The sequence below is a fragment of the Avibacterium volantium genome (genome assembly GCF_900635775.1).
Lineage (GTDB): Bacteria > Pseudomonadota > Gammaproteobacteria > Enterobacterales > Pasteurellaceae > Avibacterium > Avibacterium volantium.
In genome coordinates, this window is the sequence record NZ_LR134167.1 from 749,200 (window position 1) to 806,870 (window position 57,671).

51 protein-coding genes, 1 tRNA gene and 5 pseudogenes (1 of these 57 running past the window's edge) are annotated in these 57,671 nt (G+C 39.9%); 31 read left to right on the forward strand and 26 right to left on the reverse strand.

Going from position 1 to position 57,671, the window contains the following annotated elements:
• The 3 genes from hscA to gshAB all read left to right on the forward strand — a co-directional run.
• Positions 1–1,520, forward strand: partial view of a Fe-S protein assembly chaperone HscA gene (gene hscA / locus ELZ61_RS03725; RefSeq protein ID WP_126371539.1) — the 3' portion only. 346 nt of this gene lie to the left of the window's left edge; only the last 1,520 of its 1,866 coding nucleotides appear in the window; its start codon lies off the left edge, out of view; it ends in the stop codon at positions 1,518–1,520.
• A 5-nt stretch (positions 1,521–1,525) separates the two neighbouring features.
• Positions 1,526–1,864, forward strand: a complete 339-nt coding sequence (fdx, locus tag ELZ61_RS03730; RefSeq protein ID WP_017805156.1) for an ISC system 2Fe-2S type ferredoxin — start codon at positions 1,526–1,528, stop codon at positions 1,862–1,864.
• A gap of 190 nt (positions 1,865–2,054) precedes the next feature.
• Positions 2,055–4,331 (forward strand): bifunctional glutamate--cysteine ligase GshA/glutathione synthetase GshB, encoded by a 2,277-nt coding sequence (gshAB, locus tag ELZ61_RS03735; protein ID WP_126371541.1) that lies wholly within the window; start codon positions 2,055–2,057, stop codon positions 4,329–4,331.
• 77 nt (positions 4,332–4,408) lie between these two features.
• Here gshAB and ELZ61_RS03740 read toward each other — a convergent pair whose 3' ends face one another.
• The 4 genes from ELZ61_RS03740 to ELZ61_RS03755 all read right to left on the reverse strand — a co-directional run bounded on the left by ELZ61_RS03740 (position 4,409) and on the right by ELZ61_RS03755 (position 7,509).
• Positions 4,409–4,789 carry a hypothetical protein gene (locus tag ELZ61_RS03740; RefSeq protein WP_126371543.1) on the reverse strand — a complete coding sequence of 127 codons (381 nt, stop codon included), beginning with the start codon at positions 4,787–4,789 and terminating at the stop codon, positions 4,409–4,411.
• Positions 4,790–4,874: 85 nt separating this feature from the next.
• Positions 4,875–5,705, reverse strand: a complete 831-nt coding sequence (manZ, locus tag ELZ61_RS03745) for a PTS mannose transporter subunit IID (protein ID WP_103855754.1) — start codon at positions 5,703–5,705, stop codon at positions 4,875–4,877.
• A 15-nt stretch (positions 5,706–5,720) separates the two neighbouring features.
• Positions 5,721–6,518 carry a PTS mannose/fructose/sorbose transporter subunit IIC gene (locus ELZ61_RS03750; protein WP_126371545.1) on the reverse strand — a complete coding sequence of 266 codons (798 nt, stop codon included), beginning with the start codon at positions 6,516–6,518 and terminating at the stop codon, positions 5,721–5,723.
• A gap of 16 nt (positions 6,519–6,534) precedes the next feature.
• Complete coding sequence (locus ELZ61_RS03755) at positions 6,535–7,509, reverse strand: mannose/fructose/sorbose PTS transporter subunit IIB (RefSeq protein WP_126371547.1); 975 nt, start codon at positions 7,507–7,509, stop codon at positions 6,535–6,537.
• A 239-nt stretch (positions 7,510–7,748) separates the two neighbouring features.
• Here ELZ61_RS03755 and ELZ61_RS03760 point away from each other — a divergent pair, with 239 nt between their 5' ends.
• Positions 7,749–8,540 carry a Cof-type HAD-IIB family hydrolase gene (locus ELZ61_RS03760; RefSeq protein ID WP_126371549.1) on the forward strand — a complete coding sequence of 264 codons (792 nt, stop codon included), beginning with the start codon at positions 7,749–7,751 and terminating at the stop codon, positions 8,538–8,540.
• Positions 8,541–8,699: 159 nt separating this feature from the next.
• Positions 8,700–10,127, forward strand: coding sequence for an aspartate ammonia-lyase (gene aspA / locus ELZ61_RS03765; RefSeq protein WP_126371551.1), 1,428 nt, complete (start codon positions 8,700–8,702; stop codon positions 10,125–10,127).
• A gap of 87 nt (positions 10,128–10,214) precedes the next feature.
• Here the strand turns inward: aspA and ELZ61_RS10675 are convergent, their stop codons facing one another.
• The 3 genes from ELZ61_RS10675 to rne all read right to left on the reverse strand — a co-directional run bounded on the left by ELZ61_RS10675 (position 10,215) and on the right by rne (position 13,758).
• Positions 10,215–10,364 carry a hypothetical protein gene (locus ELZ61_RS10675; RefSeq protein ID WP_164550718.1) on the reverse strand — a complete coding sequence of 50 codons (150 nt, stop codon included), beginning with the start codon at positions 10,362–10,364 and terminating at the stop codon, positions 10,215–10,217.
• Between the two features lie 298 nt (positions 10,365–10,662).
• Positions 10,663–10,752 (reverse strand) — tRNA-Ser (locus ELZ61_RS03770).
• A 165-nt stretch (positions 10,753–10,917) separates the two neighbouring features.
• On the reverse strand, positions 10,918–13,758 hold the full coding sequence (rne, locus tag ELZ61_RS03775) for a ribonuclease E (protein ID WP_126371553.1): 2,841 nt from the start codon (positions 13,756–13,758) through the stop codon (positions 10,918–10,920).
• Positions 13,759–14,199: 441 nt separating this feature from the next.
• Between rne and rluC the strand changes: the two genes are divergently transcribed.
• The gene (rluC, locus tag ELZ61_RS03780) at positions 14,200–15,177 is read left to right on the forward strand and encodes a 23S rRNA pseudouridine(955/2504/2580) synthase RluC (RefSeq protein WP_103855700.1); all 978 of its coding nucleotides are present in this window, start codon (positions 14,200–14,202) and stop codon (positions 15,175–15,177) included.
• Between the two features lie 74 nt (positions 15,178–15,251).
• Here the strand turns inward: rluC and clpX are convergent, their stop codons facing one another.
• The 4 genes from clpX to lysM all read right to left on the reverse strand — a co-directional run bounded on the left by clpX (position 15,252) and on the right by lysM (position 19,197).
• Entirely contained in the window at positions 15,252–16,484 is a 1,233-nt protein-coding gene (gene clpX / locus ELZ61_RS03785) for an ATP-dependent protease ATP-binding subunit ClpX (RefSeq protein WP_126371555.1), read from the reverse strand.
• 3 nt (positions 16,485–16,487) lie between these two features.
• Positions 16,488–17,078: an ATP-dependent Clp endopeptidase proteolytic subunit ClpP gene (gene clpP, locus ELZ61_RS03790; RefSeq protein WP_103855701.1), complete on the reverse strand. Its 591-nt coding sequence runs from the start codon at positions 17,076–17,078 to the stop codon at positions 16,488–16,490.
• Positions 17,079–17,260: 182 nt separating this feature from the next.
• The gene (tig, locus tag ELZ61_RS03795) at positions 17,261–18,559 is read right to left on the reverse strand and encodes a trigger factor (protein WP_126371557.1); all 1,299 of its coding nucleotides are present in this window, start codon (positions 18,557–18,559) and stop codon (positions 17,261–17,263) included.
• A gap of 194 nt (positions 18,560–18,753) precedes the next feature.
• Positions 18,754–19,197 carry a peptidoglycan-binding protein LysM gene (gene lysM / locus ELZ61_RS03800; protein ID WP_126371559.1) on the reverse strand — a complete coding sequence of 148 codons (444 nt, stop codon included), beginning with the start codon at positions 19,195–19,197 and terminating at the stop codon, positions 18,754–18,756.
• A gap of 189 nt (positions 19,198–19,386) precedes the next feature.
• Between lysM and ypfJ the strand changes: the two genes are divergently transcribed.
• Positions 19,387–20,217 carry a KPN_02809 family neutral zinc metallopeptidase gene (gene ypfJ, locus ELZ61_RS03805; RefSeq protein ID WP_126371561.1) on the forward strand — a complete coding sequence of 277 codons (831 nt, stop codon included), beginning with the start codon at positions 19,387–19,389 and terminating at the stop codon, positions 20,215–20,217.
• A 107-nt stretch (positions 20,218–20,324) separates the two neighbouring features.
• On the opposite strand, the gene ELZ61_RS03810 is transcribed toward ypfJ, so the two are convergent.
• Both ELZ61_RS03810 and ELZ61_RS03815 read right to left on the reverse strand, forming a co-directional pair.
• Positions 20,325–21,044 (reverse strand): pirin family protein, encoded by a 720-nt coding sequence (locus ELZ61_RS03810; RefSeq protein ID WP_126371563.1) that lies wholly within the window; start codon positions 21,042–21,044, stop codon positions 20,325–20,327.
• 198 nt (positions 21,045–21,242) lie between these two features.
• Positions 21,243–21,977, reverse strand: a complete 735-nt coding sequence (locus ELZ61_RS03815; RefSeq protein ID WP_126371565.1) for a hypothetical protein — start codon at positions 21,975–21,977, stop codon at positions 21,243–21,245.
• Between the two features lie 296 nt (positions 21,978–22,273).
• On the opposite strand from ELZ61_RS03815, the gene adhE reads away from it, so the two are divergent.
• The 6 genes and pseudogenes from adhE to ELZ61_RS03845 all read left to right on the forward strand — a co-directional run bounded on the left by adhE (position 22,274) and on the right by ELZ61_RS03845 (position 30,943).
• On the forward strand, positions 22,274–24,898 hold the full coding sequence (gene adhE, locus ELZ61_RS03820) for a bifunctional acetaldehyde-CoA/alcohol dehydrogenase (RefSeq protein WP_126371567.1): 2,625 nt from the start codon (positions 22,274–22,276) through the stop codon (positions 24,896–24,898).
• A gap of 253 nt (positions 24,899–25,151) precedes the next feature.
• A pseudogene (locus ELZ61_RS03825) lies at positions 25,152–25,351 on the forward strand (hypothetical protein); the annotation flags it as partial.
• Between the two features lie 16 nt (positions 25,352–25,367).
• Positions 25,368–25,808 (forward strand): site-specific DNA-methyltransferase, encoded by a 441-nt coding sequence (locus ELZ61_RS03830; protein ID WP_126373573.1) that lies wholly within the window; start codon positions 25,368–25,370, stop codon positions 25,806–25,808.
• Positions 25,809–26,041: 233 nt separating this feature from the next.
• Entirely contained in the window at positions 26,042–27,475 is a 1,434-nt protein-coding gene (locus ELZ61_RS03835; RefSeq protein ID WP_197717474.1) for a site-specific DNA-methyltransferase, read from the forward strand.
• A complete protein-coding gene (locus ELZ61_RS03840; RefSeq protein WP_126371571.1) occupies positions 27,472–30,231 on the forward strand; it encodes a DEAD/DEAH box helicase family protein in 2,760 nt (919 codons plus the stop codon). The genes ELZ61_RS03835 and ELZ61_RS03840 overlap by 4 nt, the downstream gene beginning before the upstream one ends.
• 58 nt (positions 30,232–30,289) lie before the next feature.
• Positions 30,290–30,943: pseudogene (locus ELZ61_RS03845) on the forward strand (IS1595 family transposase).
• A gap of 193 nt (positions 30,944–31,136) precedes the next feature.
• On the opposite strand, the gene ELZ61_RS03850 reads toward ELZ61_RS03845, so the two are convergent.
• Both ELZ61_RS03850 and ELZ61_RS03855 read right to left on the reverse strand, forming a co-directional pair.
• Positions 31,137–31,616: a Dps family protein gene (locus ELZ61_RS03850; protein ID WP_103853920.1), complete on the reverse strand. Its 480-nt coding sequence runs from the start codon at positions 31,614–31,616 to the stop codon at positions 31,137–31,139.
• Positions 31,617–31,734: 118 nt separating this feature from the next.
• On the reverse strand, positions 31,735–32,304 hold the full coding sequence (locus ELZ61_RS03855) for an anthranilate synthase component II (protein WP_126371573.1): 570 nt from the start codon (positions 32,302–32,304) through the stop codon (positions 31,735–31,737).
• A gap of 56 nt (positions 32,305–32,360) precedes the next feature.
• On the opposite strand from ELZ61_RS03855, the gene ELZ61_RS03860 reads away from it, so the two are divergent.
• From ELZ61_RS03860 to ELZ61_RS03880, 5 genes are all read left to right on the forward strand, one after another.
• The gene (locus ELZ61_RS03860; RefSeq protein WP_126371575.1) at positions 32,361–33,356 is read left to right on the forward strand and encodes an aminodeoxychorismate synthase component I; all 996 of its coding nucleotides are present in this window, start codon (positions 32,361–32,363) and stop codon (positions 33,354–33,356) included.
• Positions 33,356–33,937 carry an aminotransferase class IV family protein gene (locus tag ELZ61_RS03865; protein WP_126373575.1) on the forward strand — a complete coding sequence of 194 codons (582 nt, stop codon included), beginning with the start codon at positions 33,356–33,358 and terminating at the stop codon, positions 33,935–33,937. Before ELZ61_RS03860 ends, ELZ61_RS03865 begins: the two co-directional genes overlap by 1 nt.
• A 187-nt stretch (positions 33,938–34,124) precedes the next feature.
• Positions 34,125–34,310 (forward strand): hypothetical protein, encoded by a 186-nt coding sequence (locus ELZ61_RS03870; protein WP_126371577.1) that lies wholly within the window; start codon positions 34,125–34,127, stop codon positions 34,308–34,310.
• Complete coding sequence (locus ELZ61_RS03875; RefSeq protein ID WP_126371579.1) at positions 34,303–34,587, forward strand: type II toxin-antitoxin system RelE/ParE family toxin; 285 nt, start codon at positions 34,303–34,305, stop codon at positions 34,585–34,587. The genes ELZ61_RS03870 and ELZ61_RS03875 overlap by 8 nt, the downstream gene beginning before the upstream one ends.
• Before the next feature lie 90 nt (positions 34,588–34,677).
• On the forward strand, positions 34,678–35,097 hold the full coding sequence (locus tag ELZ61_RS03880; RefSeq protein ID WP_126371581.1) for a RidA family protein: 420 nt from the start codon (positions 34,678–34,680) through the stop codon (positions 35,095–35,097).
• A gap of 139 nt (positions 35,098–35,236) precedes the next feature.
• Here ELZ61_RS03880 and ELZ61_RS03885 read toward each other — a convergent pair whose 3' ends face one another.
• From ELZ61_RS03885 to ELZ61_RS03915, 7 genes and pseudogenes are all read right to left on the reverse strand, one after another.
• Positions 35,237–35,749: a hypothetical protein gene (locus ELZ61_RS03885; RefSeq protein WP_126371583.1), complete on the reverse strand. Its 513-nt coding sequence runs from the start codon at positions 35,747–35,749 to the stop codon at positions 35,237–35,239.
• Between the two features lie 24 nt (positions 35,750–35,773).
• Positions 35,774–36,847: pseudogene (locus ELZ61_RS10850) on the reverse strand (IS1595 family transposase).
• A 305-nt stretch (positions 36,848–37,152) separates the two neighbouring features.
• A pseudogene (locus ELZ61_RS03895) lies at positions 37,153–37,275 on the reverse strand (IS1595 family transposase); the annotation flags it as partial.
• 190 nt (positions 37,276–37,465) lie between these two features.
• Entirely contained in the window at positions 37,466–38,917 is a 1,452-nt protein-coding gene (locus ELZ61_RS03900) for a restriction endonuclease (RefSeq protein ID WP_126371585.1), read from the reverse strand.
• Positions 38,907–39,983 (reverse strand): DNA cytosine methyltransferase, encoded by a 1,077-nt coding sequence (locus ELZ61_RS03905; protein ID WP_126371590.1) that lies wholly within the window; start codon positions 39,981–39,983, stop codon positions 38,907–38,909. The genes ELZ61_RS03900 and ELZ61_RS03905 overlap by 11 nt, the downstream gene beginning before the upstream one ends.
• Positions 39,973–41,046, reverse strand: a complete 1,074-nt coding sequence (locus ELZ61_RS03910; RefSeq protein WP_126371592.1) for a DNA cytosine methyltransferase — start codon at positions 41,044–41,046, stop codon at positions 39,973–39,975. Before ELZ61_RS03910 ends, ELZ61_RS03905 begins: the two co-directional genes overlap by 11 nt.
• 246 nt (positions 41,047–41,292) lie before the next feature.
• Positions 41,293–41,625, reverse strand: a complete 333-nt coding sequence (locus ELZ61_RS03915) for a helix-turn-helix domain-containing protein (RefSeq protein WP_126371594.1) — start codon at positions 41,623–41,625, stop codon at positions 41,293–41,295.
• A gap of 85 nt (positions 41,626–41,710) precedes the next feature.
• On the opposite strand from ELZ61_RS03915, the gene ELZ61_RS03920 reads away from it, so the two are divergent.
• Together ELZ61_RS03920 and ELZ61_RS03925 are read left to right on the forward strand one after the other, a co-directional pair.
• Complete coding sequence (locus ELZ61_RS03920) at positions 41,711–42,724, forward strand: IS1595 family transposase (RefSeq protein WP_126371596.1); 1,014 nt, start codon at positions 41,711–41,713, stop codon at positions 42,722–42,724.
• Between the two features lie 20 nt (positions 42,725–42,744).
• Positions 42,745–43,179, forward strand: a complete 435-nt coding sequence (locus ELZ61_RS03925) for a DNA repair protein (RefSeq protein WP_126371598.1) — start codon at positions 42,745–42,747, stop codon at positions 43,177–43,179.
• On the opposite strand, the gene ELZ61_RS03930 is transcribed toward ELZ61_RS03925, so the two are convergent.
• Positions 43,180–43,593, reverse strand: a complete 414-nt coding sequence (locus tag ELZ61_RS03930) for a transcriptional regulator (protein ID WP_126371600.1) — start codon at positions 43,591–43,593, stop codon at positions 43,180–43,182.
• A 126-nt stretch (positions 43,594–43,719) separates the two neighbouring features.
• Positions 43,720–44,331, reverse strand: coding sequence for a LysE/ArgO family amino acid transporter (locus tag ELZ61_RS03935; RefSeq protein ID WP_126371602.1), 612 nt, complete (start codon positions 44,329–44,331; stop codon positions 43,720–43,722).
• 153 nt (positions 44,332–44,484) lie between these two features.
• Here ELZ61_RS03935 and rpe point away from each other — a divergent pair, with 153 nt between their 5' ends.
• From rpe to ELZ61_RS03955, 4 genes are all read left to right on the forward strand, one after another.
• Positions 44,485–45,159, forward strand: coding sequence for a ribulose-phosphate 3-epimerase (rpe, locus tag ELZ61_RS03940; protein WP_126371604.1), 675 nt, complete (start codon positions 44,485–44,487; stop codon positions 45,157–45,159).
• Positions 45,159–45,833, forward strand: coding sequence for a phosphoglycolate phosphatase (locus ELZ61_RS03945; protein ID WP_126371606.1), 675 nt, complete (start codon positions 45,159–45,161; stop codon positions 45,831–45,833). Before rpe ends, ELZ61_RS03945 begins: the two co-directional genes overlap by 1 nt.
• A 23-nt stretch (positions 45,834–45,856) precedes the next feature.
• On the forward strand, positions 45,857–46,858 hold the full coding sequence (gene trpS, locus ELZ61_RS03950) for a tryptophan--tRNA ligase (protein ID WP_126371608.1): 1,002 nt from the start codon (positions 45,857–45,859) through the stop codon (positions 46,856–46,858).
• 141 nt (positions 46,859–46,999) lie between these two features.
• Positions 47,000–47,632, forward strand: coding sequence for a hypothetical protein (locus ELZ61_RS03955; RefSeq protein WP_126371610.1), 633 nt, complete (start codon positions 47,000–47,002; stop codon positions 47,630–47,632).
• Between the two features lie 126 nt (positions 47,633–47,758).
• On the opposite strand, the pseudogene glpK reads toward ELZ61_RS03955, so the two are convergent.
• A pseudogene (gene glpK / locus ELZ61_RS03960) lies at positions 47,759–49,268 on the reverse strand (glycerol kinase GlpK).
• A gap of 401 nt (positions 49,269–49,669) precedes the next feature.
• Here glpK and ELZ61_RS03965 point away from each other — a divergent pair.
• A complete protein-coding gene (locus ELZ61_RS03965; RefSeq protein WP_126371612.1) occupies positions 49,670–50,407 on the forward strand; it encodes an MIP/aquaporin family protein in 738 nt (245 codons plus the stop codon).
• Between the two features lie 69 nt (positions 50,408–50,476).
• On the opposite strand, the gene tsaA is transcribed toward ELZ61_RS03965, so the two are convergent.
• Positions 50,477–51,193: a tRNA (N6-threonylcarbamoyladenosine(37)-N6)-methyltransferase TrmO gene (gene tsaA, locus ELZ61_RS03970; RefSeq protein WP_126371614.1), complete on the reverse strand. Its 717-nt coding sequence runs from the start codon at positions 51,191–51,193 to the stop codon at positions 50,477–50,479.
• Positions 51,194–51,296: 103 nt separating this feature from the next.
• Between tsaA and ELZ61_RS03975 the strand changes: the two genes are divergently transcribed.
• The 6 genes from ELZ61_RS03975 (at position 51,297) to ubiB (ending at position 57,612) form a co-directional block, all read left to right on the forward strand.
• Entirely contained in the window at positions 51,297–52,202 is a 906-nt protein-coding gene (locus ELZ61_RS03975) for a 1,4-dihydroxy-2-naphthoate polyprenyltransferase (protein WP_126371616.1), read from the forward strand.
• A 49-nt stretch (positions 52,203–52,251) separates the two neighbouring features.
• Positions 52,252–52,752: a ribonuclease E activity regulator RraA gene (gene rraA, locus ELZ61_RS03980; protein WP_103854135.1), complete on the forward strand. Its 501-nt coding sequence runs from the start codon at positions 52,252–52,254 to the stop codon at positions 52,750–52,752.
• A gap of 226 nt (positions 52,753–52,978) precedes the next feature.
• Positions 52,979–54,364 carry a DASS family sodium-coupled anion symporter gene (locus ELZ61_RS03985; protein ID WP_126371618.1) on the forward strand — a complete coding sequence of 462 codons (1,386 nt, stop codon included), beginning with the start codon at positions 52,979–52,981 and terminating at the stop codon, positions 54,362–54,364.
• Between the two features lie 122 nt (positions 54,365–54,486).
• Complete coding sequence (gene ubiE, locus ELZ61_RS03990) at positions 54,487–55,329, forward strand: bifunctional demethylmenaquinone methyltransferase/2-methoxy-6-polyprenyl-1,4-benzoquinol methylase UbiE (RefSeq protein ID WP_241969728.1); 843 nt, start codon at positions 54,487–54,489, stop codon at positions 55,327–55,329.
• Between the two features lie 11 nt (positions 55,330–55,340).
• Complete coding sequence (locus ELZ61_RS03995; RefSeq protein WP_126371620.1) at positions 55,341–55,970, forward strand: ubiquinone biosynthesis accessory factor UbiJ; 630 nt, start codon at positions 55,341–55,343, stop codon at positions 55,968–55,970.
• 4 nt (positions 55,971–55,974) lie between these two features.
• Positions 55,975–57,612, forward strand: a complete 1,638-nt coding sequence (gene ubiB / locus ELZ61_RS04000) for a ubiquinone biosynthesis regulatory protein kinase UbiB (protein ID WP_126371622.1) — start codon at positions 55,975–55,977, stop codon at positions 57,610–57,612.
• The last annotated feature ends 59 nt before the right edge of the window (positions 57,613–57,671 follow it).

Consider the following 57,671-nt stretch of genomic DNA (forward strand, 5'->3'; position numbering starts at 1 on the left):
CTTTATTTGAAACCGCGCAAGGTGTGCGTAGCCCGATTGAAGTTTCAAGCGAAATTCTGAAAAAATTGACCGCACTTGCAGAAAAACGCCTAGGTGGCGAATTGCAAGGGGCGGTGATCACCGTGCCAGCCTATTTTGATGACGCACAACGCCAAAGTACCAAAGATGCCGCGAAATTGGCAGGGTTAAACGTATTACGTTTACTTAACGAACCCACCGCTGCCGCCATTGCCTATGGCTTAGACAGTGGACAAGAAGGCGTTATTGCCGTTTACGATCTAGGCGGCGGCACCTTTGATATTTCTATTTTGCGTTTATCCAAAGGCGTGTTTGAAGTGCTGGCTACGGGCGGTGATACCGCATTGGGCGGTGATGATTTCGATCATCTCATCGCCGATTGGATCGTGGAAAAATCTGGCATTGCACCGCAAAATGATCAACAAACCCGTGAGCTTTGGAATTTAGCGAAACAGCTGAAAACCGAGTTGTCTGACGCGCAAAGCAGCCGCGTTGAATATCAAAATTGGCAAGGTGAGATTAGCCGCGAAACCTTTAATCAGCTCATTGAGCCTTTGCTGAAACGTTCATTAATGGCTTGTCGCCGTGCATTAAAAGATGCAGGCATCAGTCCGCAAGATGTGCGTGAAGTAGTGATGGTGGGTGGTTCAACCCGTGTGCCGTTTGTGCGTGAAAAAGTGGGCGAGTTTTTCCAACGTGAACCATTAACCTCTATCGATCCTGATAAAGTTGTAGCACTTGGTGCGGCTATTCAAGCGGATATTTTAGTGGGCAACAAGCCAGATAGCGAAATGCTGCTACTGGACGTGATTCCGCTTTCATTAGGGATTGAAACAATGGGCGGTTTAGTGGAAAAAATCATTCCACGCAACACCACCATTCCTGTGGCAAGAGCGCAAGAGTTCACCACCTTTAAAGACGGCCAAACCGCAATGAGCGTGCATATTGTGCAAGGTGAGCGTGAAATGGTGGCAGATTGCCGATCCCTAGCTCGTTTTACCTTGCGTGGTATTCCGCCAATGGCAGCAGGGGCTGCGCATATTCGTGTTACCTATCAAGTGGACGCAGACGGTTTGCTGAGTGTAACCGCAATGGAAAAATCCACTGGTGTGCAATCTTCCATTCAGGTGAAACCCTCTTACGGGCTAACCGATGAAGAAATTGCTGCAATGCTGAAAGCCTCAATGGAAAACGCCAAAGAAGACATTCAAGCACGTTTATTAGCGGAACAGCGCGTGGAAGCCACTCGCGTGATTGAAAGCGTGCATTCTGCCTTGCAACAAGACGAAAGTCTGCTTAATGATGAAGAATTAAGTGCGGTGAAAAATGCGTTAATTTCGCTGCAAGAATTAGTACAACAAGAAGATAGCCTTGCCATTAAGCAAGGCATTAAAGCCTTGGATCGTGCCACGCAAGAATTTGCCGCACGCCGTATGGATAAATCCATCAGAACGGTACTTTCAGGGCATTCTATTGATGAAATTGAGAATTTTAAGGAATAGTGATTATGGCTAAAGTGATTTTTTTACCTCACGAAACCCTTTGTCCGGAAGGAATGGTGGTGGACGCTGCCGAAGGGGATAATTTATTAGATGTGGCATTAGATGCAGGCATTGAAATTGAACACGCTTGCGATAAATCCTGCGCTTGCACCACCTGCCACGTGATTATTCGCGAAGGCTTTGATAGTTTAAATGAAAGCAGCGAAGCGGAAGACGATATGCTAGATAAGGCTTGGGGGTTAGAAGTAGATAGCCGTTTAAGCTGCCAGTGCCAAATTGGTAATGAAGATCTTGTGGTGGAAATTCCAAAATACAGCTTAAACCACGCAAGAGAAGAGCATTAAGCATCGCTAAGCAAACTAACTAAGATTTAACTGGGGCGGAGTAAAATCCGCCTATCTATTTTATGGCGAAATATGTCGTGATTTGTTTAAGATCAAATCGCTATAACTCATAAAGATTTAGTTTTTGCCTTTTTAGTAATGAGCTTAGATAATAGTCAGCATTGTCCTGACCTTGAATAGAAGGAAAAATATGAAAATCCAACAAACCATTAAACAAAACCATCTTGGGCTGTTATTCCAACAAGGCTCATTTGGGATTGAAAAAGAGAGCCAGCGTGTACACGCAGACGGTTCTATCGTAACCACTGAACACCCTAAGGTTTTTGGCAATCGATCGTATCATCCTTATATTCAAACGGATTTTGCTGAAAGCCAAGTAGAAATAATCACCCCGCCACAGCATAAATTGGAAGATAGCCTGCGTTGGCTTTCTGCCATTCATCAAGTGGTGCTGCGTTCTATTCCAGAAGATGAATATTTGTTCCCACTCAGTATGCCAGCAGGCTTACCACCAGAAGATCAAATTCAAGTGGCGCAATTAGACAATGCTGAAGATGTGGCTTACCGCGAACACTTAGTGAAATCTTATGGCAAAAATAAGCAAATGGTGAGTGGGATTCATTACAACTTCCAGCTTGATCCTGAACTAGTACAAACCCTTTTTAAAGCGCAGTCAGAATATCAAAGTGCGGTGCAATTTCAGAATGATTTATACCTCAAAATGGCGAAGAATTTCCTTCGTTATCAATGGGTTTTACTTTATTTGCTGGCTGCAACACCAACGGTGCAAGACAATTATTTCAAACAAGGTAGCCCATTAAAAGCAGGACAATATGTACGTAGCCTGCGCTCAAGCCAATATGGCTATGTGAATGATCCTGAAATTAAAGTGTCTTTTGATAGCATTGAAAGCTATGTGGAAAGCCTTGAGCATTGGGTGAAAACAGGCAAGCTCATTGCCGAAAAAGAATTTTATTCTAATGTGCGTTTGCGCGGTGCGAAAAAAGCCCGCGAATTACTTAATAACGGCATTCAATATTTAGAATTTAGATTGTTCGATCTTAACCCATTTGAACAATACGGCATTTCCCTTGCTGATGCGAAATTTATCCATTATTTCGTCTTATTAATGATTTGGCTTGATGAAACAGTGGATCAAAATGGCGTGGAATTAGGCAAGGTAAGATTGGCTGAAGTAGCACTAGAAAATCCCCTTTCACCAACCCAATATGCCGCAGAAGGTGAACAATTATTAAATCAATTATTAGCCATGTTGCAAGAGATTCACGCACCGCAAGAAATCAGTGAAATCGTGCAACAAAAATTACAACAGTTTGCCGATCCTGCTTTAACCCTTGGCGGACGTTTAGTGCAAGCCATTGAAAAAGCAGGTGATTATCAAAAACTTGGGGCAGCCCTTGCGCAACAATATAAAGCCAATGCTTTTGAGCGTTTTTATGCATTGGAAGCCTTTGATAATATGGAATTATCCACTCAAGCGTTATTGTTTGATTTGATCCAAAAAGGCATTAAAACAGAAATTTTGGACGAGCAGGATCAGTTCCTATGCTTGCAAGTGGGCGATCATATTGAATATGTGAAAAACGGCAATATGACCTCAAAAGACAGCTACATTTCACCATTAATTATGGAAAACAAAGTGGTAACCAAAAAAGTGTTGCATAAAGCAGGCTTTAACGTGCCACAAAGTTTGGAATTTACCTCCGCAGAACAAGCCATTGCGAATTACGGCTTATTTGAAGGGCGTGCGGTGGTGATTAAACCCAAATCCACCAACTACGGCTTAGGCATTACTATTTTCCAACAAGGCGTCAGCAACCGTGAAGATTTTGCCAAAGCCATTGAAATCGCTTTCCGTGAAGATAAAGAAGTGATGGTGGAAGATTATTTAAGTGGTACGGAATATCGTTTCTTTGTGTTGGGTGAAGAAACCCTTGCCGTGCTGTTACGCGTTCCTGCTAACGTGGTGGGCGATGGTAAACATAGCGTTGCGGAATTAGTGGCAGCAAAAAATGATCACCCATTGCGTGGCGACGGCAGCCGTACCCCGCTGAAAAAAATCGCTCTTGGCGATATTGAAAAACTCCAGCTCAAAGAACAAGGTTTAACCGTGGACAGCATTCCCGATGCGGGGCGTATCGTGCAACTGCGTGCCAATTCAAACATCAGCACAGGCGGTGATAGCATTGATATGACCGATGAAATGCACCCGAGCTATAAAGCACTCGCAGTTGGCATCACCAAGGCAATGGGCGCTGCAGTCTGCGGCGTGGATCTCATTATTCCTGATCTCCACAAGCCCGCTGAGCCAAGCTTGCAATCTTGGGGCGTAATTGAAGCCAATTTTAATCCAATGATGATGATGCACATTTTCCCTTACTCAGGAAAATCCCGCCGCCTCACATTGGACGTGATTAAAATGTTATTCCCAGAATTGCCAAACTAAAGTGCGGTGCTTTTTTTCTAAATTTTAATAAAAATAGGCTTAAATTTTTAAGCCTATTTTTTATTCTTTAAATAATCTTATTGGTGCTTTGCTAAGGCTGACGTGGCGTATTGTTGCAATGCGTTTAATTCTTGCTTTCCTTTTTCAGATAATACTTTATTGTCTTGTAAAATTTGGCTTGAGCGGGCGACAATAAATTCTAAATAGGTTTTATTGCCCAGTTTTTCAAATTGTTCTTTGGCAAAATACATATCGGCAAAATCTTTATTAATTTGTGAAAGTAATAATTTTTGTCCGACTAATATCATTAAGGCGATCACAAGAGCAATTACCGTGCCATAGCCTTTGGTTGGGTAATAAGCAATGCCGCCAATAATAAAAAGTGCGGTGATTAATTTGGAACTATTTTTTAAATAGCTTTCATTTTCTGGTGGATTAATTAGATCTTTTAACTTCATCAAACTTTCCTTTTTATTATCATTATCAATTTATTTACTCTAATAAAAAAGGCGGTTTTTAACACCGCCCTTTAGTAAATTTTAGTTAGGCTAAAATACCGAAATAGTATCCCACAATGCCCACACCAAACAAGGCAAAAATAATATACATTGCATTAATTTTTTTCTGCAATAAATACATACATAAGAAGGTTAAACCTAACGCGGCAAGCCCCGGAAGCAGTTCATTTAACACGCTTTGCACTGTCGTTACCACTTCTTGCCCTTGTGAATTGACATAGCGCGAGAGTTCAAGTGGAATATTGATGGTTGTCCATTTGGATACCAGCGCCCCCATTACAAATAACCCCAGAATAGAGGCCCCTTGGGTGAGTTTTTGTAAGCGACCACCGCCCATATCCTGCACAATTTCTGTTCCTTTCGCATAACCATAATGGAAACCATACCAACGGGTTAAGGCACGGAAAATGTTAATGCCGATAAAGAATAACAATGGCCCTAATAGGCTTCCGCTAATGGCTAAACCTGCCCCTAAGGCGGCGAGAACAGGGCGTAATGTTCCCCAGAAAATAGGATCACCCACACCAGCTAATGGCCCCATTAGCCCCACTTTCACGCCACTAATCGCAGCGTCATCAATGTCTGTCGCGCCGTTAGCGCGTTCTTGTTCCATTGCTGCTGTAACACCAATGATTGACGAGGCAACCCAAGGTTGCGTATTAAAAAATTCAAGGTGGCGTTTTAACGCATCGGCTTGATCTTCTTTTTTGCTATATAAGCGCTTGATTGCGGGGATCATTGATACACAAAAACCCATTGCTTGCATACGCTCAAAGTTAAATGAGCCTAATAAAAATGTCGAACGCCAGTAAGTGCTACGAATATCTGCTTTAGTTAATTGTTTTTTCTCTGACATAATCAATTCCTTCTCTTATAGACCTTCAAGTTCATCATCGGCAAGTTCTTTTTTCGCACTTGCAGCAGGCAAGGTTGCCTGATTAAAACGTGGGTTTAATTGAATATAAATTAATGCTAAACAAGCCCCTAATAAACCTAAGCCAACAAGGTTATAGTTAGAGAATGAAGCAATCACGAAGCCCACAAAAAAGAACGGCATTAATGCGCCAGCACGCATCATATTAATCACCATTGCATAACCCACAACCACGATGAAGCCCCCTGCAATTTGCAAGCCACGAGTTACCACGTCAGGAATCGCATTTAAAGCTGTGGTTACGGTATCTGTGCCTGCCACTAATGCCACGAAGAAAGTTGGAATAGCTACCCTTAATGCTTGTAAGGCTAAGCCTGAAAAATGGCACAATTCAATACCTCTGAAATTCGCCTGTTTAGCAAAATCATCGGCTTTATGTTGTAAGAAAATCGTGAGGGTTCGCACAAAAATGGTTAGCACCTGCCCTGCGGCTGCCACAGGAATGGCGATAGCGATCGCCGTGCCTTTATCTTGCCCGCCCTTGATCACCAAAATAGCTGCGATCACCGAGGCTAAGGCTGCATCAGGCGCCATTGCTGCCCCAACGTTCATCCAGCCAAGCGCAAGCATTTCAAGCGTACCGCCAATAATAATGCCAGAAGTAATATCACCTAGCACTAAACCAATTAGCGTACAAGCCACTAGTGGACGGTGAGTTTGTCTTTCATCTAACACGCTTCCCATACCGCAAATTGCGGCAACAAGGGTAACGAGGATAATTTCCATAGTCGTCATAAATAAGTCCTCTTAATTAGAATTTTAATGCGTCAAGTTTTTGTTTGGTTAATGGTTCTTTCGGGCTGCTTGCCACTTGTTGTAAGCTCAAATCAACCCCTAAGTCTAATAATTTGCGGAAGGCTTCCACATCTTGTTGATTAACCGTAACCGCTTGTGAAAGCTGTTGATTGCCTTCTTTATAAGTCATACCGCCCACATTTACTTTATCCACTTTCACGCCCCCTTCAATTAGGCGAACAATATCTGTTGGATTGGTTACCAGCCACAGAATATTCTTCCCTGCGTATTTCGGATTGTGGTAAACCTTAATGGCTTTTTCTACGGGGATCACATAGGATTTCAAATGTTCTGGCGCAACTTGCAAAAGCAAATCACGGCGAATGGGATCTTCAGACACTTCATCACTCACCGCAAAAATCGCTTCGCACTTCACCGCTTTTGCCCAAGAAGTCGCAACCTGACCGTGGATTAAACGGCTATCAATACGTAATAAGGAAATATTCATATTGCCAGTAAGTGCGGTGCTTTTTTCTGAAGTTTTTGGCGTTTCTGAAGTGGCAACTTGAGCAGGCGCTGCCTGTTTTGTTGTGGTTTTCTCAGGCTGGAACGAACGCACTGCCGCCACCCCTACTTCTTTTGCCGTACTCACTAATTCCGCGAGAGAAGCGCCGTCTTTCGCATCCAGCACTTCAAGCAGCATTGGCAAATTCACGCCAGTTACAATATCCGTATTTTCTCCACGCATTGTGGCAACACGGCTTGCCGCGTTATAAGGGCTACCACCAAATAAATCCACCAAAAATAAAACGGGTTCATTTTCTGGTAATTGGGCAATAATCGCCTGATATTTCTCGACTAAATGCTCACCACCCTCACCTGGTAAAAAGGTTACAACGTGGGTATTTTCATCTTCGCCGTAAACCATTGCCGCTGAATTTACCAGTTCTTCTGAAAATTTACCGTGCGTTGCAACAATAATATGGGTCATATAACCTCCAAACTTGTTTGAAAAAACGTTTCAGCAAAATAAGTAAAGCAATGCAACCGATTGCAAATACTCAGAAAGTGTAATCCTAATTTTTGGCAGATTAAACGTCTTTTTGTTGAAAATATGATCTGTGTCACAAAAAGAAACGAAGAAAAGATCAGCTATTTACATAACCTTTACTTTTTACTGAGGGATTTTTAGAATGAAAACGCAATTTGGCTCGAAAAGGAGTAAAGACAATGGCATACAAAATGGTTTTCTCAGATATGGACGGCACCTTGCTAAATAGCCAACATCAAATTAGCCCTGCAACGGCACAAGCCATACAACGCATTATGCAGCAAGGCATTCCTTTTATTCCTGTTTCCGCGCGCCCCCCTTACGCTATTTTGCCTTATATGGAACAACTTCATAATGAAAATGAAATTGTCTGCTACAGCGGGGCATTAATTTTAGACAAAAATCTCACCGCACTTTATTCCATCACCTTAGAAAATACGCTTTTGCCTCAACTGGATCAGATCTTAGCCCAGTACCCTACGCTTTCAGTGAGCTATTATTCTCATCTTGATTGGTTTACCACAGATTTAGACAGCCATTGGATTAAGCAAGAAAGCGGCATCACAGGGCTAAGAGCAAAAGAAAAACCGCAACATTTAAGCAATGTTCACAAAATTTTATTAATGGGAGAAGCAGCACTGATTGAGCAAATTGAACCTTTGCTCAAACAACAATTTCCACAGCTTTCTATCTACCGTTCTAAAAAAGAATATTTAGAAATAATGAACAAAGCGGCAACCAAAGCCAATGCCATTCAATTTATGGCACAGCGAGCAGCCGTAGATAAAGCAGACATCATTGCTTTTGGCGATAATTTTAATGATCTTGATATGCTGCAATATGTGGGCCTAGGCATTGCAATGGGCAATTCACCAGAGGAAATTAAACGCATTGCCAAACAAGTCACTGCGAGCAATGATGAAAACGGCATTGCATTAAGTTTAAGGAACATTTTTTCGCTTTCCTGTTAAGGCGGTAAAATGCTTTCCGCCTCGAAGCACAAAAAAATCTAATTCTAGCAATAAATTAATATCTTAGATCCCTTTTTCGCAATGTGATCTAGCTCAATTTTTTCGCCTAATGAAATGACTATAATGATTTCACGAACAACCGAGCATAAGGAAATTATTATGAAAAATACTCGTATTGAAGTGGATTTATTAGGCAAACGCGAAGTGCCAAATGATGCCTATTGGGGCATTCACACGTTGCGTGCAATGGAAAATTTCAACATTTCAGATGATACCATTTCTGACGTGCCAGAATTTGTACGCGGAATGGTGATGGTGAAAAAAGCCACCGCGCTAGCCAATGGTGAGCTAGGGGCAATTCCGAAAAAAATTGCCAATGCCATTGTCAAAGCCTGTGATGAAGTGCTAGAAAATGGACGCTGTATGGATCAATTCCCAACCGATGTGTATCAAGGCGGTGCAGGCACTTCCGTGAATATGAACACCAATGAAGTGATTGCCAACCTTGCATTGGAATTGCTCGGGCATAAAAAAGGCGAATACGACATTATCGATCCAATGGATCACGTTAATGCCAGCCAATCCACCAATGATGCCTACCCAACGGGCTTCCGCATTGCGGTATATAACAGCATTATGCACTTGCTGAAAAATATCCGTTATCTACAAAAAGGTTTTGAAGCTAAAGCCAAAGAGTTTGCCGATGTGCTAAAAATGGGACGCACCCAATTACAAGATGCCGTGCCAATGACCGTAGGGCAAGAATTTAAGGCTTTCTCCGTGTTATTGGAAGAAGAAGTGCGTAACCTAAAACGCACAGCAAAATTACTGCTTGAAGTCAATCTTGGCGCAACCGCCATTGGTACGGGGTTAAACACCCCTGAAGGATATGCGGAACTAGCGGTGAAATACCTTGCTGAAGTAAGCCAACTACCTTGCGTACCTTCTGAAAACTTAATCGAAGCCACTTCCGACTGCGGCGCTTATGTGATGGTTCACAGTGCCTTAAAACGCACTGCGGTGAAATTATCCAAAGTATGTAATGACTTACGTCTTTTATCTTCAGGCCCAAGAGCAGGTTTAAATGAAATCAACTTGCCAGAATTACAAGCAGGTTCGTCCATTATGCCAGCCAAAGTAAACCCTGTTGTGCCAGAAGTGGTGAATCAAGTGTGCTTTAAAGTGATCGGTAACGACACCACCGTGACTTTCGCCGCAGAAGCAGGGCAATTACAGCTCAACGTAATGGAACCGGTGATTGGTCAAGCAATGTTTGAATCCATTTCACTTCTTAGCAATGCGTGCGTGAACTTGCGTGATAAATGCATAAATGGCATTACCGTAAACCGTGAAGTGTGCCAAAACTATGTACTAAATTCTATTGGAATTGTAACTTACCTGAATCCGTTTATCGGACACCATAATGGTGATATTGTAGGTAAGATCTGCGCCGAGACAGGAAAAAGCGTGCGTGAAGTTGTCCTTGAACGCCGCCTGCTCACGGAAGAGCAACTTGATGATATTCTTTCTTTAGAAAATCTGATGAATCCACGCTATAAAGCTACTCGCTTTACCGAAGAAGAATAATCACATTTAACAAAATAATTAAGTGCGGTGAAAAATTTCCAAATTTTCCACCGCACTTATTTTTTAACCAATGAAAGAATGTATTCACTAAAAATAACTAAACAGTGTCGCCCCCATTCCCAACAAAACAGCTAACGCCATAGCTAACACCGCAAATGTAAGCAGTTTTGCTACCTGATTTGCTGTATCATTACTAATCTTACCAATCAATTTGATTTGAATATTGTGCTTAAACAAAATACTTTTCCTTTCTTTAGTTCCATTACCAACGTACCAAGGCAAGTTTGATCACGCAAGCAATGCTGGCATTTTCCTAAAACAGCACAATGAATTCCACACTGCGATTAGGTGAGAACAATTTTCACAATGTCTTTCATCGCTGTATTTTAAAGTGGTTTAAAGATTTTTATTTAGGAAAAACGGGAGATAACAAAATGAAAAGAATTTCGTAATAACCCTAAACAGAAAATAACAAATAAAATTTTAGGCAAAGAAAAAGCCCTCTTTATTAAAGAGGGCTTTCTCAAGAATTTTATGGCGGAGGAAGTGAGATTCGAACTCACGGAGGGCGTAAACCCTCGCCGGTTTTCAAGACCGGTGCCTTCAACCACTCGACCATTCCTCCGTGATTTAAGCGAGGTGAATAATACGAATTTTGCTATACCAAGTCAAGCAAGAAAATAAAAAATTAATTTGATTGCTTTTTTTTACATCAACTTGATTAGGGCTTAAACAAAAAACCGAGCATTAAGAATATTAATGCTCGGTTTTAATTCAATCAGGAAAGCAATTATTCTTCAGCTACCGCTTTGGTTGGCTCGGAATAAACGTGGCTAATCGCACTATGATGACCAGCTGAACCACGCCCATAGAAATAGTAACGTGATTCTTTCCATTGTACGATTGGGTAAGCCGTATTTTCACTTTCAATCGCTTTCGCCAAAGTCATTTGCGCTTTGGTATGCTCCACGGCAGATACCGTACCTAAACGCCCTGTAAATTCATAAGTGCGGTCGGTTTTTTCCTCAATTTTGGCTGGCTGAGAAACCCCTTCCACTGCATTAGCCGCAGGCTCTGCACTCACTGAATTTAAACGCTGTAAAGAAGCCTGAACTTTCTTCTCTACCGATTCATTCGCAGGCTGGGTAATAAATCCCGCTAATGGTTTAGGTTCATCAGCACTGTTTTGCACAATCAATTTCGTTGCCGGCGTTACCACTGCAGCTTCTGATTGATTATTTTGTTGCTCAAGCAATTCATCTACGGATAAAAACGCATTGCCTTTATTATTGGTAAATACATTACTATCAATCCACACTTTACCACTGGCTAATTCTGGTGATGCCACGGCGGCAAATAATGGCATTGGTGATTTTTCTTCACCTTGCGATTGACGACGACGGCGAGGATTATTCACGCGTAAATGACGTGGTAAACGGCGACGATTATCACGACGTTTTTCACCGCTCTCTGTATTTTCCTCAATTTCAAGCGCTGGCGTTACCACATTTTCTACTGCATTGACTTCAACAGAGTCTTTTTGAACAGGTAATGCTGCAAATTGGTGCGTTTCCACCACTTCCGCTGTTTCTGTTGTTGCTGCAGCAGGTTCTTGCACTTCGGCAACACGCACCTTTTTGCGTAAATCACGGCGTTGGCGGCGTGGTTGCGCTTGCTCAACCACTTCTTCAATCACCTTAGTTTCAACAAGATGATTTTGCTGGTTTTCATCAGCTTGTGCTTTTTTTGCCTTACGGGACGAACGTGTTTCTTGTTCCACCACTTTCTCTTGACGCTTATCTTCCACATTACGCCCATTTTCATTACGATTACGGCGCGTGTTGCGGCGTTCTTGATTGCGGCGGCGGTTGTTTTTATTAGAACGATTTGGCGTTTTCTTTGTTTCTTTTTCTTCCACAAAGAGCGATTTAATTTTCGCTAAAATACGCGAAATTAATGAAGGTTTATTTTCCTTCTTCGCCACAGGCATTGGCGCTGGCGTTTCAATCGCTAAAGATACCGCTGCATTTTCTAGCACGCTTTCAGTAGTTACTGCCGCAGTTTCAATATTGCGCGTAACCAAAGATTCTTCTGCGGCGAAATTATCATCTTGATCTTGATGTAATTTGGCTAAGTTATAACTTAACTCGTGAACATCTTCCCCCTCACGCACACGGAATACGCTGAAATGCGGTGTTTCCATTGCCTCATTTGGGGCAACCACAATATCTACGTTATGGCGTTTTTCAATGCTGCTAATGGCTTTACGTTTTTCATTAAGCAGGTAAGAAGCAATTTGGACCGGCACAATGGTGTGAACTTGTTTGGTGTTTTCTTTGATCGCTTCTTCTTCCAATAAACGTAAGATGGACAGCGAGAGGGATTCGTTATCACGAATTTTCCCTGTGCCTTGACAACGCGGGCAAACGTGATGGGAAGACTCCCCTAAAGACGGGCTTAAACGCTGGCGGCTCATTTCTAATAAGCCAAAACGAGAAATGCGGCTAATTTGAATACGCGCACGATCTTGACGCACCGCATCACGCATACGATTTTCCACTTCACGTTGATGACGAATTGGGGTCATATCAATGAAGTCGATAACAATTAAGCCACCTAAATCACGCAAGCGTAATTGACGAGCAATTTCATCAGCCGCTTCAAGGTTCGTGTTGAGCGCGGTTTCTTCAATGTCGCCACCACGAGTTGAGCGTGCCGAGTTAATATCAATGGCAGTAAGCGCTTCAGTCACATCAATCACAATCGAGCCACCAGACGGTAAACGCACTTCACGTTGGAAGGCGGATTCAATTTGCGATTCAATTTGATAATGGCTGAATAATGGCATTTCGCCTTGATAGAGTTTAACGCGATTGATGAAATCAGGACGCACTAATTTAATGTGCGCTTTGGCTTTTTCATAAACCTTTTGATTATCAATCAAAATTTCGCCAATATCACGGCGTAAGTAATCACGAATCGCGCGGACAATCACATCACTTTCTTGGTGAATTAAAAATGGCGCTGGACGGCTTTCAGAGGCTTGTTTAATAGCTTCCCAATGGTGTAACAGAACTTTTAAATCCCACTGTAATTCTTCTGGGGATTTGCCCACGCCTGCAGTACGCACGATTAAACCTACACCCTCAGGCACATCAAGCGAGCTTAAGGCTTCTTTTAATTCTAAACGTTCTTCCCCTTCAATGCGGCGAGAAATTCCGCCAGCTCTTGGATTATTTGGCATAATCACCAAATAGCTACCTGCTAAGGAAACGAAAGTGGTGAGCGCCGCCCCTTTGTTGCCACGTTCTTCTTTGTTTACTTGAACGATAACTTCTTGCCCTTCGTGCAAAATATCACGAATATTTGGGCGACCTTGATACACATAATCCGCAGGGAAGTATTCACGAGCAATTTCTTTTAAAGGAAGGAAACCGTGGCGTTCCGCACCGTAATCAACAAATGCGGCTTCAAGGCTAGGTTCAACACGGGTGATACGGCCTTTATAAATATTGGCCTTTTTTTGTTCGTGGCCTGGACTTTCAATGTCCAAGTCGAACAAACGTTGCCCATCAACAAGGGCAACACGCAACTCTTCTTTTTGGGTTGCGTTGATTAACATTCTTTTCATTCGATTTTCTCTTATATTTTCATCTTAAATTTGTCATAAAAAACCACCGCACTTTGGCTTCGCAATCGACCTCGTGTCTGTCGCAAAATGTCATTCTCTCGACTGTCAGTTGCTGGGTGCATTGATTGCGTTATCGAAGAACAATTTTCGATACAAACAAAATGACTGAAATAATTATTTTGCAAGCGTGGGTGATTTTTATCACACTCATTGTCTAATTTTCATTCTGCCATCACAGTAACAAAATCAAATTAGACGAAATTTATTTTATAAAACAACGTCTTATGCCGTTTGCAGCGTTATTCTTTACACTTATTTCATTTTTCCCAGTAAGCTGGCAAAAATTCGCTCTATTATCTAACGATAGGGATTTTTTAGCAAGGTAAATCCGTGCATTTGTGCTATAATCCGCCCAATTTTGCAAAGGATAAATTGAAACCAATGTCGAATAAAACTGATGAAAAAATTGTAAATCCTAGCGTAAAAATGTTGCAGATTAGCGAAGATGAAGCAGGCCAACGCATTGATAACTATTTGTTAAATAAGCTCAAAGGCGTGCCGAAAAGTTTAATCTATCGCATTTTGCGCAAGGGTGAAGTGCGGGTAAATAAAGGACGAATTAAGCCAGAATATAAACTGCAAAGTGGTGATATTGTGCGCGTGCCGCCTGTACGCGTGAGTGAGAAAACGCAAGCGCCAGTATCGAAAAAGCTCAACAAAGTTGCACAATTAGAACAGCAAATTATTTTTGAAGATGATGCGTTATTGGTACTCAATAAGCCTTCGGGCATTGCGGTACACGGTGGCAGCGGATTAGATTTTGGCGTAATTGAAGCCTTAAGAGCATTGCGTCCTGAAGCACGTTTTTTAGAATTAGTTCATCGTTTGGATCGGGATACTTCAGGCATTTTATTAGTGGCGAAAAAACGCTCGGCATTACGCCATTTGCACGAGCAACTGCGTAATAAAACCGTACGCAAAGATTATCTCGCCTTAGTACGTGGGCAATGGCAATCTCACTGCAAAGCGATTAAAGCGCCCTTGCTGAAAAATGAATTAGCTGGCGGCGAACGGATTGTGCGCGTAAGCGAGCAAGGCAAACCGTCAGAAACCTTATTTAGCATTGAAGAACGCTATGACAATGCCACCTTGGTAAAAGCCTCCCCTGTTACTGGGCGAACTCACCAAATTCGTGTGCATACACAATATGCTGGCCACCCCATCGCCTTAGACAGCAAATATGGCGATAAACAGTTTGATAGTCAAATGGCGGAATTAGGTTTAGATCGGTTGTTTTTGCACGCTTATGCCATTCGCCTTGAACACCCAAAAACGCAGGAAACCTTAACGCTCACTGCGCCACTTGAAAGTAAGCTCAAAGAGATTTTAAAACGCTTACGCCAACAAAAATTTAGCTAAAAAAATAAGTGCGGTGGAAAAATTGAAAAAATTTCCACCGCACTTTATTTTAAACGCGTTTAAGCCTTTTGCCCTTAAGATTTGTAGATCATTTTCGGTGGTTCGTTATCCACAACGGTATTTTCATCAATAATCACTTTTTCAAGATTTTCAATTGATGGTAAGTCATACATTGTGTCAAGCAGCAATCCCTCTACGATAGAACGCAAACCGCGCGCGCCTGTTTTACGCTCTAATGCTTTCTTCGCCATTGCCACTAAGGCTTCGCGCGTAAATTCAAGGGTAACATTTTCAAACCCAAACAAGGCTTGGTATTGCTTGGTGAGTGCGTTTTTCGGCTCGGTAAGAATTTGAATTAGGGCTTCTTCATCTAATTCTGCAAGCGGTGCAATCACAGGTAAACGTCCGATAAACTCTGGAATTAAGCCAAATTTCATTAAGTCGTCTGGCTCAACTTGAGTGAATAATTCGGTCAGTGTGGCTTTATCGTTCTGCCCTTTTACTTCCGCGCCAAAACCGATGCCGCTGCCAACGTGAACACGTTTTTCTACGATTTTTTCTAAGCCTGCAAACGCGCCACCACAAATAAACAAGATCTTAGACGTATCAAGGCGTAACATTTCTTGCTGTGGGTGTTTGCGTCCGCCTTGTGGTGGAATGGAAGAAATTGTGCCTTCAATTAATTTCAGCAAGGCTTGTTGCACGCCTTCCCCTGATACATCACGGGTGATTGACGCATTCTCAGATTTACGCGTGATTTTATCAATCTCATCAATGTAAATAATGCCTTTCTCTGCTTTTTCGATGTCATAATCACAATTTTGCAATAATTTTTGCAGCACGTTTTCCACATCTTCCCCCACATAACCTGCTTCGGTTAGCGTGGTGGCATCTGCCATTGCGAAAGGCACATTTAAGGTTCTTGCTAAGGTTTCCGCGAGCAAGGTTTTTCCGCTTCCTGTTGGACCAATTAGCAAAATGTTGCTTTTACCTAATTCCACGTCATCTGATTTATACCCTACTTGCTGGCGTTTGTAGTGGTTATATACTGCTACCGCTAGCACTTTTTTGGCATAATCTTGCCCGATAACATAATCATCTAAATGGGCGCGAATTTCGTGTGGGGTTGGTAATTCTGTAGTTTGATTTGCTTCCGCTTGCTCTTGCTTTTCGGCATCAACCAGCAAATTATGGCAAAGCTCGATACATTCGTTACAAATCGCACCGTCTTCACCTGCGATCAATTTTTGCACTTCACTGCGTTCCTTGCCGCACATTGAGCAATGGAGCTGTTGTTCTGTTGTCATAACTTATTCCGTTTCTCTTTTCACTAATACTTCATCAATTAAACCGTATAATTTCGCTTCTTCGGCGGTCATAAAATTATCACGGTCGGTGTCTTGTTCCACTTTTTCAAAAGGCTGTCCTGTGTGGAACGCTAATCTTTCATTTAAGGTGTGTTTAATTTTTAAGATTTCTTGTGCGTGGATTTGAATATCCGAAGCTTGTCCACGATAGCCACCTAACGGTTGGTGAATCATCACGCGTGCATTTGGCAATGCTGCACGTTTACCCGGTGCGCCGCCCGCTAACAAAAATGCGCCCATTGAGCAGGCTTGCCCAATACATAGGGTACGCACATCAGGTTTGATGAATTGCATTGTGTCATAAATTGCCATTCCTGCCGTTACCACACCGCCCGGTGAATTAATATACAGGCTAATATCTTTATCTGGATTTTCTGATTCTAAAAACAGCAGTTGAGCCACGATTAAATTCGCCATATTGTCCTCAACTTGACCGCTTAGAAAAATAATACGCTCTTTTAATAAACGTGAATAAATATCGTAAGAACGTTCGCCACGCGCGGTTTGTTCAACCACCATAGGAATTAAAGCCATTGTATTCTCCATTGGTTTTCCTTTTCTATCAAAGGGTTATAAAAATTATAGTAAATTGAATTTAAACCATTGCTTTGCACTGAGTTAAGTTCAAGCCACTTGAAGGGTGAATTATATAACAAAAGTGCGGTCATTTTTGTGAAAAAAACGACCGCACTTTGAAATCAATGAGTTACAGCAAATTATGCTTGTGGATTCATTACTTCATCAAATGATGCTGGTTTTTCAGTTACCTGTGCTTTCGCTAACACGGCATCAATGGCTTGATCTTCTAAAACAACGTTACGAATATTGTTCATTAATTCTTTGTTGTTTTTGTAGTATTCCACCACTTCTGCTGGTTGTTCGTAAGCAGAAGCAATATCTTGAATCATTGCGTCAGCGCGTGCTTCGTCCGCTTTTAATTCATTTGATGCGATCACTTCAGAAAGCAATAAACCAACTTGAACGCGGCGTTTTGCTTGCTCTTCAAATAATTCGCGTGGTAATTGTGCCGCTTGTTGTGCATTGCCACCAAAACGTTGTGCTGCTTGTTGACGCAACACTTCAATTTCTTGCTCAACGGCTGCAGCTGGTACATCAATTGGGTTTTGTTCAATTAACCCTTCGATAACTTGATTTTTTACGCGTGCAGTTAAGGCATTTTTCAATTCACGTTGCATATTTTTCGCGATTTCTGCGCGTAAATCTGCCACAGTTTTGGTGTTCGGGCCGAATTTTGCCACGAATTCATCTGTTAATTCAGGTAATATCATTACTTCTACTTTTTTCAAGGTAATCGCGAATTTCGCGGCTTTACCTTTTAAGTTTTCTGCGTGATATTCTTCTGGGAAAGTGACATCAATATCAAATTGATCACCGGCTTTGTGGCCAATGATACCTTCTTCAAAACCAGGGATCATTCTGCCTTGCCCCATCGCTAATACGAAGTCTGTTGCTTTTCCGCCTTCAAATTCTTCGCCATCAACGGTTCCAACGAAATCAATAGTTACACGATCATCAGCTTTTGCTGGCTCTTGAGTTTCTTCCCAAGTTGCTTGTTGTTTGCGTAACACATCAACCATTTTGTCAATGTCTGTTTCGCTGATTTCAACAACAGGTTTTTCTACTTTGATTTGATCTAAACCTTTTAATTCTACTTCTGGATACACTTCAAAGGTTGCGGTGAAAACAAGATCTTTGCCAGCTTCAAACTGTTCAACGTTGAAAGTTGGACGACCAGCAAGATTCACTTTGCTATCTACAAGTACGTTGAAGAAGTGTTTTTGTAATAAATCACCTAACACATCTTGACGCACAGATGCACCAAAACGTTTTTCAATAATATGTGGTGGTACTTTACCTTTACGGAAACCATCTACGCGTGCATTTTTTGCGACACGTTTTAATTCTTCACGCACCGCTTGATCTACGGTTTCAGCAGGAACGGTGATAGTTACACGACGCTCAAGACCTTGAGTTGTTTCAATATTAAATGACATTATGTTACCTCAAAATGAATTTGCACTCGGCGAACACTAACACCGAACACGTTAGTAAAAAGTTAAAAAGACACCAAATTATAGCGATACAACGCTCGCCAGTCGAGATGTTGAGAAATAAAAAACCACAACTGGCTATTTTTTACGCTAAAAAAGAAAAGCCTTACAGAATAAGGCTTTTGCTATGCGATTAATTAAAGTGATTTTGGTAAACGAATTTTCTGCCCCGGGAAGATCTTATCCGCATCTTTGATCACTTCTTTATTGGCTTCAACGATAGCGGTATATTTTGCCCCATTACCATAGGCTTTTTCTGCAATTTTCCAAAGCGTATCGCCTTTTTGGATCACATAAAATTCTTCATCAGTTGCTAGGCTTTCACCGTTTTCAATGGCTACACCATCGACATTCACTGAATTAATGCCTACCACGTTACCTGCCATTAAAATCGCCTTTTCTAAGGCTTCCGCAGAGGCTGCATTCCCTTCAATTTTAGCCACGCCATCTTCCACTTTAACAGAAAGATTTTCCACCCCTGGGTTATCTTCCGCAATGTGTTTTTCCACAGCTTCCGAGGCTTCTTCTTTTTTAGAGAAAAGTTTTCGACCAATATCGCCAACAAAATCAAATAAACCCATTTTTAGCTCCTTATTTATAAAACATTGAGTTAGGTTGCTAAGCCTACCCAATTCATCTTCATAAGTCTATATGCCTTCTGTAAATAATCTTGATCTTTACATTAATTGAAAATTCTCCGCAAAAAAGCACCGCACTTTTCTTTCTTTTATACTAAAATAGCCGCCAATTTTAGTAACTGAGGAAAAATTATGCGTTGGCAAGGTCGTAGAGAAAGTTCCAATGTGGAAGACAGAAGAAGTGCAAGAGGCGGTTTTGGTGGCGGTAAAAAAACGGGCGTGCTTGGTTTTATTATTTTACTGGTTGGTGCTTATTATGGTGTTGATTTATCAGGGATTGTCGGCACACCTGATTTTGGCAGCCAAGCTAACCATACGGTAAGTAGCCAAGAAGAACAAGAGCTAAATAGCCTTTCTCGGGTGGTATTAGCGGATACAGAAACCGTGTGGGGAAACTATTTCGCGCAACAAAATCAGCGTTATGCCCCGCCTATTATGGTGCTGTACAATGGCGCAACTTCCACCGCCTGTGGCACAGGACAATCTGCAATGGGGCCGTTCTACTGCCCCAACGATCATCGTGTTTATCTGGATCTGTCTTTTTATAGTGATATGAAACATCAACTCGGTGCAGAAGGGGAATCTGCTTTTGCCTATGTGATCGCTCACGAAGTAGGACACCATATTCAAAACTTGCTTGGTATTTTGCCTAAAGTCCACCGCGCGCAACAAAGCCTTAACCAAGCACAAGCCAATCAGCTTTCGGTTAAATTAGAATTGCAGGCAGATTGTTTTGCCGGTGTGTGGGCTAATCAAGCGGCAAAAACTGGCTTATTTGAAACGGGCGATTTAGAAAAAGCCTTCCGCGCTGCTGAAGCGGTTGGAGACGATCGCTTACAAAAACGCTCGCAAGGCTATGCCGTGCCAGACAGCTTTACCCACGGTACGTCTGCACAGCGTTTAACTTGGTTCAAACGTGGTTTACAAACTGGTGAGCCAAGCCAATGTAACACCTTTAACTAACGGTGAAAGATAAAGTGCGGTGAAAAACTCGGAAATTTTCCACCGCACTTCTGTTTTATAAAAAAATCGCTTATCCCGAAAGATAAGCAATTTTATGTTTTAAGCCCTTATTGTGGTAATTCCATTGGCACTTCCATTAACAGAATTTCTGTGTCGGAATCTGCCACCACATCGAAACTTTCGGTATCCCAAACACCTAAACCATCACGGCTTGATAGCGGTTTTCCTGCAATTGTCGCGTTGCCTTTTAATACGAAAGCATACACGCCATTGCCTGCTTTATGAAGGTTATAAGTTTTGCTCGTACCTTGATCAAATTTCGCAAGAGAGAACCACGCATCTTGGTGAATCCACACGCCTTCATCATCGGCATTCGGTGAAAGAATTTGTTGGAAATCATTGCGTTTTTCCCCTTCAGCAATGCTAATTTGCTGATAACGTGGTGTCACATTACGTTGATTTGGAAACACCCAAATTTGTAAAAATTGCACTGGTGTATCCGCATTTGGGTTCATTTCGCTGTGCGTAATGCCTGTGCCGGCTGACATTACTTGAATATCACCTTGGCGAATCACACTGCCGTTGCCCATATTGTCTTTGTGCGCTAAATCACCACTTAATGGGATAGAAATAATTTCCATATTGTCGTGTGGGTGTGTGCCAAAGCCCATTCCCCCTTCAACATAATCATCATTGATCACACGCAATGCACCAAAATGGATACGCGCTGGATCATAATAATTGGCAAAGCTAAAGGTATGGCGGCTTTTTAACCAACCGTGATTTGCATTACCACGGCTATCTGCTGAATGAAATACTGTATTCATATTTACGCTCCTAATTCTGTTTAATTAATTTGTTTTACGGGGTGTATTTTACGCCGCAGAATTGGGAGATAAAGCCCTCTTTCGTGAATACATTTTTTCTTATTAGTAAACAATAAAGCAAAAAACCTTTGCTTTTATAAATAAAATGGCAAAAAAAGTGCGGTATTTTCCACCGCATTTTTCTTTTAAGGAAGGAAATTATTTTGCTGCCATACCCGCCACAATATGGCAAATATCCCCTTTGTTACCGTAATGACAAGGCATTAAATAGAAATCCTTACCGCCCTTTTCATAACTTTTACCTAAAATCAGGCTGTTACAGTTCTTGGCTAGGATAAAATACTGCTCGGCATTAATGTCTAGCTTATGATACATCTCTTTGTTAAAAGGGCGCAGGTAACCCACAAGACAAGCAAGGATCACAAAGTAAAAATAAATCACCACCATTGTCGGCACGATGTTGATTTGTTTTGTGGTGAGAAATTGCCATAGCATACAGATGTTGTAACGGGTGAAAAAACGGCATAGTAGCAGGCTGATGATGAGCAGCCCAGCAAGATAAATTAATAAGCTATAAAGTGTGAACACTTTAATCAGCACGGTAATTTCTAAAAATAATGGGAAGCTTAAAATGAAGCAAGTTAGCAACGTGCGAACAAAGTTAAAAGGCGATGATGAGAGTTTCGCTTTTAATAAAATCAATAGCTTAATCCCTAAAACATAGGTCAGCAGCATAAACGCAGATACGCCTAGAACGTGGAATAAACTGCGTGCAATATCCGATCTTCCCACTTCAACAATATCCCAAGGATAGCCATAATACCAAGCCAATCCCCAGTTATAACAATAAGCCACCGACCAGCCAACCAGCACGAGAAAGCCGAGTAAAATAGAAGAATTGAGTAATTGAGCAAAAGAAATACGTTCGTTCATACTTAACCTCTATAAATAGGAATAATTATCAACTACACAGATTTTAAGCGATTTTTTTCACCTTTTAAATTAATTCCACTTTGCTTTGCTGATGGTTGGATCTCTTTAAAAAATAAGGCAATTTTGCCATTTGTTAAAATGGAGTTAAATGCTTGTAAAATAAGCGTATTTTTGCCATTTGATCTAGATCACAGTTTACTCTTTTAATGCAAAATTGTTTACGCTCTTATCCCTCCAAGTAGGTATAATTTTTCGCAGAAAAAAATTATCAATTTAAAACTTTAGGAGAAATCATTATGAGTAACGTGGTTGAAAACACAATTAGCCCAGCTCAAGCAGAAGTGAACGCCTTGGTGGAAAAAGGCTTGGTTGCCTTAGAAGAATTCCGCCAGCTCAACCAAGAACAGGTTGATTACATTGTGGCGAAAGCCTCGGTGGCGGCGCTCGATCAGCACGGTGTGCTTGCGATGCACGCTTATGAAGAAACGGGGCGCGGTGTGTTTGAAGATAAAGCAACGAAAAATTTATTTGCCTGCGAATATGTGGTGAATAATATGCGAAATCTCAAAACCGTTGGGGTGATTAGTGAAGATGATGTAACAGGCATTACCGAAATTGCCGACCCGGTTGGGGTAATTTGCGGTATCACGCCGACCACTAATCCAACTTCCACCACCATCTTCAAAGCCCTTATCGCCCTTAAAACTCGTAACCCAATCGTTTTTGCTTTCCACCCTTCTGCACAACAATCTTCCGCTCACGCAGCGCGCATTGTTTATGATGCTGCGGTGGCAGCAGGTGCACCAAAAAATTGTGTGCAATGGATTGAAGCCCCATCAATGGAAGGCACGTCAGCCTTAATGAAACACCCTGGTATCGCAACTATTTTAGCCACAGGCGGTAACGCAATGGTTGAAGCGGCTTATTCTTGCGGTAAACCCGCCCTTGGCGTAGGGGCAGGAAATGTGCCAGCCTATGTAGAAAAAAGCGCCGATCTTCAACAAGCAGTACACGATATTGTGATGTCTAAAGCCTTTGATAACGGAATGATTTGTGCTTCTGAACAAGCGGCGATTGTTGATGCGGAAATCTATGACGATTTCATTAAAGAAATGAAATCTTATGGTGTTTACCTAGTCAATAAAAAAGAAAAAGCGATGTTGGAAGAATTTATGTTCGGCGCGAAAACGAACAGCGCAAACTGTGCAGGGGCAAAATTAAACGCCAACGTAGTGGGTAAACCTGCCCATTGGATTGCGCAACAAGCTGGTTTTGAAGTGCCAGAAAAAACCAATATTCTTTTAGCTGAATGTAAAGAAGTTGGGACAAAAGAACCACTCACCCGTGAAAAACTTTCCCCAGTGCTAGCCTTGCTTAAATCCCATTCCCGTGAAGAAGGGGTGAAACTTGCCGAACAAATGGTGGAATTTAACGGTTTAGGCCATTCTGCAGCCATTCACACCAAAGACGCAGCCCTTGCCAAAGAATTTGGCGAGCGTGTGAAAGCCATTCGTGTGATTTGGAATTCACCGTCCACTTTCGGTGGTATCGGGGACGTTTATAACTCCTTCTTGCCATCTTTAACCCTTGGTTGTGGCTCTTACGGCAAAAACTCCGTAGGCAACAACGTCAGTGCGGTGAATTTATTAAATATTAAACGAGTGGGCAGACGGAGAAATAATATGCAATGGTTTAAAGTGCCTTCAAAAATCTATTTTGAACGGGATTCAATCCAATATTTACAATCAATGAAAGGAATGGAACGCGTGGTGATCATCACCGACCGCACAATGGTAGATTTAGGCTTTGTAGAAAAAATTGCGAAACAAATCACCGCACGCGGCAATCACGTTACCTATCAATTATTCGCCGATGTTGAGCCAGATCCAAGCATTGAAACCGTACGCCGTGGGGTTGAGCTAATCCGTAGCTACAAACCAGACACCATTATTGCCCTAGGTGGTGGCTCATCAATGGACGCGGCGAAAGTAATGTGGTTATTCTATGAACAACCTGAAGTGGATTTCCGCGATCTCGTACAAAAATTTATGGATATCCGTAAACGCGCGTTCAAATTCCCACAATTAGGACGCAAAGCCCGTTTTATTGGTATTCCAACCACTTCAGGTACAGGTTCTGAAGTAACACCATTTGCGGTGATCACCGAGGGGGATAAAAAATATCCAATCGCCGATTACTCACTCACCCCAACCGTTGCAATTGTAGATCCTGCTTTAGTAATGACAGTTCCTGCACACGTTGCCGCAGATACAGGGTTAGATGTGCTTACACACGCAACAGAAGCCTATGTTTCCGTGCTTGCTAACGACTTCACTGACGGCTTAGCCTTACAAGCCATCAAATTGGTCTTTGAAAACCTTGAGCGTTCAGTGAAAGAAAAAGATCCTGAAGCGCGCGAAAAAATGCACAATGCATCAACAATGGCGGGAATGGCATTCGCCAATGCGTTCTTAGGAATGAACCATTCTCTCGCCCACAAAATTGGTGGCCGTTTCCACACACCACACGGACGTACCAATGCGATTTTAATGCCGCACGTTATTCGTTATAACGGCACACGTCCGCAAAAAGTGGCAACTTGGCCGAAATACAATCATTACAAAGCAGATGTGAAATACCAAGAAATCGCGCGTATGCTCGGCTTACCTTGCGCAACCCCAGAAGAAGGCGTGAAATCTTTCGCCCAAGCTTGTTATGATTTAGCCGCTAGCGTAGGAATTCAAATGTCCTTCAAAGAACAAGGCATTGATGAGCAAACTTGGCTTGACGCACGCCGTGATATTGCCTTGCTTGCCTTTGAAGACCAATGCTCACCGGCGAACCCACGCTTGCCATTAGTGGAAGATATGGAAGTTATTTTAACCAATGCTTATTATGGCTATGAAGCAAGCCAGTATTAATTGGTAAAAATAAAAAACCACCGTTTTAAAAGAGCGGTGGTTTTTTTATTAGAAAGTATTTTAATAATCCGTTGATATTTTAATTGTACTTGATAAAATTTTTATAGTTAATTGAACGGTAAGAAATTTTGTCATATCAGGTATAACAAAAGAGTTAGGCATTTTAAAACCGCTTTTTTGAGAATTTATCTGACACGAACAGGCTTTTTGTCTTCCGTCAGCCAAAAAGAAAAGGTCAAAAATGGCAAGGATTATGACAAACAAATACTTGAACAAGTATTTGGTGTATCACGATTTTTTAAATTTCGTCAAAGATACATCGGCAAATAAAAAGCAGTTTTGCTAGATTTTATTCGCAAAACCATATGTACAGTCGGGCGATCAGACGTGGCTACACGCCCTTTTATTCTAATACAATCTACAATAAATTGTTATGCTGCCACAGCCAATTAAATAAGGATTTTAAATGATGAGTAATATGATTCAAGACGAACTACATCAAGCCCTAAAATCACAGCCAGAATATTGGGCAGACGAAAACCAAACCACACTCAATAAACCTAAGCTGATTGATGCAGCGGAAAAAACCGACCCTGTCATTATCGGATTATTGTTGCAAAACGAAACGTTGAAACGTCATTTTTTTACTAAAATTGGCGGGGCGTGGGTGTTTAAAATGCAGGAGTTTCGTTTTTTCTTGGACAAACACAGCGTAAACAACTCTTACACCCGATTTGCCAACCGCATTGGCTTAACGGATGGTAAACGTTTTTTAAAAGACAGCAGCGATATTGTGTTGGACTTTCCCTTTAAAGATTGTGTGTTGAATGGCGGGCAAAGCAGCGAAGAAGGCGAAGAAGTTTATTTCAAACGCAACAATAGCCAGCCAGCCAATTATACACTAAATTAACACGAAAAAGACAAGAAATCTTTTTTAATCAAATTCTTGCATTTGATGAAATTGATCGTTTATTAGATGCCAAAGCCTTTTCAAATTTTGCACGCTACACTAAAGACGGTAAACAACCTGTAAAAGAAATCAAACGCCGTGCCGATGGCACACCTACTGAAAATCTGATTATTAAAGGCAATAATTTGATTGCACTTCATTCACTTGCTACGCAGTTTCGTGGCAAAGTGAAGCTGATTTATATCGATCCCCCCTACAACACAGGCAACGATGGTTTTAAATATAACGATAAATTCAACCATTCTACTTGGCTAACTTTTATGAAAAATAGGCTAGAAGTCGCTCGGGAATTATTGGCTGATGATGGTGTGATTTTTGTGCAATGTGATGATAATGAGCAGGCTTATTTAAAAGTTTTAATGGATGAAATTTTTGGTAGAGAAAATAGTAAAGTTACATTATATGTTCAAGTAAGATTTGCTAATAAGACATTAAATGAAGATAACGATTATCAGAAAATAATTGAACATATTTTTGTATATTCCAATACAAATTATAGACCTAATAAAGATAAAATTGAATATTCATATGATTCTTTCTGTTATGAAATTAAGGAATTAGAAAAAGGTAAAACTGAAATTATTGGTGGTAGAGAAGTTATTATTTTTAAACCGCATCAATATAGAATAGATAAAGTTAAACCACATAAAAATGCCTTAAAAGAAACATGGGCAACGGGTTCATTAGTTAAACAAGGTGGTTCAGCAGCTGAATTTTTACATTTATATCTTAAAGAACGTAAAGATAAAGATGGATTAGGTGTTTTATATAAAGTGATTGGAATGGGAACAAAAGGAGATGGTTTAGGATACAGATATATTACGGGTCCCAAACAAGCAACAGCTATAAATGGTAAATTTTATACAGGAATCCCTATTGAAAAACAATGTTCTAATGAAAATGCAAAGACCATTCCAATAAAAAATTTATTAAAAGATGAAGATATCTATATAGATAATTTTTGGGATTACAAAGATAGTTTTGGAAATTGTAGAACCCAAGGCGGAGTGGCTTTTAATGGTGGGAAAAAACCAGAACAATTACTAAAAAGAATTATTGAAATAGCAACCAATGAATCCGACATCATCCTAGACTACCATTTAGGCAGCGGCACAACCGCCGCTGTTGCCCATAAAATGAACCGTCAATATATCGGCATTGAGCAAATGAATTATATCGAAACACTTGCTGTTGAGCGTATAAAAAAAGTGATTGATGGCGAACAAGGCGGTATTTCTAAAGCCGTCAATTGGCAAGGCGGAGGCGAATTCGTGTATGCGGAAATCGCACCATTTAACGAAACGGCAAAACAACAGATTTTGGCTTGTGAAGATTCAGACGGCATCAAAGCTTTGTTTGATGAGTTGTGTAATAAATATTTCTTGAAATACAACGTCAGCGTAGCGGAGTTTACTAATATTTTGCAAGAGCCTGAATTTGCACAATTATCACTTGATGAACAAAAACAAATGATATTGGAAATGTTGGATTTAAATCAAATGTATGTATCGTATTCTGAAATGAATGATGAACAATACAAAGACAGCTTGAGCGATGAAGATAAAGCATTGAATAAGCAATTTTATCAAGACGGAGATAAAGAATGAGCAAAACGTTATTTGATGTGATTGAAAATCGCAAAGCCATTTACATGGAAGATGGCGATGAAAGTAAATTCAAGCTACCTGAATTTATCACTGAGAATTTGAAATATGGCTTATTTGAATGGCAAAAATCCGCACTAGAAAATTTCTTGATTTTTGAACGCATTGCCATATTGAAAGATTTCCCTGATATTAAAAATCGTCCCACACATTTGCTGTTTAATATGGCAACAGGGGCAGGTAAAACGCTGATGATGGCGGCACTCATTTTGTATTATTTTGAAAAGGGTTATCGCCATTTTCTGTTTTTTGTGAATCAAAACAATATTGTTGATAAAACAGAAAACAACTTTACCGATTCCAACCATGCAAAATATTTGTTTAAGGAAAAAATTTTGCATAATGATGATGTTATCCAAATTAAAAACGTGGATACGTTTAGCCCCAATCCAAACGGAATTGAAATTAAATTTACCAGTATTCAAAAGCTATATAACGATATTCACACAGAACGCGAAAATCAAACAACATTGGCGGATTTACATAAGCTGAAGATTGTGATGCTGGGTGATGAAGCACACCATTTGAACGCACAAACCAAAAAGGGGAAATCAGCAGAACTCGATTTGGATAAGGAAATTACAGGACAAACCAGTGAAGCGGAAATTGAACGCAAGGGCTGGGAGCATATGGTTTTAGAGTTATTGCTGAATAAAAACGGTAATCCTAGTGAAAATGTATTGCTGGAATTTACCGCTACGCTACCTGAAAACACGGAAGTGCAAGAAAAATACTGTGACAAAATCATCACGAAGTTTGATTTAAAAGATTTTTTGAGTAAAGGTTACACCAAGTCGATTAACTTGGTTTCTTCCACTTTTGATAAAAGAGAACGTGTATTGCACGCTTTGTTTTTTGCCTGGTATCGCCATCAAATTGCATTGAAATATGGGATTGCAAATTTCAAGCCTGTGATGCTGTTTCGCAGTAAAACGATTGATGAGTCCAAAGCGGATTATCGAGAATTTTTACAATGGGTACAGCATATTCAAGCAGCGGATTTTGCATTTTTAAATCGACTTTCAGATAACCTAAAAACAGACGAAAACGAAAATGAACAAGGCAAAACACGCACCGAGCAAGCATTGACATTTATGCGTGAACAAGGCTTAGAACACAGCAATATTGCTGATTGGATTCACCAGTCGTATCAAGCACATAATGTGATCATAACCAACTCTGAAACCAATAAAACAAAAAAAGAAAAAACCGATGAAGCAACAGAAAAATTGTTGAACAATTTGGAAGCGGCAGATAATCCCATCCGAGCTATTTTTACTGTTGATAGATTAACCGAAGGCTGGGACGTATTGAATTTGTTTGATATTGTGCGTTTGTATGAAGGGCAAAATGGCGGTGGTACAAACAAAAAAGCAGGAAAAACAGCATCTGCAACAGTTTCAGAAAAGCAGTTAATCGGGCGTGGTGTACGTTATTTTCCTTTTATGTTTGAAGATAAATTACCCAATAAGCGTAAATTTGATGAAAACCAACAACACGATTTGCGTGTGTTGGAAGAATTGTTTTATTACACGCACGATGAAAAATCTCGTTATATTTCTGAATTAAAGGCGGAATTACGTAAAGATGGTTTCCTGCCTGAAAATACAGATAAGGTTTTAGTCAAAATTGGATTGAAAGAAAAATTTGCACAAGATGAAAGTTTTAGAAACATTCTGATTTGGGTAAACGAAAAAAAAGCCAATCCACATGCGAAAGCCCATAATGCGGATAGCTTGAAAGCTAATCTACAAACGTTGTCGTTTACCACACACGGCAGTCAAATTTTGCTGGAAACTCAATTTAAAGCCGATGAAAAAGATGAACAATCCCAACAAATTGGCAAACAGACTGCATTTACCCAAATAATCAAAGTTTCAGAAATGGATAGGCATATTTTCAATAAGGCGTTGCATATTAAAGGAAAAAAGGCAAATTCTTTGTTTCATTTTAACCAGTTGCAAACTAAGCTGAATATTGCCAGACGTGATGAATTGCAAATGGATTTACTCAAAGATTGGAAGATTGAATTTTTGGGTTTAGACGAAAGTAAAAACATTAGCCCTGCTGATAAGTTACAGGCTTGTTTGATGGTGCTGGATAAAGTTGAAACCCATTTAAATCAAAGCGATAAGCCATTTATAGGAACAACCGAATTTACGCCTAAAAACTTGTGGAAAATTTTTGGCAAACCAAAACAGAAATGGGTTGAAAAATCCCAAATTAAACAATCTGTTATTCAAAAGTATGATTGGTATGTAATGGATAACTTTATCGGCAACGCTTTGGAAGAAAATTTGATTACCTTTATTGCCAATCAATTGGGTAATTTGCAAACCAATTATGATGTAAGGTTAATTCGCAATGAAGAAGTGTTGAGATTAGCCAATTTTGATGATGGCGAGGGTTTTATGCCTGATTTTATTTTGTTGTTGAAAGATAAAAATCGATCTCAAAGCCATCAAACTCATGGCTTATTACATTATCAAATTTTTATTGAACCAAAAGGAAATCATTTACTAGAAGCAGATGCTTGGAAACAACAGTTTTTGAATAAGATTACCAATAAATATGGTAAAGATAAAATTTTGCGTCGCGATACACCGCATTATCGTTTGATTGGCTTGCCCTTTTTTGCTGATAAAGAGAAAAGTCCTGAACAATATGAAAAGTTCAAGCAGTTATTTCCCATCGGCTAATTAAAATCATAAAAATCAAAGGGCTGTAGTAGATTAGCAACAATGCTATACTACAAAAATGAAGGTAACATATTGTAAATTAAAGAAATCCATACAGAAAAAACTGCTTGGGTTTTTTGTCGCAGAAGTTACTGCAAGAACAGCAGCAAATTTGCTAGATATTCAACCGAATACAGCCGCTTTGTTCTACCATAAAATCAGGCTTGTGATTGGCTATCATTTATCCCTTGAAGTTAACGAGATTTTTGAGGGGGAAATTGAACTAGACGAAAGCTATTTTGGTGGTCATCGAAAGGGAAAACGAGGACGAGGAGCGGCTGGAAAAGTTGCTGTTTTTGGGTGACTAAAACGACAAGGAAAGGTATTTACTGTTGTGGTTGAAAACACCAAGAGTGAAACATTACTCCCTGTTATTAAAAGAAAAATCAAGCCTGATAGCTGGGTTTATACGGACACTTATCGCAGTTATGATGCGCTTGATGTGAGTGAATTTCACCACGAACGAATCAATCATTCCGAGCTATTTGCGGTGAAACAAAATCATATTAATGGCATTGAAAATTTTTGGAATCAGGCGAAGCGGATACTGCGAAAATATAATGGAATTAACCGAAAAAACTTTCCTTTATTCTTGAAGGAATGTGAATTTCGGTTTAACTTTGGGACACCAAAAGAGCAGTTAAAAATATTGCGAAAATGGTGTGAAATTTAGGGCTAATCTACTACAGCTCCAAATCAAATTATTTTTAAATGAGATTACAAGAAAGATCGGAATATTTTCATCGCTAACAATATATAAAGCAATTTTATTAATTACCTAGAATCAGAAAGAGCGTTCCTCGAACGCTCTTTACTGGTGTTGCCTTTATCAACGGATTGTTAAAACACAGCCTTTTATTCAAAAGTTAGCTATTGCAACTTTCACAAGCTGCAGTAAACATCCACACTAATTTTTCTTGCTCTTTGATGTAGTCGCTCATTTGTGAAGCGGTGCCTTCATCATCTGCATCAGCGGCTAAGGCTAAGATTTCACGTTGTTGTTTTAACAAGGTTTTGAAACCACTTAATGTGCCACTTAAACAGTCTTGCGCTGCACTCACGCCTGTATGTTCTTTGATTAAAGATTTGGTTAAATACTCGCTGAACGCATTGCTTGGCGTGTAGCCTAACGTCAAAATACGCTCTGCGATTTCGTCCACTTTCACCACTAAATCATCATAAATTTCCTCAAATTTTGCGTGTAATTCAAAGAAGTTTACCCCTTTAATGTTCCAGTGATAACCGCGCACGTTCATATAAAATACTTGATAAGTCGCAAGTAAATTATTGAGTTCTTGTGCTAATTTTTCTGAAGTCGCTTTGTCTAAGCCGATATTTGTTGCCATAGTATGTTCTCCTCTGTTTTGTTGGAAATATAATAGGGATTAATCCCTTACAAATAAAATGGATATAAATGATAGATTTAATAGTTTAAAACTATTCATCACAAATCCATTGATAGCTTTAAGTTTTCAGCCAGTTAGCAATTAATGCCTTGCCCTGTTCTGAAATATAGGATTCTGGGTGAAATTGTACGCCAAAAATTGGCAAATGGCGATGCTGCATTGCCATAATCACATCGTCTTCGCAAGTGGCAGTAATCTCCAATTGTGGCGGAAAATGCTGCTGTGAGACCGCCCACGAATGATAAAGCCCAATTTGAAATTGCGTAGGCAAGCCGAAAAATAAGACAGAATTTGACCGCACTTTGATTTGCTTTGCCTGCCCGTGTCGCACCTGCGGCAAATTATACAAGGTTGCACCAAAAAACTGGCACAGGGTTTGATGCCCAAGGCAAACGCCCAAAATTGATTTTCGATGCTGATAGCGCTCCAACATCGCAAACAGTTGTGGATAAGCACTCGGCACATCAGGACCGGGGGAAATCAAAATATGGCTGAAATTATCCACTTCATCAAGATTTAGCTGTTCCACATTCACCACAGAAAACGGCACGTCAAATTGACGAATTAAATCCACTAAATTATAGGTAAAAGAATCGTGATTATTGATAATTAATAAATTTGTGTTCATTCTGAAGATTTTCTACAATGCTGGCATTTGATTATCTTACTTGATTAGCCCTTTTTATGCTATTGAATGACTTTATTTCGCAAGCCAACCAACTAGGAAACCAGCGAGCGCCCTTTTTCTTTTTGATTGATTTTGAACAGCAAAAACCTGTTATTTGCCCCCTTGCACAATGCGCTGAACAAGGTATTTGGTTTGAATTTGCCAGCCAAAATAATCTTGCAACGGCACAAAAAGCAACCCTAAAACAGCCCTTTAAGCTAGAAAAATTTCCCATCGATTTCGCCACTTATCAGCAAAGCTTTGAGATTGTGCAACAGGCGTTACAGCAAGGAAATTCCTATTTGCTTAATCTCACTTACGCCACGCCGATTGCGATAAATTACGATCTCAATACGCTGTTTTATGCCACGCAAGCGAAATATAAGCTCTTGTTTAAAAACGAGTTTGTCTGTTTTTCCCCTGAGCCTTTCGTGAAAATCGCGCATAACCAAATTTTCACTTACCCAATGAAAGGCACGATTAACGCCAACTTGCCTGATGCAGAGAAGCAATTACTCAATTGTGAAAAAGAGCAACGGGAACATTACACCATTGTGGATTTAATGCGTAATGATCTGGCTATCGTAGGGCAAAATGTGCAAGTAAAGCGTTTTCGTTATTTAGAAAAGATTTTCACCGAACGTGGTGCGATCTGGCAGACAAGTTCAGAGATTTGTGCCGACCTTAAGAAAAACTGGCAAGCCAACATCGGCACAATACTCAGCCAGCTTTTACCCGCAGGCTCAATCAGCGGTGCGCCGAAAGAAAAAACCGTTGCCACCATTCAACAAGCGGAATTAGCACCACGGGGCTATTACACTGGCGTGTTTGGCATTTTTAACGGCGAAAGCCTAGAAAGTGCGGTGGCCATTCGCTTTATTTCTCAGCAAAACGGAAACTATGCTTTCCACAGTGGCGGCGGCATCACCATTCAAAGCAGTGCCTCACAAGAATATCAAGAATTGTTAGAGAAAATTTATGTCCCTCTTAAATTTCAGCAAGGAACAAAATGATGAATTTTCCCCTGTTTGAAACCCTGTGCATTGAAAATGGGCAAGTGCAAAATCTTGCCCTGCACCAACAGCGTTATGAAAACAGCCTGCGTGAATTTTATGTAGGACAATCTTATGAAATTTTTTCCCTCGCAAAAATTCTGCAAAAAAACACCGCACTTTGGGCAAATCTTCAAAGCCCGATTATCCGCTGCCGTATCGACTACAACGCCACGCAATATCACCTGCAATGTTTTCCCTATCAGCGTAAAACCTACCAACGCTTCCAGCCTGTGATTTGCGATGACATTGACTACCACCTGAAATACAGCGATCGTGCTATCTTCAACGAATTGCTAAAACAAAAAGGCGATTGTGATGAGATTATGATTATCAAAAATGGTAAGGTAACGGATTGCTCCATTGGTAATCTTGTGTTACGCCAAGGCTCACAATGGTTCACCCCCGACAGCCCCTTATTAATCGGTACCCAACGCACCGCATTACTGCAACAAAATAAAATCAAAGTGCGGTCAATTTTTCTCGCTGATTTAGCTGATTATGAGGAAATTAGACTGATTAATGCGTTAAATCCGTTGTGAGTTTTTAACCGTTCTTTTGATGATTTGTGTAGGGGCTAGGCTGTGTGCCTGCTCGAATGGGGGGAAATGTCGGGCGGACACATAGGTCCACCCCTACGCACTAAAGCCCCTTGAATCTGTTGTTGTTCACTGTAAAAAGTGCTAGGATCGGTTCAATATTCGTTCAAGTTTATTAGAGAGAAGCCAAATGTTTAAAGAAAAAGGTTATGATGAATTTTTAGCAGAAAAAATCCGCCGTGCTGATGAAGATTTTAAAGCGGGGCGTGTTTTTACCCTTGAGCAAGCCAATGCAAAATGGCAGGCAACGATTGAACGAAAAGCAGCAGAACTCGCCGCACAAGAAGAAGCTCTGCTCGGTGGAGCTTATGACTAATATCATTTTATCTGATTTAGCCCTCAATGACATCGATGAGATTTTAGCCAGTGTTTATGAATTTACTGGTTTTATTTCCACGCCACAAAAATTACAGCAAGAATTTAACAAAACTTTTGAACTTATCGCCTTTATGCCACAAGCTATCGGTCGAATGCGCAATGATGGAACGCGCGAAGCCTTTTGCCGTGGTTATCGTATTGTTTATGATATTTTAGGCGATGAAGTGCATATCAAAACCATTATCCATAGTCGCAGGCTTTATCCACGTCCTTAATAAGCTCTTTATATAAATAGATTTTCCTTTCAGTTTTCGGCAAGATTACATAGAATAAAACCATCTTTTCATTCAATAAAAGGAAATAAAATGACAAAAATTATTCATACCGAAAAAGCGCCAGCGGCGATTGGGCCTTATGTACAAGCGGTGGATTTAGGCAATTTAGTACTAACTTCTGGGCAAATTCCGGTTAATCCTGCAACAGGTGAAGTGCCGGTGGATATTGTGGCTCAAGCACGCCAATCTTTAGAAAATGTTAAAGCCATTATTGAGCAAGCAGGTTTAACTGTGGCTGATATTGTGAAAACGACGGTTTTTGTTAAAGACTTGAATGATTTTGCTACTGTAAATGCAGAATATGAACGTTTCTTTAAAGAAAATAATCACCCTAATTTCCCTGCTCGCTCTTGTGTTGAAGTGGCTCGATTGCCAAAAGATGTGGGTGTAGAAATTGAAGCCATTGCGGTGAGAAATTCCAAAGGATATGGAATTTCTATCTGTAGATAATAATCACAAAAAATAACGGTATTATGTAGCAGTTGCACAAAACCAAAACTTGAATAATTAACCGTTGAAAAGAAAGCCTTTAGCTTAATGATAAGTTAAAGGCTTTCTGATTTAAAGGATATTGAAAAATATAACTCACTTAAAAAGAAACATCGTCATCGAAATCCCAAACAGGATTTTCCATTTCAGTAGAAGATGTCTTTTTAGATGATTTTTTACTGACAGAATCTTTTTCCCATAACAAATCTTCCATTACTGGTGGATAGGCAACATTTGCCCTTGCTACAAAATCCGATTGGGTGAGATATTTTCTGATTCGAACCGAGCATCGTAGATTACGTTCATCTTCTGCAAAACTCACTTCAATATCTGAGATATTTGGACTTTCATCGCTCTCTGATTCAGAGAGGTTAATTCTAAACACAGCAAGCACAACTTGATTATCCGCAATTTCATACGCCCCATAAAAAGTAAAGAAATCCGAAGGTAGTCGTTCAACATGTTTCGCCATTGAGCTTAAATCACTAAATAAAGACATGTAATTACGCTCAAAGCTCACGTTAGAATAAAGCAAAGCAATCCCTTGCATAAACGCTTGAAAATGCTCGTAAGACATTTTAGTAAGGTTTGTATTGATTCTTTTTTCAGTCATTTTGTATTCCTCTTTGTTGCAATGTTACGCTGCATTTAGGTAGCGTGAATCGTTTGAAGCAGTCAGGCTTGCTAAACCAAACAAGGCTTCGGCTTTTTTATTACCTTGCTAATACCCTATAAAATCTCGTGATGGCAAGGTGTTTAAGCAACATTTTAGTAATTGCTCAAATTTCTCTTTTACACTTTTTCGGCGATTATCTTCTCGCCACGCTATTTCATTTGCATAAAACATCAGATATTTATTGTTCATCTTATGATAGACACCTGTAATTGCTCGCCGTAGCCGTGCGAAAAAGGATTCGGCTAGGTTATTCGTTACGCCGTCAATCGAACAGTACTCTTTCGAATGGTTTACTCGCCATAAATCATAATGAAAGGCTAAACTGTCGTAAGCAGAGTTTTCATCAGCATGAATGGTACTATTTGGCTTGACTAGACGTTGCGTTAAATGAAGTATATCTTGCGTATTTTCTTCTTTGATTAAGGCTACAATACTTCTATCAGCCCCTTTCATCACTTCTTGATTAGCGGCACGTTGACGGAATACCAATACACAAGATTTATCTGCACGCTGATAACGTTTCTTTCATCTATCAATACGTTTATGGAGAAAGTTTTTAGGACGAATGTAGTTGTTCATGTAAGCGCCATCAATATGAACTTCGCCACTTAAATGTGTTAAATCTTTGGCTTTATCAAGCGATTCACGAAATTTATGTAGCAATACCCACGCTGTTTTATATTGCACGTTGAGCTTGTGTGATAGTGTAATAGCAGATAATCCTTTGCTTTCAGTCGAAAAATAGAAAATTGCCAATACAATTTTACGCAAAGAAAGTTTTGCACCTTGAAAAATAGTGCCTGCTGTAATAGAAAAACGATGTTGGCAATGTTTGCACTGCCATTGTTTACGAGTAGAAATGAAATAGGCGTGGTGGCGAGTATGGCAATGCGGACAAATAACATCGTTTATTTCATCTACATTACCCCATCGAGCTTGTTTCAATAGCTGAAAAATCTCGTCATCAGACAAGCTCACCAAGCTATCCATAGATAGCTGGCGTGCTGTCGCTGATAACCGAAAATGTTGTGCCATAGAAACAAAAATCCCTTCATTAAAACTCTGAAATTTCCAAGCCTTTTTAGGCTTAAAAAACAAAGTCATAATGAAGGGACTATTCTCGGTGGGCAAAAAGATATTATTTTATAGGGTGCTTGTCAAGCGTTTTCTTTTGTCAAGTGCTTTTTGAAATTTTCTGCATTTTTGAATATAGCGAGTGCCAAAAAGGTCTTAGTTCTGTCAAGAGAAATTTTTTGACAAGTTTAATTGATGATATTTTAAACACCTTGAGTGATTATCTTAAGTGGCTTATTCTATAATTTAGACGTACTACTTTGGAGGATTTTATCAGGATTTTCCCAACGGTTTGCTTTCAAAAGTTGGAAGGCTTCATCTTCACTTAGACGGAAGATATGTTTAAGGGATAATGTTTTAGATTTGCTTGAAAGTAAGTAATGATCCATAAGTATTCCTTGTGTGTACAAGGTACTCAAAGCTAAACGCTAGACATAAAAAATCGCCCACTCGAATATAGGAATGGCGATTTAACCCTTTTAAAACTGTATAAGTTATGAGGTATGTAGATCACAATTTTGTGATTGCTATCATACAATAGTTTTTTCTGTAATGTTCTTATGCATATTCATTTATCCATCAACCAAATTTGGAAAGTGTTAAATTTGAAATTTGAGTACTAATATCTTTTCCCAAATTAGCAACAATGATAGCTTGTATATCAGCATAAGAAATATCTCGATTATTAGAAATAATATTATTGTATAAATACTCTGCTAATGTATCGGCTGTTATGAGAACTATATCTTGTGCTTCAATATCATAACGTACACTAGGTACATATCTTGGAGTAATAACAATAGTATAATTTGCACTAATTAAAGTTCTGTGGCGTTTTAATCTACCTGAATTAATCATACTTAATTTATTTTTTGTTGATTTAGCTTCAATAGAAAATTTTTCATTTATTGGCAAATACATACATTCAATATCTGTTCTGCCTGCTCCTGCTAACCATTGAGCTTCTACATCAATGAATAAATTAAAAGCTTCCTCAAGAATTTTCTCAAATTTGCCAGATGTGCTATTATCTGGATTCTTGGAATATTCTGTGATTAATTTAGGAATATTTAAAATATGAGATTCAAAAGAGATTGTTTCGCCAATTTCTGCTAAAAGAAGCTCTGGGTAAAAAGAATAAATTTCCTTAGTCACATCATTTGATTTTCGTTGACTATCAGATAATAAGATAGGGGTATCTAAAAAAGAATACTTGTTCAATAATTTATCAATAAAATTAGTCAAATTATCATTAATTTCTACATAGCCATTATTTGCCTTTCTTGCTGTTGGAGGTGATTTACTTCCATCTTTTTGAGGATGATAAAGTTTTTGCTCTATATCTCCATTATTAATTTTAAAAATGTGTAAGCTACCTAACAATGGCACAATGTAGTATTGCCACTCATATACAGATTTAACAACTTTATGTTGTATTTCTGATAATTCATTAAGTTTCTCATTCCAAGATTTTTTTCTAGAATTTAATATACTCTTGACTAGAAATTCATATTTGGCTTCATCTATAGATATTGTATGAATAATAATTTTATATACTTCATAATGATATAGCCTACCTTGTAGGCGTTTATCTAAAAGCAGTTTAAAAATTAATCTAAATGGATATAGTAAAAAGCATTCACTAGGCTTACTATATGGATGAGGAAACTGCATACTAATAAGCATACAAGAAAAAATTTTGCTTAATTTATCTTTATCATGTAGATATTTCAGGAAAAGATTTCCTAATGGACTAAAAATAAATTTATTTTCATCATTTATTCTATCTGAGTACCCAAACATAAAATAAGATAACCCATCTAATTTATGATTAATTGTGTCCAAAGGTTTATCACGTAAAGATTCTCTTGGATTATATAATTCAGATTCACTGAATATATCATACATCGCATCTTTATCTTTTTTTGAAACAGAAGATTTATTGCTTTTTAAATACAAAGCAACTTCAATTAATAGCTGAATATTATTAGTATGTTTTTTAAATATCCAAATTTGATCATCATTTAACATTAATATTTTCTCCATCAGGAAAACATATTGCTGAAAGTAATTTGGGTGGAATAGCCTCACCAATAATAGTTCTAATATAAGTCTCACTGGAGCCTGGTGGAAATTCTATATTTTCATCGATAGAACTCACAATGAAAGTTTCCAATAAACTTAACACTCTAGGATCAGAATAAGTACCGTCTAATTGTAATCTACCTGGGTGAATATTGTTATGTGAACTAATACTACCACTATATGTAGTTCTTGCTGGAGCTGGTTTATCCCATTCCATTCTTTTATAAGTATTGTGAAAACCTTTAATTCTTTCCCCATTATCTTTCTTTGGGTAAAAAATAGGATTACTAATAGCACTTGTTCCTGGTTTTGTATGACGGATAGCTTCTATGATAGATGGTTTTACATTAGGAGCAGAATGCCATTTGATAGATGAAACTTCCCCTGGTTCAAGCGGCGGTAAATGCCCTATTGCTCGCTGTAAAGAAATTTCTGCTTGTATAGTAGGTAGTTTCCACGTAATACCATATTTATACATTTTTATTATAGCTCTAGGTCTTGACTGACAAATTCCATAATCTTTTGCATTTAAAATAACAATATCAATTTGATATTTTGAAGCATATTTTATTTTTAGAATTTCTTCTAGAAGTAATAATTGTCCATTATATGGGAAATACATCTCAATGAATCTAGGAACATTCTCAATTAGGATAAAATCCAAATTAAGAACATCAATAAATTCAAATACTTCAAAAATTAGAAAATTACGATTATCTTTAATAAAATGATCTTGATGTTTATTTTTTCCTACTGAACTTAATCCTTGACAAGGTGGTGTTGCTAATAAAAATTTTACATTATTTTGTTGAGCGGAAAGAAGTATCTCACGTTTTAATTTTTCGTCTGAGATATCACCTTGAAACATTTTTGTTTCTGGATAAAAGAATTGATAAGTGTCCGCACGTTTTTTAAGTAATTCATTAGCAACAACAAAATTTAGATTTCCTTTATGGAGATCTAACTCACCAATTCCTGCACTAGAAAAAAGCGACATTGCATTAATTTTCATTAAATATTTCCCTAGTTATATTTTCTATAAGTAATGGAGGGATACATTCTCCAATGATCTGTCTAATCAATATTTCTGGAGTATCATCTGGGATTTCCCAATTATCAGGTAACCCTGTTAATCTCATTAATTCTAAAACAGATAATACTCTAGCATCAGAATATGTACCATCTAATAACGGTCTACCTGGATGAACATTACGTTGAGAGCTAATTGCATCATTACGAATAGTTATTGTTGGAGCTGGTTCATCCCATCGAATTCTACGATAACTAGAGTGATATCCTTTAACTTTTTCACCATTTGCTTTTCTAGGATAATGAACTAAATTCTCAAATGCTGATTTTCCTGTAGGAGTATGCTTCATCCACTCTATTTGTTGCTCTGTATGCCCCCTGCCATAATGCCATTTCAAACCTGAATGTTTACCTGACTCAATAGAAGGTAAATTGCCGATTGCTTGCTCCACACTTACTATGTTTTGTTTTAAAGGTAAATTCCAAATTGTTCCTTTTTTATTTAGCCTAATAATAGCCCTTTTTCTTCTTTGTGGCGTCCCATAGTCTGCAGCATCTAGAATATCAAAATGTATATGGTATTCGCTTCCAAACTCATCTTCTAAAATATTCTTAATAGGTGTTAATTTATTATCAATATAAAGCTCTAATTTTAATAAAAACGGAACATTTTCTATTAAAATATAAGCTGGCTTAAGTTTTTTTATCATCGCTATCACATACATAATGAGATAATTTCTGTTATCATTAGCCATATTACTAACATCTCGATTTTTTCCTGCTACACTCATACCTTGACAAGGGGGAGATGCAATTAAAAAATCTACTTGATTAGTAAGGGCAATATTTAATACTTTATTAAAAATACGTTGATCTCTAATATCCCCTATCACCATCTTATGGTTTGGATAAATTTTTTGATATAAATCAGCTCTTTTTTTTATTAATTCGTTAGCAACTATAATATCAATACCAACTCTCGATAAGAAATATTCTCCTATTCCTGCACTAGAAAAAAGAGATAATCCCATTATATTTTTTTTCATAAATAACCTATCTATATTTATCATGAAATTAATGATTAAATCTAATTACATACAATTTTATTTGTAGAATCTTGTCTATTATTTTGTGATCAAATTTTCTCGTTTTAGTTCTTCGAATTATTTACCATGAATATCACTTAATAACTTGAATGTACCACATAATTTTATTTATATTTAAATAGAGAGTAAGAGACAGTATAGATGTTGGATAATCCAAATACATTTAAGCTTTGCTTTGCTAAATAGTCACTTTCTAGATAAGAATTTAAAGGATACATCAAAAGCAATTTTCATATCACTCGACATTTTTCGATAGTAGCTGATTAATTGCTTTTCTTTTTCGCTTAATTCATTTTTATTCGTAGAACTACGAAACATTTCTCCTTCTCCACGCATTAGCCAATTCAAATCGACATTCAGCACATCACTAATTTTGATTAAAACTTCAGCACTCGGTTCACGTTCATTGAGCAAATAGTTTTGAAGGGTACGGTAAGGCATATCAAGTAATTCAGCAAAGGCTTTGATATTCAAGCCTTTATACTCCATCACTTCTCTTAAACGGTTGCTTATACTCATTTTTGTATTCCATATTGACTAAAATGTAGTTTTTGAGTATGATTAAATCATCTTATATACCCATATTGTACATTTTTTTAGATCTATGGCACAGCATTTTTTATTATCTAGCTCTGCAAGAAAATTAAGTCCACTTAAGATAGCTCGCCTATCTGATGCGGAAGCATTTTCTTTATTGCATGAACTACGCTGGAGAAGTGAAAACGAACAAGTTTGCCCTAAATGCGGTGTTCAACATCAAGCCTACTTTATCTCTACTCGCAAGCAGTGGCGATGCAAACATTGTAAGCATACTTTTAGTATTACATCAGGTACAATTTTTGCGAATCATAAGTTGCCGCTTCAAACCTATCTATTTACTATTGCATTATTTGTAAATGCGGTAAAAGGGATTTCCGCTTGCCAGCTCTCTCGAGATTTGAATGTGCAATACAAAACGGCTTTTACCCTTGCGCATAAGATTCGTGAAAGCCTGATTATCCAACGTGAGTTATTCCCCCTAGTAGGCGAAATACATATAGATGGAACTTATGTACATTCTGCGCCACGCCCAAAGAATAAAAAGGCGGAACGTGTAGATAGACGATTAAAAGAAAATACTAATCCTAACAAACGTGCAGTATTAGTGATGCGTGAGCGTTATTCAGAACAAGAAAGGGCTTCTAATCCGCAATTAGTGGGTGCAAAGAAAACCATCACTTTCCCTATTCTCTCAGAGAACACAGAAACGGTGAAGAAATTAGCCACGGCGTACATTGAGCCAAACAGCCGTATTCATGCGGACGAAAACTCAGCCTACGATGAATTGATGGTGAATTACGACCTACAACGAGTAAACCATCAACGTGAATATCGTAGCGATGAGGGCATTACCAACAACCTTGCTGAAAGCTATTTCGCACGCTTTAAACGTATGTATTACGGACAAGTCCACAAGATGAGTAACGTGTATCTTGATAATTATGCCAATGAAGTCGCCTATCGTGAAGATACTCGTAAACTGGATAATTTAACCATTTTCAATGATGTGACCAGTAAATGCCTCAGTACATCATCAGATAATGCTTGGAAAGGCTATTGGCAAGGTAATCACAGATAAGTAGAAAGACTGGTAATGTAATGGCAAAGAAAATCTATTTAAGTCAAATTCAGGCAAAAATTGACCGCTTGCAGCGTGAGCGAAAACAAGTGCTAGAACACCTTACGTTAGTGGAAGATAAACTCAATAAACTACAAGCTGCCATTGAAATTATGCAGGAAGAAGCCCTGACTGATGAATACAATACGGAGCTTTATACTTATCAAACTCATAAACGCCATTTCAAAGGCAAGTTACGCCAAATGGTATTGGCAGAGATGAAGGCTCAACCAAACCATGATTTTACCGTTAATGAATTGATTAAGCTCGTTCTTATTCGAGATAAACAAGAACCAATCATTCAACCGCAACATACGGTTTCAGTGCGTGGTGCATTAAAACACTGGCTCAATAAAGGTGTGGTAGAACGAGTGGCATTAAAAGCAAATGATGTGCGGTGGAGATTGAAAATATAACTACATTGCCTTCAAACGCCAATAACACGTTTTCCCTTCTACCTTTTTCTCAACCAATGAATGTTTAACAAGATGATTTAACGTACTATGCATTGTTTGCAAGTGTAAGCGTGGCACACCATTATCAATAGGCTGGTTATCTAATTTCAATGCTTGAAGGGTAATTTCATTCGTATGAAACCATTTTTCAGGTTGCTTTTTAAGGATATGCGCCACTAATTGGCATGGAGACGACTGAAAGCGTACATTGCGAGATTTCTTGCTTAATAAAAAATCTGAATCTCTTGCGTGATTTAGCGCAGTTCGATAGTCTAAAATTTTCTGATTTAATCCCTTTATCTTTGCTTCAAATTCAACCCGTTCTTGTTCTGCAAGGGAAATTTCTTCAATCAATAATTTTTCTAACGCATTCATTTTTTCTTACCTTTAAATTACAATGAGATAAGAAAAATGTAGCAGAAACACCTAGTTAAATCTTTGTGCAACTGCTACATAATACCGAAAAATAAGGAAAAATATCACCGCTCTTTTTATTCTTGATTATGCCAAGGCATACTTAATTAGCCCATAAGCAATAAACCACATAATGATCCCCGTGCAGAAATCGAGCAAACGCCAAGTGATTGGTTTTTGGAAAAAGGGAATCAGCAATCTTGCGCCATAGCCCACACTGAAAAACCATAATCCTGACGCGGAAATTGTGCCGAGCAGAAACGCGGTTTTATCCTCGATACTTAACGTGCCAGCAATACCGCCTACGATAACAATGGTATCCAAGTAAACGTGCGGATTAAGAAAAGTGAGCGCGAGGGCGATCGCCAGCGTTCTTTTAAGGGATAAGCTTGCTCCTTGTTCTAAGGCGAGCGCGGTGTTGTTGCGATAAGCGGAAAGGAAAGCGCGGCCACCATAAACCAGCAAAAATAATCCCCCCACTAAGGCTAATACCACACTGGCGATTTTTTCTTGGCTGATGAAATGCCCTAAACCAAACACGCCAAGGGAAAATAACAAGCAATCACAGAGGAAAAATAGCACACAAAGCAAGAAAACGTGCTGTTTGAGCAAACCTTGTTTAAGTAAAAATGTGTTTTGTGCGCCAATGGTAGCGATAAGACCAAAGCACATTAAAAAACCCTGTAGATAAAATTCCATTGCTTTCCCCTAGTTATTCCCTAATGATTCAAAACGGCGATTATAAAAGCCATAGGTGAAAATAATCAATCGCAAAGGGCAAATTTCCTTAAACTTTGCCTTATTAAGTAGTACACTATCGACACATATTTTCAGCCTATTTAGAGGGATAAAATGAAACCTTTTTTAATTGCGCCATCTATTTTATCAGCGGATTTAGCCCGCTTGGGCGAAGACGTGGAAAACGTGCTAAAGTGCGGTGCAGATTTAATTCATTTTGATGTAATGGATAACCATTATGTGCCAAATTTAACCTTTGGCCCTGCAGTATGCAAAGCCCTGCGTGATTACGACATTACCGCGCCCATTGATGTGCATTTAATGGTGAAACCGGTGGATCGTTTAATCCCTGATTTTGCCAAAGCAGGGGCGAATTACATCACTTTCCACCCAGAAGCCACAGAGCATATTGATCGCTCGTTGCAACTTATTCGTGATAATGGCTGCAAAGCAGGCTTGGTGTTTAATCCCGCCACGCCATTGAGCTATTTGGATTATGTGATGGATAAAGTAGATATGATCTTGCTGATGTCAGTAAATCCGGGGTTTGGCGGCCAGTCTTTTATTCCTGCAACGCTGGAAAAATTAAAACAAGCACGCCAACGCATTGATGAAAGCGGTTTGGATATTCGTTTAGAAGTCGATGGTGGGGTTAAAGTGAATAATATTGCGGAAATTGCACGCGCAGGGGCGGATACCTTTGTGGCTGGCTCGGCAATTTTCGATCAACCCGATTATCAAAAAGTGATTGACGAAATGCGTCAAGAATTAAGTAAGGTAAGCAAATAATGACATCACAATTTAAACTTATTGGTTTCGATTTAGACGGCACGTTAGTAAACAGCCTGCCTGATTTAGCCCTTTCGGTGAATTCTGCGTTAAGTGAAGTAGATTTGCCGCCAGCGCCTGAAGAATTAGTGCTAACTTGGATCGGTAATGGCGCGGGCGTATTGATTGGACGCGCATTGGAATGGGCAACCGCACAAACTGGCAAAACATTAAGTGCGGTGGAAATTGAGCAAGTAAAAACGCGCTTTAATTTTTATTATGGCGAAAACCTGTGTAATCTCAGCCGTTTATATCCTAATGTGAAAGAAACGCTCACCGCATTAAAAGAACGTGGCTTTATTTTAGCCGTGGTAACCAATAAGCCAACGCAACACGTTCTCCCTGTGCTAAAAGCCTTTGGCATTGATCATTTATTTAGCGAAACCTTGGGCGGGCAATCCTTACCGCAAATCAAACCGCACCCTGCGCCACTGTATTACTTATGCGGTAAATTCGGCTTATACCCAAAACAGATTTTATTTGTGGGTGATTCAAGAAATGACATCATTGCCGCCACTTCTGCAGGCTGCCCTGTGGTGGGATTAACCTACGGCTACAACTACAATATTCCTATTGCAGAAGCGCACCCTGATTGGGTTTTTGATGATTTCGCGCAAATTCTGCAAATTGTTTAATATGAATTAAAAAGGATATAACAATGACCAAACCTATCGTATTTAGTGGCGTTCAGCCTTCTGGTGAATTGACTATTGGTAACTACCTTGGCGCGTTACGCCAATGGGTGAAAATGCAAGATGATTATGAATGCCTGTTTTGTATCGTGGATCAACACGCCATCACAGTGCGTCAAGATCCACAAAAATTACATTCTGCCACCCTTGATGTGCTAGCGTTATATTTAGCTTGCGGCATTGATCCTGAAAAAAGCACAATTTTTATTCAATCGCACGTTCCAGAACACGCTCAGCTTGCGTGGGTGCTAAATTGCTACACCTATTTTGGTGAAATGGGGCGTATGACCCAATTTAAGGATAAATCCGCACGCCACGCCGAAAATGTGAATGTTGGATTATTTACCTATCCTGTTTTAATGGCGGCAGATATTTTGCTTTACCAAACCAATCAAGTACCAGTGGGGGAAGATCAAAAGCAACATTTAGAAATCACCCGTGATATTGCGCAGCGCTTCAACGCACTTTATGGCGAACATTTTGCCATTCCAGAAGTATTTATTCCGAAAGCGGGCGCGCGCGTGATGTCCTTACTTGAGCCAGAGAAAAAAATGTCGAAATCAGACGAAAATCGCAACAACGTGATTGGTTTGTTGGAAGATCCAAAGTCTGTAGTGAAAAAAATTAAACGTGCGGTAACAGATTCCGATGAGCCACCTGTAATTCGTTATGACGTAAAAAATAAAGCAGGCGTGTCTAACTTGTTAGATATTTTAGCGGGAATTACCGGCAAAAGCATTGCCGAATTAGAAGCAGAATTTGAAGGCAAAATGTACGGTCATTTAAAAACCGCCGTGGCCGATGAAGTATCTGCAATGCTCACCCAGTTGCAAGAGCGCTATCACCATTTCCGTAATAACGAAGCCTTATTGCATAAAATCGCTGCCGAAGGGGCGAAAAAAGCCCAAGCACGCGCGAAAGCTACATTAGATTCGGTGTACAAAGCTATCGGTTTTGTTGCCCTTTAATACTTATCGCGATTTTATTTTAATCATAAATTAGGCGAAAAATTCGCCTAATTTTCACCGCACTTTCTTTTGCAATGAACTATTGTTCTGCAATGCAATCTAAATAAACACTGCATTTAATTAGTATTAGAAGGAATGTTAATGAAACTATTCAAAGTGCTTTTGCTTAGCTTGTTTGCTTTGCCTAATGCCTGGGCAAATTTAGATACCAATATCAAATACAGCTCAAATTATTTAATGCCTGCTTATGTGCATTTTAACGCCAACGGATCGCAATATCGCGTTGATGCTAAGATTAATATTCCGCTGTATAACATTGAATTCAAATCCGTTGGGACGCAAAGCAAAACGGATTTTAAAATGACTAATTACCAAGATGTGCGTAATGGTAAGCCTTATGCCAAAACGATCATCAAAGGCAATGAAATTGCGTATGGTAAAGTGAAAAACGGTTTGAAAAGCGAGCCACTTGAAATGCCAACCTTTGATTTATTCACTGTGGCGTTCCAGCTTAGCTATTACGATAAATTGCCGCAAAATTTCCAAATTACTAACGGCAAAAAATTGTATCCAATGAAAAATGTATTGGTGAAAAAAAGCGAACGAAAAGTAACGCAGGATAATCAATCGCACACCGAAATCACCTATCAATTCCGCACGGGTGAAAAATCTTTTGTAGTGAAAAAATACGCAGGTGAACAATTCCCACGCTATATTTCCTACGATAAAGATGGCGATCATTATGAATTAACGTTTAGTGAGTTTGTGAAATAAGGCTTAATATATTTCGTACTAAAAAGGCAGCGTTCAAGTAAATATTGATACGCTGCCTTTTCTCTTATATGTATATACGGTTTAAAAATTTAATAAAAACCACCGCACTTTTTCTAACAAGGAATATTAATCTTCATCTTTTTCCCATTCTAATGCACGTTTCACGGCTTTTTTCCAGCCTTTGTAACGTTTAATGCGTTTAGCTTCATCGTCATCAGGCAGGAAAGTGCGTTCAACATCGGCTTTATCACGCAGTTCGTCTAAATCTTTCCAAAATCCGGTGGCAAGCCCAGCGAGATAAGCTGCGCCTAGTGCGGTAACTTCTTTCACCACGGGGCGTTCAACTGGGGTGTTGAGAATATCGGCTTGGAATTGCATTAGGAAATTATTAGCAGTTGCGCCGCCGTCCACGCGTAAGGATTTAAGTTTCTTCCCCTGAATCAAATTGCATTGCTTCTAACACATCACGAGTTTGATAGGCGATAGATTCAAGGGTAGCGCGCACAATGTGGTTGCGGTTTGCGCCACGGGATAGGCCTAAAATTGCGCCACGGGCGTAAGGATCCCAATAAGGCGCGCCTAAACCAGTAAAGGCGGGAACAACATAAACCCCGTTACAATCAGGCACTTTCTGTGCGAAATATTCGCTGTCGAAACTATCGTGAACAATTTTCAGTTCATCACGCAACCATTGAATGGAAGCCCCGCCCATAAAAATAGAGCCTTCTAAAGCATACTCAGGTTCGCCTTTGGCATTACAAGCGATGGTGGTAAGCAAACCATTCTGTGATTGCACCGCTTTATCACCCGTGTGCATTAGCATAAAACAGCCCGTCCCGTAAGTATTTTTCGCTTGCCCTGCGTGAACGCAAAGATGTCCATAAAGGGCGGCTTGTTGGTCACCTGCAATCCCTGCCACGGGGATACGCACGCCCCCTTTACCGCCGATGTTGGTTTGCCCGTAAATTTCCGAAGAATTTCGCACTTCTGGCAACATTGATTTTGGAATGTCCAAAATTTCGAGCATTTTGTCATCCCATTGTTTGGTATGAATGTTGAACAACATTGTGCGGGAAGCGTTGGTGTAATCCGTAACGTGTACCCGCCCTTGCGTGAGTTTCCACACCAGCCAAGTATCCACCGTACCAAAAAGCAATTCACCACGTTCAGCTTTTTCTCTTGCACCTTCTACATTATCCAAAATCCATTTCACTTTAGTGCCAGAAAAGTAAGGATCTACCACTAATCCTGTGGTTTTGCGAATATAATCTTCGTGGCCGTCAGCTTTGAGTTTATCGGTAATATCCGCAGTGCGGCGGCATTGCCACACAATGGCATTATATACAGGTTTACCCGTTTCTTTTTCCCATACAATGGTGGTTTCACGCTGATTCGTGATCCCTATTGCGGCAATGCTATCAGAAGAAATACCTGCTTTCGCCACCACTTCGTTTAAGGTGGAACTTTGTGTTGCCCAAATTTCCATTGGATTATGCTCCACCCAGCCAGCTTGCGGGTAAATTTGAGTAAATTCACGCTGTGCAATTTCAACCACATTGGCATTATGATCAAGCAATACCGCTCTAGAGCTGGTTGTGCCTTGATCTAAGGCGATGATATATTTTTTCTCTGTCATAACCGATCCTCTTTTGTCTGTTAGATAAGTAAAATGTTGCACCTTTTTACTCGCGAGAACATTAGTTTTGAGCTAAAACGAAAGAATTACCTGAAAGAAAATAACCGAAAACGCTCAAATTTAAAATGAGCAATATTCAAATTTTTGATCCACCTCACAAAATATTTTTACTGCTCCCTATTATGAGTTATTCACTATATTTCAATAATAATCAATAAATTAAAAATGTGATCCAGCTAGCAAATTGGAGGAAAAGTAGATAAATCCTTACAAAAAGTATTGCTTTATAAGATTTTCTATTAATAATGAAATACGCACCAATAATATTCAAAAGAACACTTTTTGGATCTAAACGAAAGAAAATTACAGATCTCATAAAATGGATTAAAAAGGAGTGCATTATGAATGCTTATCTGGCTGAATTTATTGGTACGGCATTACTGATTTTAATGGGAAATGGTGTCGTTGCAAATGTCTGCTTAAATAAAACCAAAGGGCAAAGTTCAGGGTGGATTGTGATCACCACCGCTTGGGCGTTTGCGGTTTATGTGGCGGTGGTCGTAACAGGGCCTTATAGTGGCGCACATCTTAACCCTGCAGTAACCCTTGGCTTGGCGGTAATTGGCAGTTTTGCGCCTTCAATGATTTTAGGCTATGTAGCCGCGCAAATTGCAGGAGGAATGTTCGGCGCGCTACTTGTGTATATTTTCTATAAAGATCATTTTGCAGCTACTGAAGATCAAGGGTCAAAACGCGCGTGTTTCTGTACAGAACCAGCCATTCGCAACTATGCTAGCAACTTTATTAGCGAACTCATTGGCACCTTTGTTTTATTATTCGTGATTTTCTACATCACTGGCGCAAGCCTGAATTTTCCAGAAGGCTCTGCCACACCAATTGGATTAGGTTCTCTTGGCGCATTACCGGTAGCAATCTTAGTGTGGGCAATTGGCTTGAGCTTAGGCGGTACAACAGGTTATGCCATCAATCCAGCCCGTGATCTCGGCCCTCGTCTAACCCTTGGCTTATTAGGTAAAACCTTAAATACAGGTGCAGATTGGCAATACAGCTGGGTACCTGTCTTAGGCCCAGTTACAGGGGCTGTGTTGGCAGGTTTACTGTACAACGCCTTAATGTAAGAATGGATAGGAAAAAGGAAAGCGTTCAATTTGAGGATATTTGAACGCTTTTTTTATGTGGGGCTAGCCCTATTCTTCTGCAATCTCAATCACCTCCACCCACTCATCACCTTTCACCCACCACCGAACATTAAATTCATACAATTTCATTCCATAAATACGATCAGATGTTTTTCCTTGTTGATAAGCGGGGCGAGGATCTTGTTGTAGCACTTCCGTGATAAAACGCTGAAAATTTGGATATTTTGCACCGCACTTGATTAATTGCGCTTGAGCCTGTGGGGAAAAGCACACTTGTAGCTTTGCTTCGGGGGGCTGTTGGGCAAAGCCTGAATTGGCATTGGGCTCGCTGTCGGCATAGGCAATATAGGGTTTAATGTCAAAAATAGGGGTGCCGTCCACCAAATCGACCGAGCCTAAATGCAACAACACTTCACCTTGATTGATTTCAACGCGTTTCAATTCTACTTTGGAAAGCCCTAAGGGATTGGGGCGGTGTGTGGCGCGTGAAGCAAATACGCCAATGCGTTGATTACCACCAAGGCGTGGTGGGCGAACGGTGGGCTGCCATTTGCCCGTGGGGATTTTATCAAACTGGAAAATAAGCCATAAGTGAGAAAATTGCTCCAAGCCACGCACGGCTTCAGGTTGGTTATAAGGTGCGAGTAAGCGGATTGTGCCAATGCCGTCTTGTACTAAATTAGGCTGGCGTGGCACGGAAAATTTCTCTTTATAAGGCGTGTGAATAATCCCGATGGGGGAAAGGGTTAAATTAAGTTGCGACATATTTTCCTTAAACAGTTAAAATGGCGAAAATAAATGAGTACAATAGCCCATCCTTTGGGATATTTTACGCCAAAATCAGGATTTAGAAAGATAAGTGAAAAATATGGATAAACAAGTTGTTAAAATGTGGGTGGAAACCGCAAGACCAAAAACCCTGCCTTTAGCTGCCGCTTCGATTGTTATGGGGGCAGCACTTGCCTATTGGGATCATAAATTTAGCTGGCAAATCAGCCTGTTATGTTTGATTACCACCTTGTTGCTACAAATTCTTTCTAACTTTGCCAATGATTATGGCGATCATCAAAAAGGCAGTGATACCGCAGAGCGTATCGGCCCGTTGCGTGGCATTCAACACGGCGTGATTAGTGCGCAACAGCTGAAAAAAGGGCTTATTGCGGTGATCTTAGCAAGTTTGTTTTTCGGTTTTCTGTTAATTGGCATTGCGTATCAAAGTTATGCGGATCTCTTGGCATTTTCTCTTTTAGGTGGGCTTGCCATTATTGCCGCGATTACTTATACCGTAGGCGCAAAGCCCTATGGTTATATGGGGTTGGGCGATATTTCCGTGCTGCTGTTTTTTGGTATTTTGGGCGTATGTGGCACTTATTATTTACAAGCGCATCAATTAAATTTAATGATTTTTTTACCCGCACTTGCAACGGGGCTTTTTGCTACTGCGGTATTAAATATCAATAATTTACGCGATATTGAGCAAGATAAAAAAGCAGGTAAGAACACCCTTGCCGTTCGTCTTGGGGCGAAAAATGGACGAATTTATCACTGCACTTTACTAGCCGTAGGGGCGTTGTGTTATGTGATTTTTGCCTTGGCGAATTTCCACCATTTATTGAGCTTTATTTTTCTTTTGGCGTATCCTTTATTGGTGAAGCACGCCTTGTATGTTTATCGTAGCCAAGATCCCCTGTTATTGCGTCCAATGCTCGGGCAAATGTCAATGTTAGCGCTTTTAACCAACTTACTTTTTAGTTTCGGCTTGCTAGTGGGCTAGCAATAGGCATATACTAGAACAATCATTTTCAGCGTAAAAAGGTGAACTTATGTGTATTGATACTTCCACATTGTGCGATGTTTATTTAGATCAAGTTGATGTTGTTGAACCGATCTTTTCTAATTTTGGTGGATTGACCTCATTTTACGGCAAGGTTACCACGGTAAAATGCTTTGAAAGCAATGGCTTAATTGCCGAGATTTTAGAAGAAAACGGTGAAGGTCGCGTATTATTGGTTGATGGTGGTGGTGCAGTGCGCCAAGCCTTGATTGATGCGGATCTTGCTCAGCTTGCTCTAGATAATGGCTGGGAAGGAATTATTGTTTACGGTGCCGTTCGCCAAATTCAACAGTTAGAAAATTTAGATATTGGTATTCAAGCCCTTGCACCAATTCCAGTGGGTGCAAGTGATGATACGCAAGGGGAAGTTGATGTACCAGTGAATTTTGGTGGTGTTACTTTCTACCCAGAAGACTATGTGTATGCAGATTTAACCGGCATTATTCTTTCGCAAGAGCCGTTAGAGTTAGAAGATGTCGAAGAAGAATAATTTGATTAAGGATTAACATAATGGCAAGTTTTTCTTGCCATTATTTTTTGTCCTTGTTTTCCTTTTGTTATCCCTTTATTGCGATTTCCCCCAATTATTTTTCTGACCTGCCTCACAAAACCACAAATTTTTTGTTGCTTTTTATTAACAAGTTGATAACGTTAGCTTGTCTTTATGGCTAACCCAAAAAAGTTAGCACAAATAACAACCATAAAGAGGAATTACTATGAATGCAACATCAACTCAAACTACCTCACATCGCAATGGAATTATTCTTATTGCCGATATGGTGCTTTTCTTTGTTTTATTGAATTTTCTGCCTTTCGATCCCAAAGCGAACAAAGGCTTAGCAATGCTGGCATTTATCGCCGTGTTATGGCTCACTGAGGCCTTGCACGTTACCATCACTGCGCTTTTAGTGCCGCTATTGGCTATAGTGTTGGATCTGGTTACCACCAAGCAGGCGCTGGTTGCCTTTGCTGATCCAAATATCTTCCTATTCTTTGGGGGATTTGCGCTTGCTACAGCCTTACACCAACAAAATATTGACCGTATGATTGCCAACAAAATTATGGCATTAGCTGGCGGGCGTTTATTGGTGGCGGTGCTTTATCTCTTTACCATTACCGCATTTTTATCAATGTGGATGAGTAACACCGCAACTGCGGCAATGATGTTACCACTGGCAATGGGGATTTTAAGCCAAATGGATAAAGAGCGTGAGCATAATACCTATGTTTTCGTACTATTAGGGATTGCTTATAGTGCAAGTATCGGCGGTATGGGAACGCTCGTAGGTAGCCCACCAAATAACATTGTGGCAACTCAACTAAAACTCACTTTCTCCGATTGGTTAAGTTACGGTTTACCAGTGATGATTCTATTAATGCCAATTATGATTGGTACGCTATATATGGTATTCCGCCCGAAACTAAACCTACATTTCAAACAAGATTTTGAAAAAATTGAGTTTAATTCTAAACGCATTATCACCCTTGCGATTTTCGTTTTAATCGCGCTATGCTGGGTGTTCAGCAGCAAAATTAACCCAATGCTTTCTTCTTTGCTAGGGCTTGAGAAAAAAATTGCCAGCTTTGATAGTGTGATTGCGCTCTTCGCTGCGGTGGTGATTTGTGCCACAGGAGTTGCTTCTTGGAAACAATTACAAAACAACACGGACTGGGGTGTGTTAATGCTGTTTGGTGGTGGTTTAACCCTAAGTTCCGTATTGCGTGATTCAGGCGCGAGCCGCATTTTGGCTGATGGTATCGTATTCTTAATTGAAGGCGGACATTTCTATCTCATCGGCTTATTGGTGGCAGCATTTATCATCTTCTTAACGGAATTTACGTCTAACACCGCAAGTGCGGCCTTACTAGTACCGATTTTTATCTCCATTGCACAATCTTTAGGAATGCCAGAGCTTGGCCTTGCGTTAATCATCGGCTTAGGGGCATCTTGTGCCTTTATGTTACCAGTCGCCACACCGCCAAACGCGATTGTATTTGGTACTGGCGAAGTGAAACAACGTGAAATGATCCGCGCAGGTATCTTGCTCAATCTCATTAGCGTATTTGTGATTGGTACAGTGGCTTATTTATTGTGGTTCTAAAATGATAAGGGTGAAAGCAACCTTTCGCCCTTATTTTCTTCTTCACATCGAATAAAAATAGCGGAGAAATCCGCTATTTTTTGTTATCCTAAGCAGCATTCAGATTATTTTCGGACAAGGTTATGACTTCCCACAACAACACCCACAAAAAACAGCAAGAAAATGCACCGCACTTTGCGCAAACTGACGTAGAACAGTCTAATGCAGCGCCTATTGATAACGAGCAAGAAACCACCCATTTTGGTTTCCAAACCGTAGCAAAAGCAGAAAAACAAAAGCTCGTAGCGAACGTGTTCCATTCGGTGGCAGGTAAATATGATTTAATGAATGATTTGCTTTCTTTCGGTATTCATCGCGTTTGGAAACGATTTACGATCGATTGCAGTGGCGTGCGGAAAGGGCAAAAAGTGTTGGATCTAGCAGGCGGAACGGGCGATTTCAGTGCCAAGTTTTCTCGTCTTGTGGGGGAAACGGGGCAAGTGATTTTGGCTGACATCAATTCCTCAATGCTCAACGTGGGGCGGGATAAATTACGCAATCTTGGCGTGATTGGCAACATTAACTATGTGCAAGCCAATGCGGAAACCTTGCCTTTTGCCGATAACACCTTTGATTGCGTGATTATCAGTTTCGGGTTGCGTAATGTTACAGACAAAGACAAAGCATTGCGTTCAATGTTTCGCGTACTGAAACCCGGTGGACGTTTGTTGGTGTTGGAATTTTCTAAGCCGATCCTAGATCCACTCAGCAAAATCTATAATTTTTATTCTTTCAATATTTTGCCGAAAATCGGCGAAGTGGTGGTGAATGACGGCGATAGTTACCGTTATTTAGCCGAATCAATCCGAATGCACCCGAAACAAGAAGATCTTAAAACAATGATGGAGCAAGCGGGGTTCGAGCAAGTGAGTTACTACAATCTCAGCGCGGGCATTGTGGCGTTGCACCGTGGTTATAAATTTTAAGCGAGCAAAAAATGAACTTTCTGCAACAATTAATGCTACCACAATGGCTCAACGGTGCGTTGGAATCCTTGCTAAATTATTTGCTAAAACGTACCGCACATAGCGAAATTTATTTACGCAAACTTAACGGCAAGGTGCTGAAAATTCAGCCACAACAGTTTGATTTTCCGATATATTTTGTATTTTCTCCACAGCGCATTGATCTGCTCAATCAATATGAAGGTGAAGTGGATTGTGCAGTGAATCTCAAAGCGCAGTTATTGTTACAAATGCCGAGTAAGCAGCAATTATCCGCCCATTTAAACGATCAATCCATTCAGCTACAAGGGGATTTGCAAGTCTTGCAAGATTTCACTACCTTGTTGGAGTTTTTAGAGAAAGATCCTGCCGAACTTCTTTCCCCTTTTGTGGGTGATGTGGTGGCACAAAGTGCGGTGAATTTTTTACGCAATTTTGCTCAGATGGCAAAAAGAAAATTGCAACAAAGCCAGCAATATTGGGGGGAGCGTTTAACGGAAGAATGGGCAGTTATCTCGCCAAGCCTTGCCATTGCAGATTTTTGCGAGCAAGTAAAAAAGCTGGAAAAACAGACCGCGCTTTTAGAACAAAAACTCAATCAGCTTCAGCAAGCACGAAAATAAGCCAATGACTTTTAAAGATTTCAAACGTTTATACAAAATTATCCGCACTTTTCTCATTTATGGCATTGATGAAGCCCTACCTCACAATGCCTACACGCGCCCCTTGCGTTGCTGGCGGAAAACCCTATTTTGGCTTCGCAATCAGCATAAAGAACAGGCGTTTGGCTTGCGTTTACGCCTTGCCTTGCAAGAGCTTGGGCCAGTTTGGATCAAACTCGGGCAAATGCTTTCCACCAGACGAGATTTATTTCCCCCTGATATTGCTGATGAATTGGCATTATTGCAAGATCAAGTTGAACCCTTTGACGGCAAGCTAGCACGTGAACAAATTGAACAAGCCTTTGGGGGCAAATTAGAAACTTGGTTTGAGGATTTTGATGAAACCGCGCTTGCTTCCGCCTCTATCGCACAAGTGCATACAGCAAGATTTAACGCTACACAGCCCCTTGCGGGGAAAGAAGTGGTGCTGAAAGTGCTACGCCCGAATATTCAGCTACAAATTGAAGCAGATTTAAGCTGGATGTATAAACTCGCCAGCTGGATTCCGCGTTTATCAAGTGAAGGGCATCGTCTGCGCGCGGTGGAAGTGATTCGTGAATATGAAAAAACCTTGCGTGATGAGCTAGATTTACGCATCGAAATGGCGAACGCTATCAAGCTCAAAGCCAATTTTGCCGACAGTCCGATGCTGTATATTCCTGAAATGTATCAAGAATTTTGCCACCAAAATGTCATCACAATGGAACGCATTTACGGCATTCCTGTGTCTGATGTGGAAAGCCTAAAAGCCAACGGCACGGATATGAAATTGCTGGCAGAACGTGGCGTGCAAGTGTTTTTCACCCAAGTGTTCCGCGATAGCTTTTTCCATGCGGATATGCACCCAGGGAATATTTTCGTTAATCCACAACACCCTGAAAATCCGCAATACATCGGCATTGATTGCGGGATTGTTGGACGTTTGAACGATAACGATAAACGCTATTTAGCAGAAAGTTTTGTCGCCTTTTTTAACCGTGATTATCGCCGCGTAGCACAAATGCACGTTGATGCGGGCTGGACACCGCAAGATACCAATATTGATGAATTTGAACAGGCGTTCCGCGAAGTGTGCGAGCCAATTTTCGCCAAGCCCTTATCGGAAATTTCGTTCGGGCAGGTATTGCTCAATTTATTCAATGTGGCGCGCGAATTTAATATGCAGGTGCAACCGCAGCTAGTGTTATTACAAAAAACCTTGCTTTACATTGAAGGATTAGGGCGTCAGCTTTATCCGCAGTTAGATTTATGGGACACCGCTAAACCTTTCTTACAAAATTGGTTGGACGAACAAATGGGCGTGAAAGCCTTGGCGAAAAATTTAAAGGCTAGCCTGCCTTATATCACCGAACATTTACCGCAATTCCCCGCAGCCTTAATGGACGCGTTAAAGCAGCAAACGCAAATTCGCCAACAGTTACACGAAATCAATAAAAAGTTGGCAAAACAGCAACGCTGGCAGAAAAAAGCCTTTGCGCTGATAATGGGAGCGGTGCTGTTTTTGGGAACATTATGGCAATTTTCCGCCTTGCCTCTATGGGCAAATATCGGTTTATTAACGGGCGGTGGGCTACTTTGGCTTATGGCGTTGATAATGCCATAGCCTTATAGCTACAGGCAAAATTTGGCGATAAATCAATAAAATGTGAAATAATGCAAATT

Coding starts and splice junctions, on each gene's coding strand:
- fdx (WP_017805156.1), top strand. CDS start 1,526: ATGGCTAAAGTGATTTTTTTACCTCACGAAACCCTTTGTCCGGAAGGA.
- gshAB (WP_126371541.1), top strand. CDS start 2,055: ATGAAAATCCAACAAACCATTAAACAAAACCATCTTGGGCTGTTATTC.
- ELZ61_RS03740 (WP_126371543.1), bottom strand. CDS start 4,789: ATGAAGTTAAAAGATCTAATTAATCCACCAGAAAATGAAAGCTATTTA.
- manZ (WP_103855754.1), bottom strand. CDS start 5,705: ATGTCAGAGAAAAAACAATTAACTAAAGCAGATATTCGTAGCACTTAC.
- ELZ61_RS03750 (WP_126371545.1), bottom strand. CDS start 6,518: ATGACGACTATGGAAATTATCCTCGTTACCCTTGTTGCCGCAATTTGC.
- ELZ61_RS03755 (WP_126371547.1), bottom strand. CDS start 7,509: ATGACCCATATTATTGTTGCAACGCACGGTAAATTTTCAGAAGAACTG.
- ELZ61_RS03760 (WP_126371549.1), top strand. CDS start 7,749: ATGGCATACAAAATGGTTTTCTCAGATATGGACGGCACCTTGCTAAAT.
- aspA (WP_126371551.1), top strand. CDS start 8,700: ATGAAAAATACTCGTATTGAAGTGGATTTATTAGGCAAACGCGAAGTG.
- rne (WP_126371553.1), bottom strand. CDS start 13,758: ATGAAAAGAATGTTAATCAACGCAACCCAAAAAGAAGAGTTGCGTGTT.
- rluC (WP_103855700.1), top strand. CDS start 14,200: ATGTCGAATAAAACTGATGAAAAAATTGTAAATCCTAGCGTAAAAATG.
- clpX (WP_126371555.1), bottom strand. CDS start 16,484: ATGACAACAGAACAACAGCTCCATTGCTCAATGTGCGGCAAGGAACGC.
- clpP (WP_103855701.1), bottom strand. CDS start 17,078: ATGGCTTTAATTCCTATGGTGGTTGAACAAACCGCGCGTGGCGAACGT.
- tig (WP_126371557.1), bottom strand. CDS start 18,559: ATGTCATTTAATATTGAAACAACTCAAGGTCTTGAGCGTCGTGTAACT.
- lysM (WP_126371559.1), bottom strand. CDS start 19,197: ATGGGTTTATTTGATTTTGTTGGCGATATTGGTCGAAAACTTTTCTCT.
- ypfJ (WP_126371561.1), top strand. CDS start 19,387: ATGCGTTGGCAAGGTCGTAGAGAAAGTTCCAATGTGGAAGACAGAAGA.
- ELZ61_RS03810 (WP_126371563.1), bottom strand. CDS start 21,044: ATGAATACAGTATTTCATTCAGCAGATAGCCGTGGTAATGCAAATCAC.
- ELZ61_RS03815 (WP_126371565.1), bottom strand. CDS start 21,977: ATGAACGAACGTATTTCTTTTGCTCAATTACTCAATTCTTCTATTTTA.
- adhE (WP_126371567.1), top strand. CDS start 22,274: ATGAGTAACGTGGTTGAAAACACAATTAGCCCAGCTCAAGCAGAAGTG.
- ELZ61_RS03830 (WP_126373573.1), top strand. CDS start 25,368: ATGAGTAATATGATTCAAGACGAACTACATCAAGCCCTAAAATCACAG.
- ELZ61_RS03840 (WP_126371571.1), top strand. CDS start 27,472: ATGAGCAAAACGTTATTTGATGTGATTGAAAATCGCAAAGCCATTTAC.
- ELZ61_RS03850 (WP_103853920.1), bottom strand. CDS start 31,616: ATGGCAACAAATATCGGCTTAGACAAAGCGACTTCAGAAAAATTAGCA.
- ELZ61_RS03855 (WP_126371573.1), bottom strand. CDS start 32,304: ATGAACACAAATTTATTAATTATCAATAATCACGATTCTTTTACCTAT.
- ELZ61_RS03860 (WP_126371575.1), top strand. CDS start 32,361: ATGCTATTGAATGACTTTATTTCGCAAGCCAACCAACTAGGAAACCAG.
- ELZ61_RS03865 (WP_126373575.1), top strand. CDS start 33,356: ATGAATTTTCCCCTGTTTGAAACCCTGTGCATTGAAAATGGGCAAGTG.
- ELZ61_RS03870 (WP_126371577.1), top strand. CDS start 34,125: ATGTTTAAAGAAAAAGGTTATGATGAATTTTTAGCAGAAAAAATCCGC.
- ELZ61_RS03875 (WP_126371579.1), top strand. CDS start 34,303: ATGACTAATATCATTTTATCTGATTTAGCCCTCAATGACATCGATGAG.
- ELZ61_RS03880 (WP_126371581.1), top strand. CDS start 34,678: ATGACAAAAATTATTCATACCGAAAAAGCGCCAGCGGCGATTGGGCCT.
- ELZ61_RS03885 (WP_126371583.1), bottom strand. CDS start 35,749: ATGACTGAAAAAAGAATCAATACAAACCTTACTAAAATGTCTTACGAG.
- ELZ61_RS03900 (WP_126371585.1), bottom strand. CDS start 38,917: ATGTTAAATGATGATCAAATTTGGATATTTAAAAAACATACTAATAAT.
- ELZ61_RS03905 (WP_126371590.1), bottom strand. CDS start 39,983: ATGAAAATTAATGCAATGTCGCTTTTTTCTAGTGCAGGAATTGGTGAG.
- ELZ61_RS03910 (WP_126371592.1), bottom strand. CDS start 41,046: ATGAAAAAAAATATAATGGGATTATCTCTTTTTTCTAGTGCAGGAATA.
- ELZ61_RS03915 (WP_126371594.1), bottom strand. CDS start 41,625: ATGAGTATAAGCAACCGTTTAAGAGAAGTGATGGAGTATAAAGGCTTG.
- ELZ61_RS03920 (WP_126371596.1), top strand. CDS start 41,711: ATGGCACAGCATTTTTTATTATCTAGCTCTGCAAGAAAATTAAGTCCA.
- ELZ61_RS03925 (WP_126371598.1), top strand. CDS start 42,745: ATGGCAAAGAAAATCTATTTAAGTCAAATTCAGGCAAAAATTGACCGC.
- ELZ61_RS03930 (WP_126371600.1), bottom strand. CDS start 43,593: ATGAATGCGTTAGAAAAATTATTGATTGAAGAAATTTCCCTTGCAGAA.
- ELZ61_RS03935 (WP_126371602.1), bottom strand. CDS start 44,331: ATGGAATTTTATCTACAGGGTTTTTTAATGTGCTTTGGTCTTATCGCT.
- rpe (WP_126371604.1), top strand. CDS start 44,485: ATGAAACCTTTTTTAATTGCGCCATCTATTTTATCAGCGGATTTAGCC.
- ELZ61_RS03945 (WP_126371606.1), top strand. CDS start 45,159: ATGACATCACAATTTAAACTTATTGGTTTCGATTTAGACGGCACGTTA.
- trpS (WP_126371608.1), top strand. CDS start 45,857: ATGACCAAACCTATCGTATTTAGTGGCGTTCAGCCTTCTGGTGAATTG.
- ELZ61_RS03955 (WP_126371610.1), top strand. CDS start 47,000: ATGAAACTATTCAAAGTGCTTTTGCTTAGCTTGTTTGCTTTGCCTAAT.
- ELZ61_RS03965 (WP_126371612.1), top strand. CDS start 49,670: ATGAATGCTTATCTGGCTGAATTTATTGGTACGGCATTACTGATTTTA.
- tsaA (WP_126371614.1), bottom strand. CDS start 51,193: ATGTCGCAACTTAATTTAACCCTTTCCCCCATCGGGATTATTCACACG.
- ELZ61_RS03975 (WP_126371616.1), top strand. CDS start 51,297: ATGGATAAACAAGTTGTTAAAATGTGGGTGGAAACCGCAAGACCAAAA.
- rraA (WP_103854135.1), top strand. CDS start 52,252: ATGTGTATTGATACTTCCACATTGTGCGATGTTTATTTAGATCAAGTT.
- ELZ61_RS03985 (WP_126371618.1), top strand. CDS start 52,979: ATGAATGCAACATCAACTCAAACTACCTCACATCGCAATGGAATTATT.
- ubiE (WP_241969728.1), top strand. CDS start 54,487: ATGACTTCCCACAACAACACCCACAAAAAACAGCAAGAAAATGCACCG.
- ELZ61_RS03995 (WP_126371620.1), top strand. CDS start 55,341: ATGAACTTTCTGCAACAATTAATGCTACCACAATGGCTCAACGGTGCG.
- ubiB (WP_126371622.1), top strand. CDS start 55,975: ATGACTTTTAAAGATTTCAAACGTTTATACAAAATTATCCGCACTTTT.